Source organism: Aquisalibacillus elongatus, from assembly GCF_003843875.1.
Lineage (GTDB): Bacteria > Bacillota > Bacilli > Bacillales > Alkalibacillaceae > Aquisalibacillus > Aquisalibacillus elongatus.
Genome location: NZ_RKRF01000007.1, coordinates 519,045 through 576,715, shown reverse-complemented (window position 1 = coordinate 576,715; position 57,671 = coordinate 519,045). Strand labels below are relative to the sequence as shown.

Here is a 57,671-nt window from a genome sequence, read left to right as displayed (position 1 = left end):
CTTTTATTTCGCACAAGCTACTCCTTGTGATTTAATATCGTCGATTCGTGAAGGTCCAATACCGTTAATAGCTGTTAATGAATCTACGCTATCAAAAGGTCTTAAACTTATTAAGTCCTCTGCTCTACTATCTCCTATATGAATGATTTTTTGTAGATTTTCTTTAGAGGCTGAATTTATATCTACACAAGTTTGATTGGTGTTTGTAGAATCCTTTTCTTCAGTATTTTGTTCTTCAGTACTAGTATCTTCTTGATTGTTTGTTTCTTGATTTTCATCATGAGTTGTTGTTTGATTAGATTCTTGACTTGCAGTAATATTGCCATTTTGATTAGTTGCAACAGAATAATCTGAACCATTTGTTGTAACAATAACAGTTCCATGTACATCAGTTCCATAGAGGTCAATCTCTGCGTTCTTTACTCTATTTATGACTTCATTATGTGGGTGACCGTAACTGTTATCAGATCCTGCTGAATATATAGCCACCTCTGGATCTATGGCTGATAAAAAACTAGATGAATTCGATGTACTAGAGCCATGGTGGCCTAATTGTAAAATATCGGCACTTAAACCTCCTCTACTTACCATTTTAGATTCGCCTGATGCCTCCACATCGCCTGAGAAAAAGAAAGATGTCTCGCCATAAGTCATTTTAGCCGAAATGGAATCATCATTTTTATCTCCTGTTAGGCTAGCTGGGTGATAGACATCAACCTCTAATGATCCGATTTCATATTCTTCACCAGCTCTTGGTTCATGATAATCCGTATCGCTCGTTTCAATAGCTGTTAATACACGCTCAAACGTCTGACTTGATGCTGAATTCCCCGTAAGCCATACTTCATCTACTTCAAATTGATTAACGACTTGATCCATCTGACCGATATGATCCGCATGATTATGAGTTCCAATTACTAAATCAATTTCTTGAACGTCTTGATTATTTAAATAATGAACGACATTCTGTCCATTCCAGTCCCCAGAATCAATTAATACATTGTAATCTTCGCCTTCATGTGAGTAATCAAATAACGTTGCATCAGCTTGTCCTGAATTGATGTAGTGAACTTCTAAATTCGAATTTGGTTCACTACTAGAATTCTGTTTTTCCTGCTTTTCGTTTTTGTCATTCTCACTTGACGCTTGATTTTGGTCGGTATTATCTTGTTCAACTGATGTTTCCTCTTCTTTATCAGAATCCTCTTTTTCTGTTTCATTCTCTACTTTTTTATGATCGTCTCTTTCATCCTTGGAAGGTATAGATTCCTCATTTTTGGTTTTCTGTTCCTCTTTGTGTTCTTCTTTAGATTCCACCTGTGAAGGTTCATTTGATGATGCTTCATCTTCTGCAGGTTCTACTAAAGCCCCACCAATCAACATAGCTATAATCATGGTAGGTAATATGTATTTTATAACGTGTTTTCTAGATTTCATTTTAATCATAGTAGGTTTAATTAAACCAATTATTGAAGCTATAAAAGATAATATAAACATAAAAATAAATAAATCGGCCATCTTTAATCATTCCCCTCTTCCACTTAATTCGAAAGTATATTTTATAAGAGTTAGTGACTTATTGTAAATATGAACACATAAAAAAGTGAGTTTCTATATTAACTTGAAACTCACTGTGAATCATAATATTCATGCATTCGAATAGCAACTCCTCTTAACCCAATCCCGACTATAAATCCAATTATAGCAAATAATAAAGGCAAAAATACAGGACCTAACAAAAATCCTAAAACAGTAAGTTTTGATGAAAAAATCAACCCCACTGTAATAAAATAGGCTGATACTACAAATGGAAAGTAATACAAGAACCCTACCTCTCCCCTTGCATCTTTAAACCCATCCCATAATGAATACATATATATACAAGGAAAAAACATCAACCATTGGTAATCAGCGATTAAAATTGCTTGCTCAATTTTCCAATTAAAGGAATGAAAAATAACCTGATTTAGTTTCGATTTCATATTAACAATAATTACTAAAATAACTAAAGCTATCCCTTTGATGATTTGACCATTTAGTAACTGCCCAAAACCTGGGAACACGATATTCCATAATAATGCTTCACTTCTATTAGAGCGTTTTCCCATACCATGCCTATTTAAACCCTGGAGAATACTTAGCTAATTTTTCACGGTCTGCACAAGTTGGCGGTTCTTCTAACCAACCATTTTCAATCATCATATTCAGACCTTTATTGGAGTATTTCGCTATACCAGCAGAAAGTGTCGCAAATTGAGAATGGATATCGTGTCTTAATACTTTCGAAATCGCTAAGCCATAGTTTTGAATTCCAATTCCATTAGCTATGAAAGTATGGTATAAAATTAATTTATCCGAAAATGGTGAAACGGTTGAATCTGTAATGTGAGTGTCTAACAACATAGGTGTTGGTAGGTTTTCTTTCATTAACATTTCACCCAATTGATTGATTTGTTTTTCAGCTAACTGAACTCCATCCTGACAATAATCTCTAATCTTTTCAGATGAAGCCACTTGGCTAAAACCTAACATCAATGCTTTTCCTAATGTATTCGTATTGATATTAACTTGTAAGTGTTTAATTTCAATTGCTGTAAGTGGTCTTTTTTTTCCAGCGATAAAAGATGTAAATGAATCTTTTTCTACAAAATCTACCTTACTTGGATATGGAACTTCAGGGAACGTTACATCCATTCCTTTTTCCAATAATAAATGTAAAGTCTGTTTATATTGTTCAGTGGATTCATGGATACAGTTTTCGAAATATTCTAGTATATCTTCTCTGCTTGAAGACGAAAGCCCACCAGAATAAGTAGTTAATACAGCTCGTGACATTTCCATAATATAAAAAAGCATAAACATATCTGAATATAACTTTGGGGCATCTAATCTAACATCTTGATCTCCAAATCCTACCGGAATCGGGATATTTTCTTTTTCAAATAATTCCCTCAAAAATTGAATGTGTCCCTCTGAAATCTGAAGGGCTCTCTCAATATTTTCTTTTATTTGTGCATCCTCGACGACCTCTAATTGGTGTTTAAAAACACAAATATATAGGGTATCACCTAAGTAGTTAGCAAATAACTCACCTAATTCAGCTGAAGTGAGTGATTTGTTTTGTTGATGTTCTTTTAAGTTGTTTTCCATTTTAGACCACCTTCTTAAGTTTCTTTTAATGATTAGTATTTATTATTAAGGATAAAATTATGAATATAAACTTGTGAGTTAGAAAAAGTGGCAAGGAGTGAGATGATGACACCAAATCAAATAGGTTTTGCATTAATATACTTAGGTTTATTTTTATTACTTGGTAAATGGTTAAGAGTTAAAATAAAATGGATCCAAAATTTATTTTTACCTTCCTCTGTTATAGCAGGGTTTATTGGGTTATTACTTGGTCCACAAATATTAGGCGCTATTTTTAATGGTGAAGGTTTTTGGAGTACAGGCCTTATGACACCAGAAGTTATTGAAGTTTGGCGGACTCTCCCTGGATTACTTATTAATGTGGTGTTCGCGACGTTATTTTTAGGTACAATCTTACCTAACTTAAGAAAAGTATGGCATATAGGTGGGCCTCAATTAGCCTTTGGTTGGACGTTAGGTTGGGGACAATATGTTGTCGGTATATTATTAACGTTATTAATTCTAACACCTATATTTGATTTGCCTCCAATGGTCGGAGCTTTAATTGAGGTAGGATTTGAAGGTGGACACGGTACCGCAGCAGGTCTACAAGGAACCTTTGAAGAAATGGAGTTTTCGGAAGCTTATGATTTAGCTGTTGGTTTAGCTACAATTGGTATTTTATCTGGAGTCCTCATAGGGATATTTATGATCAATTGGGCTATAAGAAAACAGAAAACAGAAGTTTTAAACGACACAGATGATACTTCAGCTAACAAGAAATCAGGCATCATTGAATTTGAAAACCGTGAGCCAGCGGCGAGTATGACCGTTCGACCTGAATCGATTGAGCCATTATCATTACACTTAGCAGTAATTGCTGTTGCCATCATGGTAGGATATTTAGTATTGCAATTACTTGTCTATCTTGAATCAATTATTATTGGTACAGAGCTCATGACGTATGTCCCGTTATTCCCCCTTGCTATGATTGGTGGTATTATTGTACAACTTTTCTTTACCAAAATCGGTTATTCAGATATTTTAGATAGACGTATGGTGATGAGGATTCAGGGGTTATCATTAGATATATTAATTTTATCTGCAATTGCAACAGTATCGCTAAATGTTATTGGTGAGTATTTAGTGCCGTTTTTAATCCTTGCTGCAGCAGGTATATTGTGGAATGTCATTGGGTTCTTTGTGCTGGCACCAAAAATGATTACATCCTATTGGGTTGAACGTGCTATCGGTGATTTTGGTCAGTCAATGGGTATTACAGCGACGGGATTATTATTAATGCGTGTGGCAGATCCAAAAGCTGAATCTCCTTCATTTGAAGGTTTTGGTTATAAACAATTAGTCTTTGAACCATTTTTAGGTGGTGGATTAGTAACAGCCTTATCTATACCGTTAATTTTCCAATTTGGTCCGATTCCGTTTTTGATTTTATCAGTCCTTATGTTGTTGTTAGGTCTTGGTTTTGGAATTTTATATTTCGGAAAAAAGAAATCATGAAATTAAATGCCGGTGGAGTGCACTACCATCGGCATTTTTTTATTGATTACTAATAATCAATCAAACGTTTGATTGATTATTTACACTCATATTTCATCGTTAAAAACAAAGACTATTGATAATTGGAATTTATGGGAGGAATAATAATGGATGAACATAAAGACAGAATCACAGTCCAAAATGACACAGGAGAAGAACGAGACTTAATCGTCGAAGCATTATTTGATATAGAAAAAGATTCTTATGCTTTATTGAAAGATGAAAATGAAACGTTTTTAATGCGTGTAGAACAAAATGGTGACGAACAAGCATTGGTTCCAATTGAAGACCCAGTTGTAAGAGATTCTATTTTAGATGCATATGAAATTGCTTTAGAAGCAACACCAGGAGATAATGAAGATTTTTAATTGAGGTGTTACATGTCAATACTAATTTTCCTATTTAGTTTAATGCTAAACCCTATAAATATGGATGGTGAGCAGGAGTTAAAAGTTGAAGTTTTTGATATTCAAAACGAAGAAGTTGTTAAAACAGTCCCGCACTCTAGCGATATTCAACAAGAAGCTGAAATTATTTTAAATAACATCGACGATCTTTATAAAGGGATTAGCCCAATTCCTGAGAATGGATTTATGGTCAAAATACCATTAAGACCAAACATTGAACTAAATAACGATTGGCTAAATACCACTGTCGATACCATAATTGTTATATTTCCAGAGAATGAAAAACCGTACGTCTTAACTTTCGATGAACAAGACAAACCCTATGTTTTCTGGTTTCAGGCTGATACGGAACCTTTATTACAATATATCGAATATGAACAGCAACAGAACTGAAGGTATAACCTTAAGCCTTTCACCTCATAATAAGGTTGAAAGGAGGAATTTATTTGAATCACTTCAAACTCATGATGATTAAACTGATTTCTTGTTTTGTCCTTCTATATTTGATTCTTGGTCTTGGATATGACGTGGCTTTTGGTAATGTTTTATTAATCAGCTTAGTCTTAACGTTAATTTCCTATATAGGAGATGCCTTTATATTACCAAGAACCAATAATACCATTGCAACAGCATCGGATTTTGTCTTAGCATATGTCGTTATTTATTTCATGCTCGATATGTTAACTTACGGTGGCGATTTATTTATGGCAAGTCTGATCTCTGCTGCTGGTGTTACTATATTTGAGTATTTTTACCACAAATATGTGCAGTCAGAGTATGATGAACATGTTGAGCATGAACATCATGGCACTGATCAATACCAACTTCAAACTGAGTTTTCTGAAGAACTCGAGCCAGATGAAATTGAATATGACCCAAAAATTGAAGACGATGATATTTAAAAATGAACCAGAACGTTGAATCAACAGCGTTCTGGTTATTAATTTGATGAACTCTTTAAGAAGTCCACTAACTTTACTCCAACACCGACAAAAGTCTCCAATATAGCTTGTGCACCAGCTATTGAGAATATAAATATGATTGGTAGTGCAATTTGAGGTATGTATAAGTACCCTAACGCCATAAAAATCGCGCTCCAAACGCCTGCACACCAGTAACAATTAAGCAAATATCCAAATTTAGACGTCGGGATTTCCTTATGCTTTAAATGACCATCATCATCTTGATAAGTTTTATCTTTTAGAAAAGGTTTGCGAATGAATTCAGTAATCTTATCGAACACAATCAAATGCGTAAATCTGTAACTGGCTAATATAATCATAATGTACGTTAGCCAATGGATCTCTTCAATCATACCTGCACCCTTTCAACATCATGATAATCATAATTTGTCAAAGTTGATTCATTTCATACATTTACTAAAATAAAAAGGTGCCCATTATGATGAGCACCTTACCTAAAGAAGTGTCTTCTTCGACGTCTTTTACGAATCCATTTGTAAATAAAGAATTTAAATACCAGTATAGCTAGTGCCAATAATCCCCATGCCACAACGCTATTAGATTTCGTTTCATGGTCAACGTATTCATCACGTTCCTTGTCTTCATCTACTTCAATATTGGTTAAAGAATGTTTGACAATCGTTTGATCATTTTCATTTTTAATGAGTAAATTACCTTGATTGTCAAAGTCTTTTTCCCAATTCAGGGCTTTTTCAGCTGTAAATTGAAAATCGGATTCTAATATATACTCCGAATTCGCTTCATCGTATATGACATCTGAAGCTGCTACAGTATAGGTCTGATAATTTTCAAATCCATAATCCAATAAATTTTCAGTTTCCTCATAAGCCAATTCAGCTGATGGCGATTTCATCGTAACAGCTATTAAATCAATATGTTCGCGCGAAGCTGTTGTGACTAAGGTGAAACCCGCTTGACTAACAAAACCATTCTTAACACCCGTAACATCATCCCGTTGTCTCACTAATTGATGATGATTATAAAGGGTTGTCTCCCACTTTTCGCCATCCCAAGGCATAGATTTAATACCAGCAATCTCTCTAAAAGTCTCGTTATTCATCGCATATTGTGTAATAAGCGCCATATCTGTTGCCGTTGTTGTATGATTTGAGTCATATAAACCATGAGGATTCTCAAAATGACTGTTTTTCACACCAATTTCCTCTTTAACAAAACGATTCATTCGATTTGTGAATGCATCAACGCTACCATCCATGTGTTCAGCAATAGCAACTCCGGCATCGTTCCCGGAATTAATTAGTAAGCCTTTAACTAGTTTGTCCAGCTTCACTTTTTCTCCTTCTTCTAAGAAAACCCGAGTCCCAGGTGTGTTGCGTGCATCCTCGCTAACGGTGACAGTATCCTCTAAGTTCCCCTCTTCAATCGCAACGATAGCGGTGATGATTTTAGTAATACTAGCAGGATACATGGTTTGCTCACTATTTTTGTCATATAAAACTTCGCCTGTTTGTGCATCTATTAAAATCGCAGAATCACTATTAACGATATTAATGTTTTCTGCTGATATATGGTTAGGTATTAGTAATATTAACGTAAAGATGATTGTGAATAGCAGTTTCATGGTCATGTTCCCTTCTACGTTATTAAGCTGAACCTAAGTATAAAATATATATTTTAAAAATCGCAATAGAATACGTTAATATGTAATTAAATCTTAAAAAAAGAGCCAATAATAAACATTGGCTCTTTTTGAGGATTTATTCAGTTGCTCGAGTGACAGATTCAAATTCCTCTCTTTTATGAGATCCATCACAGAATGGTTTGTTTTGAGAATGCCCACAACGACACAAAGAGAAAGCAGGTTTTGTTTCGTACTGATTCCCTTCCGCATCTAATAGTTCAATATCACCTTTTACTAAAATAGATCCATTGTCTCGTACTTGAATAATCGGTTTTTCACTCACCAAAAACTCTCCCCTCTTTTATTTTTTATGTTCATATTACCATGACATCATATATTATGCTATAAACATCAAAAAATCCAATGCACAAAACATTGGATTAATTAAATAGCGTCGTCATAATTTGGATTAATACAGGACCCATTAAGACGATGAATAATAACGGAAATATACAAAATACCATTGGAATTAACATCTTAACCGGCGCTTTCATTGATTTTTCTCTAGCGCTTTGAAGCTGCGTTTCACGTATTCTTTCCGTCTGAACACGAATCACTTTAGACATCCCAACGCCCAGGCGATCTGCTTGAATTAATGCTCGAATAACAGATTGAAAATGATCTGACGGTATCCGATCTCTTAGGTCGGCAAATGATTCTAAACGTGATTTCCCTAAATTCATATCTTCAATCGTTGCCAAAAATTCTTCAGATAATGGACCTGAAAGCTTATGACTTACCTCCATGACTGATGAGTCTAGCCCCATTCCCGCTTCTACTGATAAATTTAACATATCGAAATAATCTGGCATCATCTTTTCAATCTCTTTAATTCGTTTTTTAATTCGAGTATTAAGGTTGGCCATTGGGTACACTGCACCTATTAATCCTGCAGCAAGACAAAATAAAAACACTTGAGCTTTGTTTTCTGTTATCGGGAAAAACAAAACGAATAAGAGCACAAATAATCCTACACCCAATGCCAATTGTAATAACCTAAAGTCAACAGCATTTAATTGATAAGGACGTCCCGCTTCTTGCAACTTTTTATCTAATGACTTAATGCTATGTAAAGACATCCGATCTGTAATCATAGACCTTAGACGGTCGATAGCTTTAGTTAACCACTGACTTCTTTTTTTATTCTGTTCTTTCCCTCGATTATCTTTAGGTGAAAACGAATTATCGAAATGCTCATAGATTCTTCTTTCAATATTAAGATCTTTTTTTAATGTGACATGAAATATTCCCGCTATAACTAATGTTACAAATAAAAATGTAGACAACATAAATATTATAGTACCCATTATTACACCTCAATTTGCACGATTCTGCGAATAATGATCCAACCTAGTACAAAGAAAATGGCACCAAAAAAGAGCATAATCCAACCGACGAAATGTGTGAATAATGGATCAAAGAATGTCGGGTGAATAATATTAATGATTAAGGCTAATCCGATGGGTAAGAGTGATATAATCCAAGTGGAAATTCTTCCTTGAGCCGTTAATGTTTTGACCTCTTCTTTAACTCTCAATCTTCCATTGATAGTATCCCTTAACGTTTCTAACAATACAGCTAGGTTACCGCCAGAAGTACGTTGGATGAGTATAGAAGAAATCACCATTTCTAAATCTTTATTTGGTAGCCTTTCTAATAATCGGTCAAAAGCTACTTCGTATGACACGCCTAAATTAATTTCTTTAATCGTTGCTTCAAATTCTGGCCCAATTGGATCAGGCATTTCTCGCGCCACCATTTGCATTGCCTGCATAAAACTAAATCCAGCTCGCATCGCATTGGCCATCGTACCTAAAGAAGCAGCAAGTTGCGTGACACTTCGATCCAAACGACGTTTTGTTTTAATTTTTATATACACATGAGTTAACCAAAACCAAACGATTAGGATAGAAGCTATCGCGATCCAAATGTTATAACTCAACATCAATAGCGTAAATATGATAATCGTAACCAACCCACGTATCGCCATAAATTCATTAACTTTAAGCTTAATTCCAGCTAAGATCAGTTTTTTCTCCCATTTACGGTTGAACAGTTGCCAAGGAAGGTATTCTCCAAGTTTTTTTACGAATTCATTTAACATAGCTTTTTGTTCCTGCTCAGGTTTTTGCTTTAAATTTGGAAAATAATCTTCTAAGCGATTGTGGATTCTTTTCTTTTTCCCAAACATCATAAATCCAATAACAATAAACAAAGTGAAGAATAACAGAAATAAGATACCTATAATTAATAGATTTACCATATCCACATTACCACGCTCCACGGAACAGACTTGGTGGCAATTTGTAACCGTACACTTCTAATTGGTCGGCACAACGTGGACGTATACCAGTGGATTCAAAGACACCTTGTATTTTTCCAGATTGACTAACACCTGTTTGTTTGAAAACGAAAATATCTTGCAACACAATCGTTCCTTCTTCCATCCCTAATACTTCCGTAATATGAGTTACCCGACGAGTACCGTCTTTCATCCTTGATTGATGGATAATAAGGTCTAATGCTCCTGCGATTTGTTCTCGAACAGCTTTAATAGGCAAATCCATTCCTGCCATAAGAACCATTGTCTCCAAACGGGATAACATATCACGAGGCGTGTTCGCGTGAATGGTCGTTAAGGAACCATCGTGACCAGTATTTAGAGCCTGCAACATATCTAAAGCTTCAGCACTACGAACTTCACCAATTACTAAACGATCTGGTCTCATACGTAATGAGTTTCGAACAAGGTCTCGGATTTTAATCTCACCTTTACCTTCCACATTAGGTGGTCTTGATTCAAGAGAAATGATATGGTCCTGGTGTAGTTTTAATTCTGCTGCGTCTTCAATGGTAATAATACGGTCATTATTTTGAATGAAGGATGATAAGACATTCAACGTAGTCGTTTTACCTGAACCTGTTCCTCCACTAACTAAAATATTCATATATGACCTCACGCAGGCTTTAATAAACTCAGACATATCCTCATTTAATGTTCCGAATTGAATTAAATCTTCAATTTTAAATGGGTCCTTCGAGAATTTACGAATGGTAAGCGTCGGGCCATTTAATGCAAGTGGCGGAATAATTGCATTCACACGAGAACCATCAGATAATCTCGCATCTACCATTGGATTACTTTCATCAATTCGACGTCCTATAGGTGTTACAATGCGCTCAATAACATTAATGATGTGTTGATTATCCTTAAAATGAGCATTCGTTCTAAAAATCTTGCCGTTCTTCTCGATATATACCTGATTCGGACCGTTTACCATGACCTCATTGATGTCTGGATTATTAATGAAAGGTGTAATTGGACCGAGCCCCACTAAGTCATTCGTAACGGAGCGAATTAACTCTTTTTTAGATTCAAATGTTAATCTTGTACCCTCTTTTTCAATAAATGGTTCTGATAGTTCTTTAATTTTGGCTTCCATTTCTTCTTGATTGAGGTTAGGGTAATTCTTAAGTTCCTCGATTACATAATCACGAAGTGCTCGTTCTACTTTTAATTCGTTTTGTGAGCGTGTTTCTTCTTTTAATAACGTATGGGTTCGCTCTTTAACTTCAGTCTGGTATGGCTGTGTCGCTTCATTTTGCATACGTTTCATTAGAGACATAAGCATTCCCTCTCCCTAAACTTTACTTAACTTTCGTTTTTTCTTTTCCTTTGGTAACTGAACTAGTTTGCTAGCTAAGGAATAAATAGATTTTGAAACTTGAGCTCTAGGGGTTGATATAACGACTGGATTTCCTTCATTAACAGCCGTTATGACGTTCTTTTCATCGTTTGGAATTTGCTCAAATGACTCCTGTTCTAAAATTTGCTGCACGATATCTGGATTAATTCCTTTTATTTTAGACTTCTTATTGATGACCACTTTGACGGGTTTCTTAAGATGGATGGATTCTAATGTTTCTAAATATAGCTTGCTATTTTTTAAGGTAGGTAGATCCATAGAGGTGACTAATATAATTTCATCAGAATGTTCTAAGGCAACGATATCCGTCTCTACTAAAGAAGGTGGTGTATCAATGACGACCCAATCATATTCTTTTTTTAACCGTTCAATGACCGATTCAATATGACCGCCATGGATGGCTTCGCTAAATTCAGGTCTAATGGGTGAGCACATGATATCGACACCAGATGAATGGGATGTCATATAACTTTTTATTGGTGATGAAGGGCTCGCTTCTTTCGTCCATTCGTACAATGTTTTACGAGGTTTGAGGTCGAAAAATAAACCGACGTCGCCAAACTGTAAATCTAAATCTAGAATCGCAACTTTAAGGTCTTTTTTAGCCATTGCAACAGCTAAGTTACTCGTAATGGTTGTTTTACCAACCCCGCCCTTGGTGCTACAAATGGTTACGACCTTACCATCTTTTTCGACCTGTTCTGCTTGGCCTCGCTTAGACTGTTGAGCTTCAATCATCTCACTAACAGTGTTGATGACATCTGGGTATGCAGTAGGTAGCTCTATGACATCAACAGCACCACTACGCATAACTTTTTTTAGATTGATTTTCTCACGCGGTAAGCACAGTATGGGAAGTATTAACGGATGATTGACCAATAACTCCTTGCACATATGGTACACATCATGATTTTCACTGTGTGTTAAAAATACGATGGCTTGGTCTTCTTCTTTTAATCGATCAGACAAATCTGTTAAATGATCAAACCATTCCAGTTCCTGTCCTTTTTCAATTGCAACTTTTTCAAAGATTAATAGATCATAATCTTGCGAACCCATTCCAAACATATGCATTATCTAAACACTCCTTCGTGAAGCTCATCTTCATGAACATGAGTACGATCTTCGTAAACCTCATTATCATCTTCGCCTCTAAGCATTAAGTACAGATTCCACTTAGTTGCAAAACCTAAGTGCAACCCTTCATTTGGATCAACTTCTAATGTAACCATTCGGTAGTTTCTAGCCTCTTCTTTTGAATGAATAGCATGTCCGATCGCCAGCACCCGAACATTTTGAAGAAGTAATGTCGCCGCATTATGCTGATTAGGATCAATATCTTCTTCTGCAGCCTCTTCATCACTCGGGGCATTCATAATTGTTACCAAATCAACAAAATCCCCCGGCTCAATAAAACCCGACACACCCTCAACTTCACTCACTTCAATAGAAATCGCTCGTTTCCCATCTTCAATTTCTAGCATTTCATTCTTTTCAGTTGTCTCAGATTTTACCTCTTCATCACTTTCTTCTTCTGAATCATTCGTTTGTTCATCATCATCATCTGCTTCCTCTTCTTGATTGATCTGATTTGTATCCTGCGTCTGGGGTTGCTCAGCCTCATCCTGAGTAAAAAGTAAAAAATATAATGATAGCGAAGCCATGAGGCCGAAAACCACAGCCCAGATCCATATTTTTTTAGATTTCATTTAAACATCTCCCAAACTTACTTTATCTATTCATTTATTTTTTATCTGGATCGACAAGTCTAACCACTCTTACCCCAGTATCTTCAGCGCAAGTTTCTAAATCACCGTAACAAGTACCGTCCTCTGTAATGATCGTCCCTGATTCACCAACTGTTAACGTATCTAAAAACTTACCTACAACTTCTTTCTCATTACCATCTTTTTCAATTCGATCCAACCAAAAAGCTGCTATACCTGTGATTGTTACTAAATCTTTACCATTTGCGTCTTCAAAAGTTTCTACTATTGGCACAAATATGACACGATTACAATCGTAATGTGCTGTTTCATAGTCATTGCATTCATCATCGCCCTCATCCATTTCAATTAAATCTTGAACAGCATCACGTAGTGGTCCCCAACTCAAGCCTGTATTTGTATATTCTTTATCTTCACCAACTGATACTTCTCCGCCCTCGATTATGGCATCATATCTTGGGTTAACACCTACATCAATATAACCAAAATTCCCGCTCTCATTACCTGGGCTAATTATCAATGAGTATTCCTCTTCCCTTTCAAAATCATCATCGACTATAGATATTGGTGATATTTGCTTGCTTCCAGTAATAAATGCAAATTCAACCATTGCAGAAGCATAAACATCTGCTTCATCAAAATTTATTACTTTCGCAAAAGTTAAATCTTTGTTTCTAGTAACCTCACCTAATAGATGTTGTTCAGTCAATGTCAAAGTAATTACATAATCAGTTCCATCTACATTGGATTCGAAAATCCTTTCTCCCTCTTCGCCTGTTCTACTAGTAAATGAAAGCTCTCCGCCATCTTCAGGAACTCCATTTTCTTTCAACATTCGTTTGAACTCTGATAAAACAGCATCATCATCTTCGTCATAGTGATATGCACTGGATAGTACAGAAGCATCTACGGCTTTTTGTAAATTACTCTTTTCTGCATATAAGCGACCACCATCAATGACTAGTGCAGTAAAACCTAATAATACAACTAAAGAAATGACAACAAATATTAAGGTTCCGCCTCTTTCATCACTCGATAAAATGCGTTTCAAATTACTAATAATCATTTTATTCCACCCTCATTTGTGTAGAAGAATTTAAAGATAGTGTATCTTCATCCAAAGCACTACCGATTAAGGCCAATAATGGAGTAAAATATTTATAATCATAATCAATGATGACTTCTACATATTTAACAGTGTCTTCGGTTTCATCATAAACGTCGCCATCACTGTTCACATATTGAATCGTTACATATTCATCTATATTTGAACCTTCGGGAAGCAACCCAACTAATGAGTCTTCAACGACACTTTTGATGTCCGCATCATCACTCCCAAGGCTTCCTGCTCTGGCTCCCTCTCTGCTGGAGTGCTCCATTGTTAATTTCGAATAAAAAGCATACCCAAAATCAACTATTCCAAAAACTAATATAACTAATACTGTAAATGTAATAGCCAGTTCTACAGTACCTTGACCTTTTTCAGATTTAAGCATCATTAGAATCCTCCCCAGATCATCATAGAAAATGTCCCTATGACAATCGGAACACCATATGGTATTGTGAACCTCTCTTTCGGTTCAGAACTTGTAATATCAGTTTTTTCGCGGTAAAGCACAGTAAATAGAATACTTTTAAAAAAGAAGCCTAAACGACCATTTTTCATAATAATAATAAACGAAATAAGTCCACCTATAACTGCTGAGATGAGAAATGCATATATAGTGAATTTTGCACCCATTACAGCGCCAATTGCTCCTAGTAACTTGACATCACCAGCACCAACTCCACCGAGAAAAAATGGTATAAACAAAAGTAAGATTCCAATAATAATTCCAGTTGTACTGAACAATAAACCTTCTAGCCCATTAGCAACCGAGTGATAAGTAATTCCTGAAACAATTACTACAAATGTTATGTAATTTGGAATCTTTCTAAATTTTATGTCCAAATAAAAGCTAGCTAGTAATCCTGAAATTAATATTATATTTATAATCATTTGAATAAGCTCCTTATTTCAGAAAATGATCCCGCAGTTTAACGGAATCATTTTCTGAAAAACATTATGAGTTAATATTTACAAGTTCATCCTTTACAGTTGTAAACATTGTCTTTAATTCGCCCCCCATTGTTGCTAAGACCGTAATTACTACTACTGAAATCAAACCAATAATCAACCCATACTCCACCATACCTTGACCTTCTTCCTCAACAACTAAGGCTTTAAAACGTTCTAACATTTCTCAATCTCCTCCTAATTTTTATTGGATCGACGGGTTTTCTGAAGTTAGTTTATAACTTATGTAGTGTCGATCGCATTATTAAATAGTATTAACTAGTATTAAAATTAAGTAGTAGATTTTATGATTATAATAAAACAGTTATTTAATACTAGTCTTTAATTCCTAACACGTGCACGTGTCGTTCGATATATCGAATTACAATTATAGTATATTTGTTTTTGTTCTATATATAAAACATTTAATTAGTTTAAATATTCTTAATAAAGAACAAAAAGTGCTGGTTTTCCACCCTAAGCTTTTTTTCTCTTACTTTTTTAAAGTTTTCCATTAATTCTCTCTAATTTTCTAAATATTTAGTCACTTTTTCTATTTAATTCGTCAGGGATTCAACCTTTTATACTATAATCTTTAATAGTTTTACCATTTGTTCTTTATTTAGAATTATAGTTTTATGAAGTTACATTGAGATTGTCGAATAGTACCAATTTTCATAAGAAAACCTCGTATGTTTTACGTCATACGAGGTTTTTTCGACTTGGTCGAGATTATAATTCCTATTAATATGAGTGTTGATCCTATAAATATACTCCAGGTGATCGTTTCCTCTATTAAAATCCATCCTAGTAGTAAGCCAAACACTGGGACTAATAGAGTTGAGATAGTCGCTGTGACCATATCGATTAAGTTGAGTATGTAAAACCATACAGTAAAGCAAAATGCTGATGCTAATACGCCTGTAAATATTACTAGATAAATGCTATAAGGTGTGAATTCAATCGGTTGGCCACCTTCCATTATAAAGGTAACTAACATAATCCCTAATGTTCCAAAGCCCATTTGATAAGCGCTAGTTTGCATCTGATTTAATTGTGATAGGTGTTTACGATAATAGACGTTCGATGCTCCCCAGCCGATTGCTGAAATTATAATTAATGCTTCACCTAAGATCACGCCTGGGTTTTGATTGAACCATATATCCCAACCTAAAATCGTTAGTAACCCCATTAGACCTAAGGCTAGTCCGATCACTTTTGGTTTTGTTACCTTTTCATTTAGAAATAATACAGCTAAGATCGTGCTCCAAATCGGCATCGAGTATAACAAGACTGATGATTTTCCTGCTTCTACAAACTTCAGACCATACATAACTAATAGGAACATAAGTGCCGTTTGTAGTGAACCGACAACAAGCAAATGCTTATATGCCCATTTAGGTGGACGCGAGATTTTCAAAAACCATAAGATAATAAACATCGTGATGGTTCCAATTGAGAAGCGGAAGGCTGAAAATGTAAAGGGTCCCATATATTGAAGCCCTTCTTTCATTAAAACCCACGCATAACCCCATATTAAAGTTACTAATAAGATGATGACTGGAATGCTCCATTTATGTTGCTTAAAAAAGTTCATTGAGATCTCCCTTTAGTTGACTATGCATTTCTTTACTATAATTGTATAATAAATTCATGAAATTTTATAAGAGGATGATGCTATGTTTTTCCAATTGTTACGTCGAAAAATACATAAAGTAGATAACAAAATTCTTTATACCGTATTATTAATCATCTTTATATTCCTTTCGTCATGGATCATTCACGCAATTGAACCCGAAACGTTTGATTCTTACTTCACAGCTTTATGGTGGATGATGACTACTGTTACAACGGTTGGATATGGTGATATTTCACCAACGTCATTAGCTGGCCAACTTTATGCGATGACGGCGGTTTACATCGTTGGAATTGGCCTAATGGGTGTTGTTATTGGTTATATCTTCGATGCGATTCAAGAATACCGTAAAAATAAGGAGGAAGGTAAATTGGCATATAAAGATTCTAAGCACTACATTATCATTAATTATACAAAGCGTTCAAAAGAAACTATTTGGGAGTTATTAAATTTACAGGAAGATCAAGATATTGTCTTAATCGATGAGTCACTCGATCAAACACCAATTCGTCATGATCGTGTCCATTTCGTATCAGGGAATCCAGCAAATGCAAATACCTTACATCAAGCGAATATTAAAGAATCTCAAGCAGTTTTAATTTTTGCATCAGATGATGTGAAAAACTATTCATTAGCAGATGGCCAAACACTCTTAATTACAACAACCATTGAAGGACTTGGGAATGATGAAGGCTTTGAAGTCTATACGATCGCAGAAATTTTATATGATCAACATATTTCAGCCTTTAAGCATTCTGATGTTGATGAATTTATCACCCCGAATCAAACAAGTGCTCATTTGATTGCTAAAAGCGCGACTTATAAAGGTACTAGTGAAATGTTTAGACAGCTGACCTCCACTAATTATGGTCATGATATTTATTCCATTAAAAAACACCCTTCATGGGAGACGTATCGAGACGCACATATTGGATTATTAGAATACGGAGCAACATTGTTAGCTGAAGGTGAACAGTTAGGGCTAGCTAAAAAAGCAGATAAAACCATTCCTGAGGGTGCCAACCTTTTGGTGATTTGTGATGAAGACACTTACGAAAAAATCTCTAATTTATAATTTTTTTCAAAAATTTCCTTGTATAGTCATGCCGTTTTTAAAGACCCTAATGATGTAGGAAAACTTAGGAAATGGAGTGACAATCATGGAAGAAAATATGGAACATCACGATAATTTCTTTGATCAATCGATTTTAGATTACAAAGAAGGATTAAACCATTTAAAAGAAAAATTACCGAAAGTAACTGAAGGATATTTTGATTTTACAGAGTCTTGTTTTGAAGAAGGGGCATTGGATCAAAAAACAAAACAACTTCTAGCCCTAGCCATCAGCATTTATGCTCAAGATGAATATTGTATCATCTATCATTCAAAAGGAGCTGCTGAGCATCAGGCAACTGAAGATGAAATTATGGAAACTGTTGCAGTTACAGCGGCTCTTGGTGGCGGAGCTGCAATGGCTCAAGGCGTTTCGTTGACCATGGATTCCTATCATCACTATGCAAATCAACAGCATTAGTTATCCCAATTTCCTGTGGCATTCATACAATACTATGACGAATGCTACAGGAGGTTTTTTTATGTCCAAAGTTTCCTTAGAACAATTTCTATTCGAAATGGAAAAATGGGTCTCTCATTTAAAAGATGAATGGAAAAAGACGCAACCTAATCAAATTAAGTCTGAATTGAGTCAAAGTTTTGGCCAAGGTTTAGACAAATTAATGAAAGATGTTCAGTATTTTAAAGATCATCAAGAAAAATTTACAGCCGATCAAGCTGAATTGTTAAAAAGTAATGCTCATCTTTTAGTCCAAGAATGGCAGCAACTATTCAAAAAACGTGAACAATCTAATAACGGCATTGGTATTGGTCAACACACACTCCCTCCTCTTCCCTACGATTATGATGCGTTAGAACCTTATATTAGTGAACGGATCATGACGTTACACCATGACAAACACCACCAAAGTTATGTTGATGGTTTAAATAAAGCTGAAAAGGAAATGGAAAAATCCCGCAAAAATAATGATTATAAATTAATTAAACATTGGGAGCGTGAAGCGGCATTTAATGGAGCTGGTCATTACTTACACACAATTTTTTGGAATATTATGAGCCCTAACGGTGGTGGTAAACCTAGTGGTGATTTAATAAGAGCAATAGAACAACGCTTTGGTAACTTTAATGCGTTTAAAAAGCATTTCTCAGAAGCGGCAAAAAATGTAGAAGGATCAGGTTGGGCGATCTTAGTCTATTCCCCAAGATCACATCATCTAGAAATATTACAAGCTGAAAAACACCAAAACTTAACTCAATGGGATGTGATTCCTTTACTTGTATTAGATGTATGGGAACACGCTTATTATCTACAGTACGAAAATAATCGGGCAAAATACGTTGAGGAATGGTGGAATGTGGTTAACTGGGATGAGGTATCAAATCGTTATCAAAAAGCTAAACAACTAAAATGGGAAGCGTATTAATATATTTCTACTAGCTATAAAGCTAGTAGTTTACATAATGTAAATATCGTTAATCTACTAATCTTTTAACCTTTATTTCCCCATCATTTGATATAATGAATGGGATGTAACTTATTTGGGGGAATCATGTTGAGTCAAAAAAATAAATCTAATCGAGAAAAATTAATTCATCGTTCATCTATCACTTTAGGTATACTGGGCGCGATTTATGTTGTATTAAATTTAATACCAATTCATTCAGTTGATGTAAAACCATTTTACCAAAACTTAGACCGTCCTTTGGTCATTGCTCACCAAGGCGGTGAACATCTTGCACCATCTAGCACCATGCCCGCTTTTCAAAATGCCGTTAATCTTGGTGTGGATGTTCTAGAAACAGATATACATATTTCAAAAGATGGCCATCTTGTTGCCATCCATGACGATACGGTTAATCGTACGACAGATGGAACCGGGGCTGTCAATGACTTAACGTTAGATGAACTTAAAGAACTTGATGCGGGCTACTATTTTGAAAAGGATGGTGAGCATCCTTATCGTGGTCAAGGTATAGAGCTAGTCACCGTAGAGGAATTATTTGAGAAGTTTCCGGATCAACGCTTTTTAATTGAAATTAAAGATACCAACCCTTATGAACGAATGGACGAGATTTCAAAACGGTTGAATGAGTTAATTGAAACCCATCAGCTAGTTGATCAAGTTACCATTGCATCATTTGACCACAACATTATAGAAACCTTTAAAAAGCATGCTAATCCTGATATTGCTGTTTCTGGCGGCGAACAGGAAGTCCGAAAATTTGTAATCACTCATAAATTTCATTTAAAAAATTTATATAAACCGTCTGTCGATTCCATGCAACTGCCTCTAGAGGCCAGCGGTTATGACCTTACAACTTATGATTTACTCGATAGCGCAGAGCGGATGGGATTACAAATCCACTATTGGACGATTAATGACCAGGACGACATGGAAACACTCATTAATCGTGGTGCTCATGGTATTGTGACTGATCGACCTGATTTGATGTTAGAGCTTCTTGATGAAGAGGAATAAGCATGCTTATTCCTCTTGTTTAATTAACTGATTTAATAAATAAGTTTTCATATCGACTAAGCGGTTATGTTCTGGTTGTAGATCTGTCCCTGTAATAATGCACGGTATTAGCGATTCTTGTTCATGCAAAGAGCCATGACAAGCACCTCCAATATGAATAGGCGTCTTCTGTGCCAAAAACTCACAACCCGGTTTGGCATTTACAATTAGAAACCTTCCTTTATGTGAATGCAAAGCACCATGTAACCTTGCAAGTGCATCTGGGAAACTGTTATAAGAAATGGCTTGATTTTCAACTTTTAAATTTAAAAGATCCAACTCACCTTCTATATCCCAGCTTTGATTATATTGATCTTGATACTGTTTACCTGGAGAAAATGATAACTTTCCGTTATTCAACCCAGATATAATGTGATTTCTTCCTTTCTCTTTCCACGCAATGACATCGATACGCGAATCTGATTGCAGTTTTTTAGCCACATCAATTAGTGGAATGTTGTCATCTAATACGTATACATAAGCCATTCGTTGATTGACTGATAATAATAGTTCATCACTCGCCTTAATGTTCTTTTTAATATTATATATTTGATATCCCTTGAGAACTTTTCTTAAATTAATTTCAACATCGTTAAAGTTCCAACCAGTTGCCGATTGTCCATTGTCTCCAATCACGATCCATGTACATTGATTTATTGCTTCTTCATAGCTGCCAAACATCTTCAATGTTTTATCAAGTTCTTGATCAATTCGTTGAATTCCCTTCAAATCAAATGGACCTAAATTGTGAACCCTTATATCCATATCTTGAAATATACAAAAAGTAAAAGCAGGAATCTGATGGTGCTTTATTAATGCACGCAATTCACGTCCAGCAAGCTTTCTATTTCCACCAATCATAAAAGGAGCGATACTTTGTTTTCGTATGCTTGAAAATGCCCCTAATGAAAAATATGTTGGTGTTTTAAATAGAAAGGTTTGGTCTAATTTCGTCATCATCTTTAAAACTCTAGGTAGTTCCAAACGTTGTTCTTTATTGCCACGATAGACAAAAGAGTTAATAACACCACTATCTAAACCATGAAGAGCTAAGTCTTCAAAAATAGTTGACACATTAGGGCTTAAATCATCAATATTTAACCTCTCAAACATTTGACGTACAGATTTAGAAAAGCCTACTGTCATTGTTTCTCGTAGTCCTGTTCCATAGTTGACCATCATCTGGTTTTCAACATCAAACCAATTGAGGGCTGGAACTCGGTGTTGATCGGTATAAGTGCCGGTAAGTAGTGTACTATCAATTGTGACAGACATCGTAGGAAATGAACTGACCATGTTTTCTATAAAGTGACCTTGTTCCATTAAAAATTTTAAAGCTGGTGCTCTGCCAGTTTGAACAGCCATTTTTAATGGTTCTGTCATTAAACTATCTATATTAATTAACATGATGGGCTTCGTCATAAAATCCCTCTCTCACACTACAGTCATTTTTAATGTTTCCCATGGAATACTAACTATGCTAAGCCATAAAAAAAGCGCTATTCTTGTTGAATAGCGCTTAGTTAACATAATATTATTATGGATTACCTGTTTTCGTATATTTCTTTGGCTAAATCCACTACATGTGAGCTTCCACCCTGTTCTTCGACCCCTTCAATCAATATACCGAGAACTCGGTTAGGATTTTGTTGATCATATGAGACAAATAATCCATTCTCAACTGCGTTTTCATCATCTTGACTTGACTTCAGCTCTGCTGTTCCCGTTTTGCCTGATATTTCTTTTCCCTGTAGATCTATACTTTGAGCTGTACCATTTGATACAACACTTCTTAGCATATCTTGAATTAAGCTAGCATTATCTTCTGAAACCATGTCATTGATCCAAGCTTCAGATTCTTCTTCAGTCAATAGTAATGGTTTCATAACCGTCCCATCGTTAGTAATACCACCGTAAATGGACGTGAGATGTAATAAACTCATTAATACTTGGCCTTGACCATAAGAACTATCGGCCAATAAAACTTCTCGATCAATTTTTCCTGTATTTGAAACTTGAGAGTTTGGAATCGGGTATTCAAATGGTAAATCTTCTCCAAATCCTAAATTTTTAAATCCTTCTGAGAAGTTTTCTGCTCCAATATCTAAACCGAGCATTGCGAAATAGATATTATCAGAATTCTTAAAGGCGCTTTCTAAATCTACTTCAGTATCGTTCTCATAGACCCGTGTGACATGGTAATTACCCCAAGACTCGTTATTTTGCCATTCCTTGCCTTCTATTGTTCTGGTTTCATTGGGATCTAATATACCTTCATTAAGGCCAACAATTGTTGTTAACGGTTTAATCGTTGAGCCAGGTGAATATCTCGTGGCAAAACGGTTAAGTGTTGGATTTTCTTCGTTTTCATTTAAATTTTCTAAACTAGATTTTGTAAAGCCTAAAATGTAATCATTTGGATCAAACGCTGGGAAACTGACAAGACTCGTAACTTCTCCTGTCGTTGGATTCACGGTAACAGCTGTACCTGCTTCTTCTTTTAGAACCTCATACAGCTGAACTTGTTCATTTATATCAATAGAAAGTTCAATTGTATCACCATCTTGAGGGTCTTTTTGAACAACAGTACGTTGGGACTGGTCTTGTTTCTCGATGTAAATTTCCCTGCCGTCTTCTCCGCGAAGACGATCTTCATATAATTGTTCTAACCCTCTTTTTCCAATTCGGTCTTGAGCGGTGTAGCATTGCTCCTCATAATCTTCTAGTTCTTCTGCAGTAATATTTCCGATATATCCTGTTAAATGAGCAGCAGCTTCACCGTATGGATAGACTCTATCGATTTCAATATTAGATTGAACACCTGCAATTGAAGTAGCTCTTGCCATGATATCATCATCATTTAAACTTACCTTTTTAATTGGAACGAAATGGTGCGGCTGAACCCAGTTTTGTTCAAGTGCACTATTAATGGTTTCTTCTGAAATATCCAATATTCCAGCTAATTTATTTATTTCCTCTTCGCTAAAACTTTCAGGTATGATGCCTATTTGATAAACCTCGCCATTAGTAGCAAGTAACTCTCCGTTACGATCTACAATTTCTCCCCTAGATGCAGGTACACTCGATAATTTAACTTCATCTCCGTCTTCAAGGCCAGGCATAATAAATGAAGGATCCCACCCAACGTACCACGGACTTTCTGGATTTACATCACGATCACTTTCACCAACATACTCTTCATCCATAGCTTTTTCTAATGGTAATGTTTTCTCATATTCTACGGTTCCAGCGATCGTTTCAAATGATATAGTTATTGGAATTTCGTATTCTACTAATTCTTCAAATTCTTCTTCTGTGAACTCTACTTTTTCTTCTGACAGTTCGATGGATAAATTATTAACACCTAATACATCATAAAGATTCTCATATCGTTCGATGTAATCATCTTCACCATACTTCGCTGTCGTTCGTTCTAATAAAAGCTCTTGATAAATTTCATTGAAATTATGTTCTTGCCATAACTCAACATATTCATTAGCGGTATCATATGGGTTTGTATATTCCGGTTTTTCTTCTTCGCTACAAGCAACCAATAATAACAGAACAATAATTAGGAACCAAAGTTTTTTCAAAAAATCACCTTCCTAACCCTGGTAATTCGATAGTACCTTTTGTAGTTTCATTGCTTTTGTTAAATCACCTTCTGCTTTAATTTTTCCCATCATAAAAGCAGTTGTGGCATTTAATTGTCCGTCTAATAACTTCTCAAAATGTGATGCATCCATCTTTAACGTACAAGTTGCACCATCTAACAGTCCATCTTGAAGCTCAACTTCATTTGAATTGAATTTAACACTCCATTGTTGATCAGTATCTTTAATATCAAATGAAAAATTTGCATCCATCTCTTCAATATGCTCTGGATTTTCTTTCATCTTTTTATGTAACTGTTGCAGTTTACTTTCTAAATTATCCATCAGACCCCTCCTCCTAATTTGTACATCTATATTATACCAAATAATTCAAAATTCGTTTACGAAAAGTTATTACGGGAATAACGATAATAAAAGATAAAGGAGTGAATAATATGCTTTGGACGATTATTGTGATTATACTTACCATTTGGTTAATTGGGTTATTATTAGACATAGCAGGAGGCTTAATTCATTTATTATTAGTAATTGCCGGTATTGTATTTATTTATCAACTCATAACTGGTAAACGTAAACTGTAAACGTCCCCCTGGCTTTTACCATGGGTGTTTTTAATATGGTTTTTTATTTCATTTATAAACATAGATTGATATAATATCGTGTACGAGGTGATGACGTTGACACAACAATTAGAAAAAGCAACTTTTGCAGGTGGATGTTTTTGGTGTATGGTAAAACCGTTTGACCAATGGGACGGTGTTCATGCCGTTGTTTCTGGATATACAGGCGGTTCTGTAGTAAACCCAACCTATGAAGATGTAAAAACTGGCCAGACCGGACATTATGAAGCCGTTCAAATTACATATGATCCGAATATTATATCTTATCAGACAATATTAGATTTATATTGGATACAAATTGACCCAACAGACCCTTATGGACAATTCCATGATCGTGGACCTCAATATCGTACAGCTATTTTTTACCATAATGATGAACAAAGAACGGTAGCTGAACAGTCGAAGCAGAATATCGAGGAAAATGGTAATTTCTATAAACCTATTGTAACTGAAGTTTTAGAGGCTACAGCTTTTTATCCTGCAGAAGAATATCATCAAGAATTTTATAAAAAGAATCCCAATGAGTACCAAGAAGATCGTGAAAAATCTGGGCGAGATAAATTTATAGAAGAAAATTGGGTATAATGAAAGGCCATGTTCAACTTTGAGCATGGCCTTTTCATTTCCTATTTTAGATAATCTTCAAACCATCCAAGGATGTGGTTCAGTCTTTCAATTCTTAGGTTTGGTTTTCCAGTTCTAGATAGATTGTGATCAGCTTCAGGGAATCTAACAAACTCAGTTTCAGTTCCGTTATATTTTAAAGCAATAAATAATTGTTCGGCCTGTTCCATTGGGCAACGGAAGTCACGCTCATTGTGAATGATCTTAAGTGGTGTTTCAATTTGACTCGCATATGCAATCGGCGAATGCTTCCAAAGCATTTCTGGTTCGTCTAATTCGGCTTGGATTTGCCAATCATTGAAATAATACCCGATATCACTTACACCTCTAAAGCTAATCCAGTTCGAAATGCTTCGTTGCGTGACAGCTGCTTTAAATCGATTCGTATGTCCTACAATCCAGTTCGTCATGAAGCCACCATAGCTTCCGCCAGTCACCCCTAAACGCGTTTCATCAATCCAATCGTTCTGATCAAGAATATATTCTAATCCATTGATAATATCTTGATAATCGCCATTACCATAATCCCCACGTACAGCATCGACAAATTCTTGGCCATAACTGTGGCTTCCACGTGGGTTAACATAAAGAACGGCATAACCATTAGCTGCGAAATACTGCATCTCATGGAAGAAAGTATTCGCATAAAAAGCGTGTGGACCGCCATGAATATTAACAATTAAAGGATATGATTGACCTTCTTGATAATTAGCCGGTTTCATAAACCAACCGTGAACTGTCCAGTCATCTTTACTCTTATAAGAAATCGATGCGGGTTCAACGATCGTAACTTCATCTAAGAATGATTGATTAAAATGAGTGAGCTGCTCCGTCTCTCCAGATGTTACATCAAGATTATATAATTCTCCAGGGCTAGTAGGTGTACTAATAGCAACTAAAGCTTGGTTCTCTGAAATTAAATCCAAACCATAAATATGGGCCTTTTGATTGTATGCCGGATATAGTTCACCCTTAAGGTTGCCGTAATATAATTGCACACTACCTTGATCTGATACTGGGAAGTAAAAATCTTCATTATTAGCCCAAATCACAGTTTGTAAATCGGCCTGTTGCTGGGTATCTGCTACCACAAAATCTCCGACAGGCGCATCCAACTCAGTCGTTAATGGCATTGCGACATTAGTTGTTAAATCAAAATGGATGACCTCTGTATGCGTAGCGTTTTTGTAAGTTTGCCCCATATGTACAAATAAAACGTGTTTACCATTAGGTGATACCACGAAATTAGATGCATATCCTTGGTCAGTTGGGATTTCTGTTGTAGTTTTATTTTCAATATTATAGATATAGACATTATGATTGAAGTTAAAGTCTTGGTTTGCATGTTCATCAGTTGAATAAATTAAAGTCTTTTCATCAATCCATGACTGGAATATAAAGTTTTGATTCCCTTCTTTGAGTACTTCAACTTCTTCATTCTCTAAATCTAGTAATTTAATTTGTTGATATTTTTCTTTTAGTACACCTGCGCCATCTGCTTTATATTTCATTCTGTTAATAACAGTTGGTTTAGGCTTCTCATCCTTTTCATCTTCATCATTATCTTTGTCTTCATCTTGTTCTAATGGTTTGGCTACTTGGTAGATCACTTTTTGGCCGTCAGATGAAAATGAAGCACTTGAGACACTCTCATCTTCGTCAGTTACTTTTTTAGCTTCTCCACCTTTTGTGGAGATAACAAACACTTGGTTTTTCTCATTACGATTAGATAAAAATAACAACTGATCGCCATTAGGTGACCATCTTGGCTGTGATAAACGCTCGGACTGATGTGTCCACTGGTTTACCTCTTTTGTTTCTAAGTCTAAGTGAAATAAATTAGAAACATATTTATTTTCTTTTTCATCTAAGTGTGTTTTTACAAAAACCGCTTCCTTTTGATTTGGTGCTACTCTTGGGTCTGTCACAGAATCTATTTGAAATATATCCTCTGCTTTCAGTAATCTTTTCGCTGACATATTATCCTCCTTCATTTAATGCAATTATCTACTTATTATACCTGTTTTGACAGTGTTTGTCGAATATTCTAACAATTGAATTTTAATGAAAAAGGGCAATGGTAAAATTGCCCTAGTTTCATTCGCTTATTTCTGATTGAATCGATTGAAGTTGATTAAATACTTCATCGTTCTGATAGATTAATTCTTTATGGTGGATTAATTGCTCGTTCTCGTCAATATAACCTTTAATGTCCTCTCGCTTCATATTCTCAAATACATTTAAATAATGTGATTGAAGAGATGCTTCCATTAAATCAATTTGTTGCGATATGCTTGAATTTGAAAGCTCCTTAAATCTTTCGAACAGATCTTGAACCTTTTGTTCTTCATAAAAGTCTTTTTGGTTTTTATAAAAACTAGCTAATTCTTCTAGTTCTACTTTACTTAATTGTATATTTAAGTCAAACTCTGGCAATGTCTGCTGATTATCGTTTTCGTGATACATTTTCGTTAAGCCTGAGTCTTTTATAACAGAATGATTAATTTCTTTAATCCAATCGTTCAATGTTTTCTCAACCGAACGATCAAGAACAATACTTATTGTTCGAACTTCGTTTAAAACTTTTTGATTAATATTAAAGATTAATTGTTTTAAAGCAGTCGATAATTGTTCCTTCCCTTTTTTCCCGTTCAAATTCACACTAGCTGGATTGATTGAGTCTTTCATTTGTTCTGATAATTGAATCGTCACACGGTTTGTCATATGATGCATGAGTTCTTCTATTTCTTGTGAGATTCGATTTTTGTATGTTTCATCATTATGTTGATGAAGCTCTTCTTTAACGCGTCCAATTGAATCACTTAAACTTGCAATAAGGTTAAGTTGTTCATTTTTAGACTGATTAGCTTCTTGGATTGTTTCATTGATGAATGCTTCTAAACGTTTTTGTTCATCCATCACTTTATTAGCCATAATAGCTTTTGAATCATTTTTGATAAACGCTTTGAAGCGGTCAAAAAATACATTTGATTCGCTTGATGGTTCTCCACTTAATAGTTGTTTACTTGAAAGTGGATAAACTGTTGGATGTGTAATGCCATACTGATTCAGCTGGTCAATTAAATAATCCTCTACTAATGATAATTCTTGTTCTGACTGAGCTAGATCAGATGCATTTAGTATAAAAAACATTTTATCTAACGAAAAGGCATCCTTCACTCTACCTAATTGTAGTAAAAACTCTCGGTCTGCTCTTGAAAATGCATGGTTGTAATACGTGACATAAATAATAGCGTCAGATGAATTAACATAATGTAACGATGTATTTGTGTGACGAGCATGTATGGAATCTGCTCCTGGTGTATCCACTAACGTAATTCCCATTTTCGTTAATTCGCAGTCATAAAACACGTTCATTTCTTCAATAAAACAAGAAATAGACTCAACTGTTACATATTTTGAGAAATCTTCCCATTCAATCTGTTCTTCTTTCCCTAGCGAAGGTTTAACATCTTGAATGCCTTTTAAATACGCTTCAATAAAGGATGACTCTGTCTTTGATAAATGTGGCAAAATCCGCTTTTGATGTTGTTTTAAATAACGCGTCAAATCATCTAGTTCGTCAAATGTTTCAGACAAATAAAGTGCCGTCATCGACATAAGTTGTTTAAATAATTGTTCAGTTGTCTTATATTGAACTAATACTTCTTTGTGTTCATGTTGATCGTCGACGGGACGTATTTTATTAATAGCCGCCGTTGTTGGATTAGGAGACGATGGTAATATGTGATCACCAATCCAAGCGTTTGCAAATGATGATTTTCCAGCACTAAACGCACCAAAAAGGGCCACTGTCATACTTGAATCATTCAACCTATTAAATTGCTTTAAGATAGATTGATAGAAGGGCTTTAATGGCTCTATATGTTTAATCTGGCTCAACACATTTTCTGTTTTTTGAATAATGTGGTCAACATTCAACGTCGTCGCAGATTGCTTTGTGTAGTGTTCTGTATTGTCTTGTTCAACAACTGGTTTTAACAAATCTTTTAATTCAACATACTCAACCTTCTCCTCTTTAACAGCCTGACCAATGAGATTATTCCCGCTCTCTTCATTAAATGTTTCGTGAATGAGATCCTCTTTTGCTAAATTTCTCTGAACTTCTAAATCTTCAAAATCAGAATGTTGATTAGCTTGTGCTTCATAATTAGCTAAATTCTGCTCAATTTGTTCTGTTCGTTCATATAATTGTTTACTTACGTGAGTATTTAAGTCACTTAAGAGTGGTGTTAATTCTTTTTTACATAATAAATTCAGATCTTTTTGTAAACGATCTGTATAAATCAATAACGAATCAGCATTCACTTCTGCTGAAGGATTAACAGCTTGATCAATATGCTCTTTTGTTACTTCTATATTGAAGCTTTGAACGTTGCTTACGATATTATTTTGGTCAATCTGATGATGTTGCATCTGCTCTAAAAGATAATTTCGTATATGCCAGGTCATTTCAGTTTTAACTCGATCATTTATAGTTTTTAAAAATTGATCTAGGCGTTGCTGTTTTTCTTCCTCTGTCTTTCTTTTAGAAAATAATTTGCCCACCTTGAAGTTCGGCTGAAGAGATTCCAAATAAGCACGAGCTTGCTCCCTTGTTTCAAAGGTCATAATATAAGCGTTATTTAATATATCTTGAATATCTTGATTGAGTTTTTGTAAATAGTTATTTTGCTCAGTATGAAGATGGTTAAGGTCTTCATTTAATCGATTAATGGTTTGTCTTATTTGGTTTAATTTTTGATACGATTGCCCGGTTAGTTCAAATTCTTCTTCAGACCATTCAGTAATGATTTTGTTTAATTCCACGGTTAACTTCTTGGCAATATATTCGTCTTTATCATCAATCAATTCATTTAAGGATTGCTTTAGGTTTGTTAACTGGTTTAAAGGATGCTGATCGTCCATTAAGGACGTATAAAAAATGCTTACGGGTTCTAGATTCCATTCTATACAACTATTCCTTAATGATTGTTTGAACGAATCAAACACAAGTTCCTGTTCATTATGTTTATCAATTTGGTTAACAACAATTATAAATGGGATGTCATGGTCTTGTAACTCTCTTAAAAATTTGAAGTTGACCTCTGATTGAACATGATTATAATCCATGACATAAACAAAGAAATCTATTAAATGTACGTTTGCTAATGTACGATCAAATTCAGCGTCATTAGAAGAATCGATTCCAGGTGTATCCATTAACGTAACACCGTTTTCTAAAAATGATTGTTTTCTTTGAATCGTTATGGATTTGACATCCTCACCATTTCTAGCTAACTCATTTACATGATCTAAATGAATTTGATTCTCCATTGTTTGTCTTCCATCATTTAGATCATAAATCGTTTTGTCTTCACCATATTGCAATTCAACAATATTAGCACTAGTTGGAATTGGACTAGATGGAAGAATGTGTTCTTCAATAATCGCATTAATTAGTGAAGATTTACCCGCAGAAAAATGTCCCGTAAAGCCGATTGTAAACGTTTGGTTTTCCCATTTATCGTACAGTTCTTTAAGTTTTTGTTCTGATTGATGAAAAGTTCCTTTTGATACTTTGCGCCATAAAGCATCAAAATTAATTGTGTTAACTTGTGGTGCCTTTGTAATCATGTCAATTCCCCTATATGTTCAGATGATTCTTGAAACATTATTCTATCTTTCCCATTAGATTTAGCAAGATATAGATAATCATCAGCACGTCTAATTAAATCTTCTTTTTCATCACCGCTATAAGAGTATGCGACGCCATAACTAATCGTCACTTCCTGATTTTTTAATTCTGGTATAAGGTTAACGCCATGTTGAAACAGTTTATTACATTGTTTGATTCGCTGTTCAATTGACCGTTTTTGTCGATCAAATAGAATAATCGCAAATTCCTCTCCTCCATACCTGAATGCAAAGCTATTCGGCTTGTCCAGTTCGTGTGTAAGAGTGTTACCGAATGCTGAGATGACTTGGTCACCAATGGTGTGGCCACATTCGTCATTAATCTGTTTGAAATTATCGATATCCGCCATAATCAATGTGAATTCTTGTTCTGCTTGTACGAGTTTCGAGAGTGTGTTTTGAAAAGAACGATGATTATATAATCCAGATACATGATCTTTAATTGAAAGGTCATGAAATGTAACTTTTTCTTTCAAGTGTTTACGCTCTCTTAGGGCTAATATGCCAGCAAATAAACCAATGACGATAAAGAATAATAAATTAAACCCAAACTCCCAAATCAAATCTGTTGGTATTGTTCCTGTTGGGTAAAGAGCAATTGCACTATAAGATAATACTGAAATTGAGGTTGCTAATAGCAAACCTCTTGTTCGCCAATAAATCGTAGCATGCATAATAAATAAATACACGATTGGGACAAATAAACTTTCAATACCACCTGATAATGCAATTAACCAGAAAATAACGACAAAATCAAAAATAATTCCTGAATGAATGATGACTTTTTGTAGCTTTTCTCTATTAGAAGATATAAAAAGAGCAATCTGTGTAATGAACATGTAAGCTAGTGCAGTTATAAATAAGTAATCAAATGTTTCTAAATTCAGATTTAATTGATTACGAAAGGGTTCATAATAAAACAGACCTCCACATACGATTAGAAAAAACCATCTTATCGTCGAAAAGAGTTGTTCTGTTTGTAAATCCGTTAAATATAACCTTTTCATGACTGATTGCTCCTTACTGTCGTTAATTTCATAAAAAAAAGGCTGAATGAATGTATCCAGCCTTTACATTGTAAACCATTTATTCTTGGAAGAACCTACGATTAAGCTCGATATATTCACGTTCTTCTTCTGGAAGCTCATCTTCATGATAAATCGCTTCTACAGGGCATACGGCTTCACATGCTCCACAATCAATACAAATATCTGGATCTATATAGAACATGTCTTTACCTTCTTCAATACAGTCAACCGGACATACTTCTACGCATTCCGCTGCTTTTTCATCTTTACATGGTGATGTAATAATAAATGCCAAAAAGATCACTCCTTTATTTTTCTCTAAAACTATCTTATCACATTTTATATAAGATACCATGTGTGTGCAATATTCTAATTACGATTATAAGCACTTTTTTTTGATAGTGCAAATATACTTTTACTAGCGGTTACAAAATCCATAAAGGGGGACTTCATATGGACTTAGTCATTCAGCCAGGAATGACTTATTATCAAATAGCGAGATTATTTAACATCCCACTTCAACAACTTATTGAAGCGAATCCATACACTGACCCTAACGCTTTGAGGGTTGGTCAAGTAATTAAAGTGCCCAATTACATTAAAGAAGAATATTGGATTCAACCGGGTGATACACTGTGGAAAATTAGTCAAGAATACTCACTTCCTTTAGAAAGAATTCTGGCCACAAATCCAGTAAATTCTTATCAATTAAGAATTGGTGATTTATTGAATATCCCTAAGCGTATTTATGACAATATTTTAACATTTAATGAACCATATACTTCAGATCGATTAGAAGAAGATTTATTTAAACTCGTCAATTTATTTCCTTTTTTAACCTTAAGAGAAATCGGGCAATCAGTTATGAATAAACCCATATATGAAGTTACGATTGGTGAAGGCGATCGTCATATTCATATAAATGGTTCTTTTCATGCAAATGAATCCATTACGACATCTGTTATCATGCGTTTTCTCCATGATTACTTATTATCCCTTTCTTCGAATGAACCTATTCGTGGAATAGATATGCAAAACTTCTACAACTCCATCACACTGTCTCTTGTTCCAATGGTAAACCCAGATGGTGTCGACTTATTAAATAAAGGTCTACCTGAAGATGCAGAGTTTCAAGATTTAGTATTAGAAATTAATCAAGGTAGCACTAACTTCAATAATTGGAAAGCTAATATTAGAGGTGTTGATTTAAATAATCAATATCCTGCCAATTGGGAAATTGAGTCCAACCGGAAACGTCAACAACCAGCCCCAAGAGATTACCCAGGTCCATCACCTTTATCAGAACCGGAAGCTATAACTATGGCTGAATTAGTTAAAAACAATGATTTTGAACGTGTATTAGCTTTACACACTCAAGGTAAAGTGATCTATTGGGGATATGAAGGCTTAGAGCCACCAGAATCACAAACAATTGTTAGTGAGTACAGTCGTATGAGTGGATATACACCAATACGTTATGTTGACAGTCACAATGGATATAAAGATTGGTTTATTCAAGAATATCGAAGACCAGGATTCACAGTAGAATTAGGCCGAGGCACGAACCCCTTACCATTTGAACAATTCGATGAAATATATGAGGAAACTTTAGGGGTATTTCTAGTCAATTTAAATGTATAATTTAAAAGTGCCTAATGAGACTACGCTCAATAGGCACTTTTCGTTTTATAATTTCTGATACCACGCTTTTGCTGCTTCCACTTCTTCTCTCGTCAATTGATGCCCCATATTTGTCCAGAATAATTCAACGTCAACATTCGCACTTTCTAAAAGACTCTTCAGGTCCTGAGCTTCCTGGGCTGGACAAATCGGATCGTTTTCACCCGCACCTATAAATACATTTACACCTTGTTGGTCTGGCAATTGAATTCCTCTTCTAGGAACCATTGGATGAAATAACATGGCAGCCTTTAGTGAATCGTTATAATGAAAAAGCATGCTGCCTGCAATATTTGCGCCATTAGAATAACCGACAGCATATATTTCATTACGATCAAATCCATATTCATTACTTTTGTCATCTAAAAATTGATTTAATTCTTTGGTTCGCTCAATTAAATCTTCTTCATCAAACACACCTTCAGCATGTCGTTTAAAAAAACGATTCATACCATTTTCGTTTACACTTCCTCTTACACTTAAAATATTAGCGTCTTGATCGATCATATCCGCTAATGGTAACAAGTCCTCTTCATTACCACCTGTACCATGTAATAGAAGTAATGTCCGATTACTTTGACCTTCTTTAAAAACATGCTTCATATTCGGCCTCCTATTTTATCTTGAATTTAAAATAATTATACGTTACGTTTAGCTTCACCGTCAAAAAAAGCAGCTTTCACCCAATATGAAAGCTGCTCCTACGATTATTCAAAATAATCCTTTAAAAATCCGCCCATTTTGCCTGTGTCATCAACTACAAAATAAAACTCTTCTGATTCATTTTTGACATCGTACGTTTTTCCTGGTGTTAAGACGTTTTCAACTGTAAACTTTTTTGCATTTGTATTCGTACATTTAATTTGTTTAATTGTTTCATGATTATACCACGTTTTATGAATCATAATTTATACACCTCTAAATTCAATCAAACGTTTGATTGATTATTTTTCTTCAAATAATACTTTATATTTGCCATACCCTTTTTCTTCAAGCTCATCAACAGGTATAAATTTTAATGCTGCAGAATTAATACAGTATCGTAATCCGCCTTCTTCCATAGGCCCATCCTCAAAAACATGTCCAAGATGTGAGTTTGCGTATTCACTTCTGACCTCAATTCTACGCATACCATGTGACGTATCCATACGTTCTTCTATTTTAGAAATAGGTTTTGTAAAGCTCGGCCAACCGCACCCAGCGTCATATTTATCTTTAGATGAAAATAATGGTTCGCCGCTTACAATATCGACATAAATACCTTCTTCTTCGTGATCCCAATATTCATTTTGATAAGGCGTTTCTGTTGCATCTTCTTGGGTTACTTTATATTGGATATCAGTTAGCTGCGCTTTAAGCTTTTCTTTATCTTGATCATGCCAATGCTCTTTAATAAAAGCCTCTCGGCCGGACCCTTTTTTATAAAGCTTATAATGAAATGCATTTTTCCTATAATAATCTTGATGATAGTCTTCTGCTTGGTAAAAGGTATCAGCTTTTTTAATCTCGACTACAACTGGCTTATTAAATTTCCCACTTTCCTCTAATGCCTGTTTAGATGATTCAGCTAGCTGTTTTTGTTTATCGTTATGATAAAAAATCACAGGGTGGTAAGAGCCACCTCTGTCATTAAATTGACCTTCAGAATCCGTGGGATCAATTTGTTGCCAATAAATTTCAAGAAGGTCTTCGTATGGGAAAATGTTTGGATTAAATGTTATTTGCACGGCTTCTACGTGACCCGTTGTTTCAGAACATACCTCTTCATAGGTTGGGTTTTCAGTATGTCCACCTGTATAGCCTGATACGATTTTTTCGATACCAGGCCTACGATCAAATGGTTCTACCATACACCAAAAACAGCCACCTGCAAATGTTGCTTTTTCTAATTGTGACATCTTATCACCTCTATTATTAAATATACAATTTAGGTCTAGGGAATTCATCTGTTGACTTCTTTTTTGATGGAGTTGGTTTTCGCTCCTTAACATGTTGAGTATCTCGAGAAATTGAATGCCGTCGCTCACGCTCTAACCGTTTCTCTTCTTTTGTTGGGCTTGAACGGCGTGGTTGTTTCTCTTCATTTGTCTCATACCTCTCCATTTGTTCATCATCGCTGTGATGTTCATCTTCGTGTGTGTCACTGTCCACTTCATCATCATTTTCCATCATAATTTTCACCATGTCTACGACCATAGGTAAATTTTTAACAAACGGTCCATATTGTTTAATATAAGGTGAGACTTGTTGAATAATCCCTAATCCCTTTTGTACATGATTTAATGTCTCGTGTAAAGTCGCATACTTTGACGCCATTCCTCCAGTTGCCGGTCCATACCCAAAAAATTGTTGTGGGTATGGATTATACGGTTGTTTACCCAAAAACTTAGATATTATATTAAGTCCTCCACGCTGTGGCGCGTGAAATTGAAAAGGTTGTTGATAATAATGATTTTGGTTCCAAAAATCATTTGGTGGTCGATATCCAAACGGGTCCATCGCCTATTCCTCCTTTATTTCATAATATATAGTACGAAATAGACGTGTAACTCGTTTAGGCAAATGTCATGTTTATGATCAACACCATTGAATTTCATTTATATGATGTCTTTTTAAAAACTGATTAGCCTTGGTAAAAGGCTTGCTTCCAAAAAAACCACGATAAGCAGATAATGGACTAGGATGAGGTGATTCAATGATTAAATGTTTTTGTTGATTTAAATATTTAAAATTCTTCTGAGCATGTTTTCCCCAGAGTACAAAAACCAAATGTTCTTTACGTTCATTTAAAACTTCGATTACTCGATTCGTAAATGTTTGCCAGCCTAAATGAGCATGTGAGTGTGCCTCACCTTGATTCACAGTTAAAACTGTATTTAACATTAAAACACCTTGATTAGCCCAATGAGTTAAATCGCCATGAGTTGGGAAGTGACATCCTAGATCATTTACTAACTCTTTATAAATGTTCTTTAGTGAAGGTGGTAAAGATTGTTCTTTATTAACTGAAAAACTAAGGCCATTAGCTTGGTCAGCCCCATGATAAGGATCTTGCCCTAAAATGACTACTTTTGTTTCTGAAAATGGTGTTTCATTCAATGCTCTAAATATTTGATTTTTTGGTGGATAACAAGTCTGTGATTGATACATTAATTCAACATTATGTAATAAATTAATAAAATATGGTTTATTTAGTTCATCTTCAAGGATATACTTCCAATCTGAATGGATGTCCAAAACTTCGAACCTCCTCTACTCTTCATTTCCCGGGCAAGCGCAATAAATATAGTAATTCGACATTAACCACTTATTAATTGACGGATTTTAGCGAAATTAATTGGTAACGGCATTTAGTTTGTTGATTTTCGAACGTTAATTTGACAACTTTCGCGATTCCTATATGATTGGTTTGTGGGTGCCTTAAGACCTCAACTGTTTCATCAATGGGAAATAATTTATAACCATCAAGAGTGACTTCAAAAACATCACTTGCTTCATCGAGTCTTAGTTCCTCTCCGTAAGTTATAATTTTCCACTCCATTGATAATGGTGTTGGCACGGCTTTTCACCTCACATTCATTTATCTATATTATAACATGTATATTGCGTTTGACGTGTGCTTTAGTATTAGAAAAGTACTGAGGTTTGCCCATACACTACACCTTACATTCGCATATCTTATCAGTGAAATGTAAAGGAGGAATGAGAAATGGGCCAAAACTATGGAGGCGGCTTCACTTTAATCGTTGTATTGTTTATTCTATTAATAATTGTTGGTAGCGCATATTGCTAAACAAAAATTAACCAGGTGAATTTGATCACCTGGTTAACTGTTTTGTATATATTCAGTCCAAGCTTCATCAAACGTTGATAAAGCGTTATTAAATGGTGAGTGAAACTCCAGATAATCACTGATTTCTTCATAGTTAGTAGAGTGCTTTGGGAAATCATGATCTTTAAACATCCAATCTGCTAATTGCTTCTTGGGATCTAATACATCTTGAACACCTCTATAGGCCATCATGTAGTGGTAAAAAGATCTCAAACGAACACCTTCCCCCTTAAGAGTCATTTAATTTCTCTAATTGTCTCATTTTTCGTTTATGAACAATCGACGACATCGTAATTGCGATTTCGTATAAAATGATCAATGGTGCTGCTACTAGTAACTGTAAAATAAAATCGGGCGGAGACAGCATAGTTCCTAGTATTACTAAGATTAAATAAGCATACTTTCTTGTTTTTTTCATAAACATTGGATCTATAATGCCTAAGCTAGTTAAGAACATAGCAATCAATGGTACTTCGAAGAATATCGCAAATGGAATCGTTACTTGTAAAATGAACTTAAAATAGTTACGTGCAGTAAACATCTCATTAACAAGTCCATCCCCAAGATTCAATAGAAATCCTAAAATTAAATCTTTAATGAAAACATAACCAAAGACGAGCCCTAGTAAAAATAAAATAAATAGTGCTGGAATGTACATTAAGCTAACTTTACGTTCATGCTTGGTTAAACCTGGTCGAATAAACAACCAAAGTTGAAAAGCAAGAAATGGTATTGTAACAATGATACCAGTAATCGAGGCTATAATAATATACACCCAAATGATCTCAAACGGCCCTAAAACATTTAGTGTGAACTCAACATCTCTTTCAAGAAAACGATAAATATCTTCAACAAAATAAAAGCCTACACCAAATGACACAACAAAAATGAGTAATGTCCAAAGTAGACGATTACGTAGTTCACCTAAATGCTCTGTCCAATCCATTGTTTCTTGTTCTTGTCCAATTGCTTTTTGTTCTTCCATGTTATTCATCCTTCATAAAATAAGATGTAAGGATTCCCCTTACACCTTAGTCATTCTTATTAGAATCATTTGTATCTGAGATTTTTTGGTTAGAACTGTTATTCGAATCATCTGACATTAAGTCGTTTGTAGCTTTCTTAAACTCTTTTAATGATGATCCAAAAGCCTTTCCAATCTCAGGCAATTTTGACGGTCCAAAGATAATTAATAGAACAATTAATATTAAAATTAGACCTGGTATACCGATACCGCCTAATGACATACAATCACCTCATTGATTTTAGACTTACTGATGATCGACGGACTTTTTAGATTCATCATCGTCATTTAAGTCTTTTGTAGAATTTTTAAATTCTTTAAGCGACTGACCTAAAGCACTCCCTAGTGCAGGAAGTTTAGTTGGCCCAAATATGATTAATAGGATTAACACAATTAAAATTAACCCTGGTAAACCTATACTCATTAAAACACCTTCCGTCATATTATTAACAATTCTATTGTCGCTGATTTAGGTTCCATTTGCAAACAATTTATAATACTGTTAAAAAACGTTCAATAATTACTTACGTTCATATATTAAATAAGTATGTTCATGCACATTTTTCTCATCAATTTCCCCTGATTGTTCGTCTATTAATTTCCACTGGTTCAAGTCAATTTTAGGAAAGAAAGTATCACCGTCAAATTCATCGTGTATTCGTGTTATATACAACCGGTCTGCACGATCTAACGCCAAATTAAAAAGCTCAGAACCACCAATTAAAAATACTTCATCATCTTTTAAATATGGTCCAAGTTCGTCAACTGAATGAACAACAGTACAACCTTCTGCCTCAAAACTTTTATTTCGGGTTAATACAATATTTTTTCGATTGGGTAGCGGACGACCAATAGATTCAAACGTTTTTCTTCCCATAATGATGGTATGACCAGTCGTAATTTTTTTAAAGAACTTTAAATCATTTGGAAGATGCCAAGGCAAGTCATTATTTTTTCCAATTACATTATTTTCATCCATTGCCACAATAAACGATAACAAGACCAATCACTCCTACACTGCAATAGGTGCTTTGATTGCTGGATGAGGGTCATAATTTTTTAAACTTATATCACTTACATCCACATCAAAAATAGTATTAACATCATCACTAATCATAAGCTCAGCTTGTTTTCTAGGATCACGTGATAACTGCTCTTTCACCTGATTAAAATGATTGTGATAAATATGAGCATCACCAATCGTATGAACAAACTCTCCTACTTCTAAATTACACTCTCTTGCTATTAAATGCGTTAATAACGAGTAGCTTGCAATATTGAACGGAATCCCCAGGAAAACGTCTCCACTTCTTTGATAAAGTTGACAAGAAAGTTTTCCATCTTGTACATAAAATTGAAATAATGTGTGACACGGTGGTAAAGCCATAGTCGGAACATCTTCAGGGTTCCAAGCAGAGACAATCAAACGTCTAGATTCAGGTTTTGTTCTTATATCGTGAATAACTTGTTTAATTTGATCGATCGTTTCATTTGTCGTTGTTTTCCAGTGTCTCCATTGTTTACCGTAAACATCACCTAGATGTCCAAATTTCTCTGCAAATTCATCATCATTTAAAATTAGTTGTTTAAAGCGTGACATCTGTTCTTGGTATTGTTGGTTAAAGCTCTCATCTTCTTGCGCGCGAAGGCCGAAATCGGACATGTCAGGCCCATCATAATCAGGGCTTTCTATCCAATTTTTGAATGCCCATTCGTTCCAAATATTATTGTTATGTAATAGTAAGTAACGGATATTGGTATCTCCTTTTAAAAACCACAACAGCTCACTCTTAATTAATTTAAAAGGAACATTTTTAGTTGTCAATAAAGGAAAACCTTCTTGTAAATTAAATCGCATTTGATAACCAAATATCGAGCGTGTGCCTGTCCCTGTTCGATCACCACGATCTGATCCATGATTTAATATATCTTGACAAAGATTTAAGTACTCTTTTTCGTTCAAATTACCCATGGTCATCCTCCCTATATAATTTTACTTTATTGTAACAAATAAATGTCGGTTGTCATAGATTCCTATGCCCTACATATAATTTCAACATCATCACATAGAAAAGGTGTTGGTTAGATGGTATGTAAGAAGAAAAAGCGTCAGTTTATGTTAACGACTATGGCAGGCAGTATAGCTATTAGCTCCCCTCTTGCCTTCACTTTACCTGTAGAAGCGATCTCTCAAGAAGAATTTGAAGAATTAAATCGCTTAACTTACGGTAAGCATCATGAAGCAGTGGTTCAACTTCAGAAAAAACTAAGAACCCTTAAGTACTACCAAGGCGAGTACAAAGAAGAGTATGATGTATTGACCGAACACGCTATAAAATCCTTTCAGGAAGAGCATGATTTAGATGCGACGGGTGAAACAGATGAGGCCACCTATCTAAAAATCGAAGAAGAGTTACATCAATATTATAAAGCCATTATTGAGAATAAAGCTGATCAACTACAATATGGTGAAAAATCTAGTCGAGTGATGGAAATTCAAAAGGGCCTCCAATTTTTTGGTTTTTACCATAGTTCAATGGATGCCACAGCTGGACCCAAAACCAAAAAGGCCTTAGAACAATACAATAAAGCTTATAATTTAGACATCGATTTATCCAGTTACCAACAAATTAGACACGTAAGCAATCAGTCCTCTTCTTCTAGTCAAACAGTTGAACATACAGTTAAAAAACAATCGAAAGCACCAGTTGAGCAAGCGGCTGCATCACCTTCCATTATAAAAACCGCACGCTCATACATAGGTTCGCCATATGTATGGGGTGGAGAAAAACCGTCTGGATTTGATTGTAGCGGTTATTTGCAATTTGTATTCAAACAACACGGCATCTCAATCCCAAGAACTGTGAGTGAAATTTATTATTCTGGTTCTGCCGTAAACCAACCTAGCGTCGGTGATCTTGTGTTCTTTGAAACGTATAAGCCTGGTCCATCACATGCTGGGATTTATTTAGGCGACGGCAATTTCATTCATGCTGGCGCAAGCAATGGGGTTACTATTAGTAATATTAATGAAAATTATTGGCAAGCGAGATACTTAGGTGCCAAACGAATTTCAAATTAAAAGAGATTAATTTGACTCGGGTTCAAATCTTCATACTCAATTCCTAGTAACGATTGTAACTGTTTAGCGTTATCGTAAGCATCACCACCAGAATTATTATTAAAGAGGACGGTAATCTGTTTACTGTCCTTTTTTAATTTAACAATGCGATCTTTCCATTCTGTTAATTCTTCTGAGTTGTACCTATAAAGAAAACGAACTTTTCGCCAATTCTCATTTCCATTCTGATTCCATCCCATGACATTACGCCCATGAAACCGTATTAAAGTATTGTCAGGGTGTGTTGCTTCATCAACAATCGGAACTGAACCAACTCCAGCTTGTGGTTCATCACAAATTGAATGAATCCACTTCTCTTCTTCCATAAACTTTAGTGTCGACTCTTTAACTGACTCCTCAAACCAAGTACGATTTCTGAACTCTAAAGCTAATGAGTATTCATCAAACTGTTGGCGTATAAATCTTAATTTTCTTATATTATCTTTATTTAAATCAAACCATGGAGGAAATTGAAATAAAATACAATTTAGCTTCTGAGCATCCAATATAGGCTGTATACCTTCTTTATAACTTTGAAACATATCTTTAATTTCTTTTCTTGTATAAGATTGCCGATCGTGTCCAGTGAATGCAGAAAAAGCTTTAATAATAAATGAAAAATTTTTTGGTGTTTGTTTCTCCCACTTTCGATACTGTTCATGACTCATTAGACTATAAAATGCAGCATCGAGCTCAACGACTGGAAAATGAGATGCATATGCCGCTAATTTGTGTTGATACATATGATCTTGCTCGTGTATAGCAGGATGGTCTCCCCACCCTGTTAAACCAATGTTAATCATTACCATTCCCTCACGTATATGAATTTAATATATAGTATATCCAACAAAACTTGACGTTGTCCATACCATTAGGTTATACTTATAAGTGCAATAAAGATGTGAGGTATCATGAATTGGGTAACTTCTATAGAAGTGAAAGATTGATTTGTGATCCTTCATTTCTATAGGGGTTGCCCAATTTTTATCTCTTACAGATTTGTTGTGAAATTAAGCACCATATAGGTGAAAGTTTTAGGAGGATTTTGAATCATGCAAAACGGTGTAGTAAAATGGTTTAACGCGGAGAAAGGTTATGGTTTCATCCAAGTTGAAGGTGGCGACGACGTATTCGTTCACTATTCAGCAATTCAAGAAGAAGGTTTCAAAACATTAGACGAAGGTCAAAATGTTGAATTTGAAATCGTTGAAGGCGATCGTGGACCACAAGCTTCTAACGTAGTTAAAAAATAAACGATAAATCTAAGCCGGCACTGCTAACGCAGTTGCCGGCTTTTTTTTATGTATATGGATAAAGGTTAGAAGCGTTACTATGATAAAAATTATATTGATTATCTATTCTTTTTATCATATCATTGAACTATTCGTGCAAAACGCAGTTCGAAAAATCCTGCGATACCAAAACTAAGGAGATGATATGATGTTTAATGAATTACTTTGGATTGTTTTTGCACTTGTAAACTTTCTTTTATTAATTTTAGTTTACCGTATTTTCGGTAAAAATGGTCTGCTCGTTTGGATTGGAATGTCTACTGTTGTTGCCAACCTTCAAGTATTGAAGATGGTTGAATTATTTGGGGTATACGCAACGTTAGGCAATATCATGTATGGATCTATATTCCTTGCTACTGACATTCTAAACGAGAAGTATGGTAAGGACGAAGCTAAAAAAGCTGTCTGGTTAGGTTTCTTTACGTTAATTACAATGACAGTTGTCATGCAGTTTGCGTTACTATTTGAACCAGCACCAATCGATGAAGTCAACGGTGCGTTAGAGACATTATTCGGATTAGTTCCGCAAGTTGCTGCTGGAAGCCTTTTAGCTTATATTATCAGTCAAAATGCAGATGTTTATATTTTCTCTAAAATTAAGAGTAAATTTAAATCAGACCGATTCCTTTGGCTGCGTAACAATATCAGTTCGATGACCAGTCAGTTATTAGATACATTTATATTTACCATTATTGCTTTTTGGCAATTATTTGTATCTGACTTTGGAAATTGGATTCAGCTATTCTTAACAACTTATTTCATTAAATTTTTAGTAGCTGCCATTGACACACCATTTATGTATATGGCTAAAAAGTTTCATAAATAAGCAAAACACCAGAACGATTTTTATTTTCGTTCTGGTGTTTTATTTTAACTTGTCTCAATTTCATTCTCTGGATTGCTAATCCAATCACTAAAGCTACCTACATAAAGGCGGACATTAGAAAATCCAGCTTCCCACAACGCTACGACATTCGGTGCAGCTGTAACACCAGAGCCACAATAGACAATTATTTCTTTTTTATTTAGATATGGACTAAAGTAAGCTTGTAATTCTTCTTTAGTCTTGAAGCGTTTATTTTCATCAAGAATATTTGTCCACTCTGAATTTTTTGCGCCAGGTATATGTCCTGCTTTATGGTCAATTGGTTCATGTGCCCCAATATATCTTTCATAACTCCTTGAATCAATTAACGTTACATCAGATTGGTCTTTATGCTTTTTAACATAGGCTTGATCTGCTAATAATGACTCGTGAACGTTATATGAACCATAATCATTCTTTTGAGTTACTGTATTATTTTGAGTGGTAGGGTATCCATGGTCCAGCCATTCCTCTAAGCCACCATTCATTAGATACACTTTCGGATGACCAATTAGATTGAGTAGCCAATACATACGTGAAGCGAAAGCGCGATTCTGATCGTATATAATAACCGGAGTTTGTTGGTTTATTCCTCTATTAGTTAGCCGTTTAATGAAAGCATCAAGTGGTGGCAAAGGATGACGTCCTCCTATTTCTTCTACTTTACCGCTTAGGTCTTCTTCTAAATCAAAATAGACAGCTTTAGATATATGTTGCTTATCGTAAGCTGACTTCCCCCACGACGGATCTTGCAGACTAAATCGACAATCAGCAAATACGATTGAAGGATCTTGTTCGTATAATTCGAATGCCTCTTTAACCGATACAATCATCTTATATCTCTCCCTTTATTTGGTGATAATTTTTGTAAGGCCTGATTCTCAAGCGGAATACGTTTTGTCATCAGCCAAAGATGTAGGCTTAAAAATACCGTTGCTGTAACATATGAATAAAATAAAATCGGAATTAGAATAAACTCTAAACCAACAATGACATAATTTGGATGTTTCATCCATTTATATGGTCCTTTGACGACTAAATTCGCGCTCGGTAATACAATCACCTTCGTATTCCAAAATCGTCCTAATGACGCCAACGTCCAAAACCTTAATACTTGAACCATTACTAGTAAAGTAAATACGACGATTGAGATGTCTCTTTGCCACTCATGAACAATATAACTTTCTGTTAGTAAAACAATAAAAAATAAACTGTGTGTCATTACAATAGCTTTGTAATAAGGGTCGTTAACCTCAATCGCCCCACGCTGCTTTTGAAATTTTTCATTCGATTTAGCAACCATAACCTCCACAAGGCGTAGAAGTATAAAATATAAAGACAACACGATATAGATCATGACTTCCACTCCGCGATAATAATTTCAGATGTGAATCCAGGTCCCAATGCCGTAATTAAATGATATGGAGAATGAAGTTTAGCGTTCTCTAACGCATCCTTAATAACAAATAAAACCGTCGGTGAAGACATATTACCGTACTGCCTTAAGATATTCTTTGAGGTTTGAATAGAATGTTGATTGGATAAAATTTTTTCAATTTCCTCAATAACTTTTCGACCACCTGGATGAGCTAGAATGTGTTCAAAATCTGATAAGTTGAGCTCATTCTGTTCTAGACACTCATCTAAATGATTTTTCCAAAAAGTAGGGATAAGCTTAGGTATAACCGTATCAAAAATGACATAAAACCCATCATCTCTGATATTCCACCCCATCACATCCATACTATCTCCTAAGACTTTTGAGCTCGTGTTTTTAATATGTAGATAAAAATCAGATTGATCACTTAGCAAACGATGTTCTTCACCAAGTAAAACAGCACTAGCAGATCCATCAGAAAATAAAGCGGCTCCAACGATATTTTGTTGGTCTAATGCATCATGGTGAAAAGCGACACTTGCTAATTCTACCGAAACGACCATAACGGCATGAGTTGGGTTGGCTTTCAAATATTCATGAGCACGTGATAGGGCCACCCCACCACCAGCACAACCTAGTCCAAAAAAAGGGTATCTTTTGATTGAATCATTAAAGGGAAGCCTATTTAGTAAATGAACTTCAAGAGGTGGAGTTAAAATACCTGTACTCGTTACTGTGATAATAGCATCAATGTCTTCCAATTTTAGATTTGTATTTTTCAATGAATCTAAGACAGCCTCTTCTGCCAGGTCAGTTCCATGATTTAAGAACAGTTGATGACGCTCTTCTAGTCCATGTCTCTTCTGAAACCACTTAGGTTCTGCTGCGAAATAACGCTGGTCGATGTTTGCTGAATCAAAAACAGCCAGATATTTAGATAGTCTACGGTTAGGTAGTAATTCTTGAACTAATTCTTTCGCTTGATCTTGTTTTAACTCGTGTTCAGGTACTGCTGTTCCAATACTATAGATAACGGACATTCTGTAGGTCACCTTCTGATCATTTAGAGTTATAAATTTCCTATTATTACCGTTTCCTTTAGCCATAATTTTATACGATTAGAAACCATAGATCGTCATTCCACCATCCACCATTAATGTTTGACCGGTCATATAATTACTTGCATCCGACGCCAAGAAAACAGCTGGTCCTGCAATTTCTTCAAGTTTTCCGATACGTTTAAGTGGGGTACGGGCAACAATATCTTGTACGTATTGTTTATCTTGAAGCAATTTTTCAGTCAGTGATGTTGGAAAATACCAAGGACCAATAGCATTGACATTAATGCCGTGTTTACCCCACTCCATTGATAATGTTTTCGTCATTTGAATAAGCCCCGCTTTTGTCATGGCGTATACAACGCCCGTTCTTAACGCAGTTTGTCCAGCGACGGATGAGATGTTTATGATTTTACCTTTCTTCTTGTGGTCTAACATATTTTGAGCTGCAAATTTTGATAAGAACAATGCGCTTTTCATATTCGTATCTATGATTTGTTGATATTCATCTTCTTTTACATCTAGTGCTTCACTACGAATATTCATACCAGCATTGTTGACTAAGATATCAATTCCCTGGCCTTCTGTTATCTCGGACAGGTGATTTATTATATAATCTAAATTCATAACAGATGATGCAATTGTATAAGTTTTAACACCGAAGTTTTCTTCGATTGTTTGGGATGTCACAATTAGGTCCTCTTCATTACGGGCTATTAATATGACGTCTGATCCAGATTCCGCGTAAGCAAACGCAATAGCTCGACCTATCCCTTTTGTTGCACCAGTAATAACCGATAATTTTCCCTCTAAATTAAAATTAGGAAGATACGATTCCATTATTAAACACTCTCCTTTGCATGTGAAATAAGGCTATTCATAGAACGAATAGCCTCAAGTTTTTACCATTTATAAATTTTTCCGTATTTCTCGTCTAGATAGTTGACAAGATGATCAGGATTTAAGCCTTCACCAGTAACTTCTTTTAATAAGTCTAGTGGTTCTAACATACTTCCTTTTTGGTGGATATTTTCATTCAACCAATCTTTAATTGGTGCTAAATCATTATTTTTAATGCAGTCATCGATACTGACTGAATGATTTAAGGCTGTCCGGATTTGAGCACCATACATGTACCCTAGCGCATACGACGGGAAGTAACCGAAATCTCCGCCTGACCAGTGAACATCTTGTAAAACACCGTCAGCATCTTGTTCAGGTCTAATGCCTAAATACTCTTCCATTTTATCATTCCATAATTTCGGTAAATCTTTAACCTCAATTTCCTCATTAATTAATCCTTTTTCAAGTTCATATCGAATCATTATGTGAAGCGGATAAGTCATTTCATCTGCTTCAATACGTATAAATGTTGGTTTAACTTCATTTACAGCTCGGTAGAATTCATCTTTTGGAAGTCCTTTAAATGAGTCTGGTGCGTATGCTAAGAAAAGATCATAAAACTCTTCCCAAAATGTTTCATTACGTCCGACAAAGTTCTCCCAGAATAACGATTGAGATTCGTGTATTCCCATTGATACAGAGTTACCAACTGGTGTGTCGTACATGTCTCTATTAAGGCCTTGTTCGTATAATGCATGTCCACCTTCATGAATCGTACCAAAAACAGCCATACGAAAATCTTGTTCGTCATAACGCGTCGTTACTCTTACATCATCATGATTTATGTTAATCGCAAACGGGTGAACCGTCTCATCTAGACGACCAGCCTCGAAATCATAACCCATTTTCTCAAGAACCTTAAGAGCGAATTGTTCTTGTTTTTCTTTTGGAAAGTGCTTAAGGATTTGTTCAGTGTTAGGCTGATTCGTTGATTGATTAACTTTATGAATTAAATCACCAAGGTCTTTTCTTAACTTCGGAAAGACTTGGTCTAGTGTTTGTACTGTAACACCTGGTTCAAACCCATCTAATAATGCATCATAGCGATTGTCTTTATAACCCCAGTACTCAGCGAATTTTATATTAAAATCAACAATCTTCTCTAAATATGGGCGAAACAGCTCAAAATCAGACTTCTCTCTAGCTTCTGACCAAACGGATTCTGCTTGTGACGTTAATTCAACAAATTCTTTAAATTCATCAACAGGAATCTTTTTTGTTTTATTATAATCCTTTTCAACTAATTCAATGGAACGTTTAACTACTGGATCTTCTGTATCTCTAAGCTGGTCTATGTAAGACTTTATTTGATCAGATGTTTTGAGTTCGTGTACTTTTTGAGATAAGAACGATAATGTCTCAGAACGACGTTGCACCCCTTTTTTAGGTGCTTTTGTTCTAAGATCCCATGCCATTAGCTTAATAGCTTCTTCATAAGATTCGATTTGTTTGTAATATTCAAAAAAATCTTCTTGTAAAGATGTTTTAGCTACTGTACTCATTTAATCTCTCCCTTTTATTTTTATTTGCCAAAGTACTGATAGTAATCAGTACGAATGAAGCCGTTAAATAATTTGCGTTTTTTCGTTGCTTTTTGGCCGTAATGCTCTTCAAAATCTTCATAAGACGTCATCACATATACGCTCCATTTAGGATATGAAGCCATAATACGACCTAAGCTTTGATAGATGTCCTCAACAACTTCCTGTTCACCCATTCTCTCGCCATACGGAGGATTACCTATTAAATATCCTTTTTCTTCTTTCGGGTTAAGGTCTTGAACTCTCATCTGTTTCCATTTAACTAAGTCAGCCAATCCGGCTTCCATGGCATTTTGTTTCGCAATGTCTACAAGCTCATGGCTAATATCAGACCCTATTATATCAAGTGGTTGATCGTAATTAGCTAAGTCTTCTGCTTCTTCCAATGCTTGTTCCCATATAGTATTCGGTACTGAACCCCACTCTTCAGCTGAAAATTCACGATTAAATCCAGGCGCTATATTTTGTCCGATTAATGCTGCTTCGATCGGAATTGTACCCGAACCAGCGAAAGGATCAATTAATGGATATTCTGGCGACCAGTTAGTTAATTTGACTAAGGCGGCAGCAAGTGTTTCTTTTAGCGGAGCATCTCCTTGTCCAACTCGGTAACCTCGTTTATGTAATCCAGAACCAGATGTGTCCATTGATAATGTGACACGGTCTTTTAAAATGGCAACTTCTACTTTATATCTAGCACCAGATTCTTCTAGCCGTGAATTAATATGATAGGCTTCTTGTAAACGTGAAACAATTGCTTTTTTCACTATGGATTGGCAATCTGGAACAGAATATAGTTTCGATTTATGTGATTTGCCAACAACGTGTATAAAGCCATCCTTAGAGATCCATTCCTCCCAAGGTAAAGCTTTAGTTTGTTCAAATAATTGATCAAATGTATAAGCATCAAATTCACCCATTAATAACTTTACACGATCTGCTGTACGAAGCCATAAATTACTTCTCGCAATGCCTGATAAATCACTTTCGAATAGAACGCGTCCGTTTTCTGTTTTGACTTGATCATATCCTAGTTCTTGTACTTCATTTTTGACGATTCCTTCTAAACCCATTGCTGCTGTTGCAATTAGTGTAATTGGTTGTGACAACGTTTCCATCCCTTTCAAAAAAACATCCCATAATATGTAAGGCATAAACAAGATGAGACCCGCAAGAGCTTTGTAAGCCATGTTCTGTACCTTTGTACTACAAACGGTGGTCAACCTCGTACTCCAGCCATAACCATCTATCTGCAAGTCAAATGACTTACCTTTTTGCTAGGTTGAATTCCCTGCAAAAAGTGCCCCTACCATCGTTTGGGTTGCTCACTCGTGGGGTTTACCGCGTTCCACTTTGATTGTTTCCAATCAAAATACGTCACTGTGGCACTTTAAAGGTAATTCAATCTTATCCAAAAGGACTTAGATTGTTTCCCTGCCGTAAATTAGCAGATGCTAACTCCCTTGACTTATGGTTTCGTCAAGCACGAACACTACAAGCATCTCAGCCTGTGTGAGCATGGACTTTCCTCTCTGTATAACAGAGCGGTTATGCAAGCTCTTACTTTCATCTTATTTATGCCTGAATTATAGATTTTAACATAAGTTCATCATGCTCGCATTAGCAAAGATTGGCATTAGGATTCATTATACTTACTTCCAAACACCGCTTTCTCTAAGTTAGACAAACGTTGAAGAACGTCATAGTTGACTTGTCCTGTCGTTTGAGTACGCTGAGAGGTTGAAGCATTGTTAGTTTGTGAGTTTGATTTAAGTCGTTTATTCTCTTCCTTTAAAGCATTAATTTCCTTTTGAAATGTCTCATAATCCTGAATAACTAAATCTAAAAATTCATCAACCTCATCTTGATTATAACCTCTAATAGTAGTTTTAAACTCTTTGTCCAAAATTTCTTGACTCGTAAAATTGATTTTCATGAGAACCCTCCTATTACCCTTAAAAATCACTTTGATTTAATTCCTGAATTTCCCGAGCTAGATCATCTAAATCAAATGAATTAATAACGGTTAACTCGTATGGAAACTTTTCTTGATACTTTAATGCTAAATCATAGAAGTATTGTGGTGAACCACCAAACTCTTCTTCATAAAGTAAAATACATCCATCTGTTTTTTCAATAATCCATTTGTTCTTTACAAAAAATTGCTTAGGGCCTTCATAAGTTTTATTAGATAATGGTTGATAAAAATCTGCTTGTTGTATCATTTGTTGGTAAGCCTGTTGCTTGTCTTCTTTCCAAACCTTTTCTTGGTCAACAAATGGCGGAATAATTGCAACTTTTACATTATATTCTTCTTTTAAGGATTGTAATACCTCAAATGACCAAGTTTCTACGCCTTGTTGACCTGATAGGACTACCCACTCTAATCCTTCTTCAAGAAAAGGTATTAGTTTCCTTCTAATAGCCTCTTTAATGATCAGAGTCTTTTCATCTTTTTCACTAAAAATGTTTAATTCATATGGCTTATAACCTGTAATGGTAATTGATTTAATTTCCATATGTATAGTATATCAAAAAAAGAGCTAGTTTGTACTAGCTCTTTCATGTTTTTGCATTAATTTTCCTGTCCATCAGTTAAATCATCTTGATTAAATGAAAAAGGAAGTAATTCTTTAACCGTCACTTCTTTCATTTCACCATCACGATTTCCAATCAAAACAGTCATATCTTGATTAAAAAATTCACTCATGACTTGTCTACATGAACCACATGGTGGTACTGGTCTATCTGTGTTAGCGATTACTGCCATTGAATTAAAATTACGTTCCCCTTCAGAGATTGCTTTAAAGATCGCAACTCTTTCTGCACAACAACTAACAGGGAAAGCTGCATTCTCAATATTACACCCTTTATAAACTTTACCATCATCAGTTAGTAAAGCTGCACCTACAGGAAATCTGGAATAAGGTACATATGCCTGTTGTAGCATGGATTTTGCTTGTTCCATTAATTTATCTTCGTTCATTCTGCACTCCCCTATTCTGTCTTAAATTCGTCCATTATAATATCTAAATTATATTTTACTGATTGGTATAGCTCAACAAAGCGCTTTTTTCTTACATCATTAAAATAACTGTGTAAAACCATAATCTCTAAGTTATCTTTAGTGTTTTTAATTTGGTTAGGAAACAATGGAAGTTTATGGACTAACTCATTTGCGTCCGTTTCCCATCTTTCAATTTTATCAAACACAGGATTAGCTTCTTCCTTCATCTGATTAAAATCATCATAAATTTTACGGTCGAATTTTCTCTCATAAAAATACCGATGGTGGATTCGTTCCAAATCATGATTGAGAATTTCATCAGTTAATTGTAAAAACGCATCCATATAAATCACCTACTTTTCACGACCTACTTTATCATGAATTTCGGTGATATGCTATGATTTCTTTTTTAAGTCAGGATTAACAAGCTGCATCCGTTTTCGAAGGTGTTCTAATTCAACTTCTAATCGCTCTAATGCCTCTAATAAATAAACCTTATTATTTGAATTATTCATAGCCCACCCCTCCTTTGCTCATACAATTAGGGATTTAATATCTAAATCCTTCACATATGACAAACAAAGAAGGGATACAACAAAGGTTCTAACGAATTAACTTTTTTCGACAGATTCTCGTTTGATTGTTGATTTCATATGGCCTAACTGATTTAACCACTCCCGTTTTTTATAAAATTGATCGTTAATTGGTCGTATGTCACCTAATTTTTCATCCTTATACCATTTCTTTTTAATTTTAGTATAGGAAGACCAATCCATGCGGTAATCCGTTATCCGGTGATTGGTATCACGATACAGTTCAGTTAATGGCTGTGAATGGATTTTCTCTTGGTTTAAAAACTGTTCATATTCTTCTCGACTACCTGTGACATCAACATTTTTGGCAAATGAGTGGAACAATGGGTATAAATAAGGATAAAATAATATGTTTGAGATTTTCTTTCCAATGGAAATTCGTTTACTAATACTCATAAAATGGGAAACAAATTGTCCGTACAACTTCCCCTCCTCTGTTGGAAGAAGTACAGCATTATAATGAATCATGTTTTGACCTTTAAAGGGTAATGATTTAAATACTTTGCTTTGGTAAGGTTGATGTTCCATAATAGGAAGTTCGATTATGTTTTGTTCATTTATAATTTGTGCATAAAGAAGTCTTTTTTGATCATCTTCTCGATAAAAACGGTACCATTCACTTTCGATAAATGGTGATACATAAAAGTGTTTTAATAAGAAAAACAAAGGAGTATTTCTCTCTTTTGATAATTGGTAGATCAACAGTTGAGGGTATGCATCCTGAAATATATACCAATTAATACTTTCATAAGTAAGATAAAGTGATTTCCTTTTATCTTCACTTAACATTTGGACATAAGGGTCTGTTTGCAAATCTGTCATATTCCAGCCAGCATTTCGGGATACATAGCTCGCTAAAAATGACCATTTAATCTCAGGAAAACGCTCATAAAAATCAAGATAAGCTTTTGTTCGGGTAACATTATTCTGGTTATGTATTTTTGTTTGCTCTTTTATATAATTAACGATTAATGGGATCATGTTGTCAGCCTTTCTTAATCATTTTGTAATAGTATATCCAAATCTATAATTGTTAAAATTTGATATAATATATAGATAAGGGGAGGAATAATATTGAATTATCCTAAAGGGAGCAGGAAAACATCTAACAAACAACAACCTACTAATAAACAACCAACTCAATTCGGAAATCGAGGAATGACCCTCGAAAAGGAATTAAATGAAACGAATAAGTTTTATTTAGAAACAAACCGTGCAGTCATTCATAAAAAGCCTATTCCAATACAAGTCGTCCAAGTTGACTACCCTAAAAGAAGTGCAGCGGTCATAAAAGAAGCTTATTATCAACAACCTTCTACGACTGATTATAACGGGCTTTATCGCGGATATTATATAGATTTTGAAGCAAAGCAAACGAATAATAAAACGTCCCTACCTTTTGCTAATATTCACGAACACCAAGTCAAACATATGAAGCAAATTGACGAACACGGTGGGATTAGTTTCTTTATCATTCGTTTTAAACAACATAATGAAACTTTTTTACTTCCCATTCGTCCATTTATTCAGGTTTGGGAAAAGCAGTTTGAGGGTAAAAGAAAATCGATACCTTATGAATACATCACCAAACATGGTTATAAAATTCCTTTTACACTTCAAGCTAAGGTCAATTATCTAGATATTATTGACCTTGTCTACTTCAATGGAGGAGATAATAATGAGTCAAAACGTAAATAGTCGTAAGGCTAAAAAGCAAGCAAAAAAGAAAAATAAAAAAATAAACTGGAAAAAGATTTTTATAGTTTTAGGTATTATTGGTTTAATAGGTATGTTTATGATCGGTGGAGTTGTTTTCTCAATGGTTAAAGACGCCCCGCCGTTAGATGCAGAAGAACTTCAAGTACCACTTTCTACAACGATTCTAGATCGTGACGGAGAAGTTGTTACAGAACTTGGGGCTCAAAAGCGTGAATTAATTGAGTATGATGAAGTGCCACAAGTTTTAGAAGATGCCATTTTAGCTACTGAAGATGCTAGGTTCTATGAACATAGCGGCATTGATTTAAGACGTATCGGTGGTGCTGTACTTGCTAACATCAAAGATGGATTCGGTGCACAAGGCGCAAGTACTATAACACAACAAGTTGTTAAAAATGCTTTCTTAACAAGTGAAAAAAGTATTGAGCGAAAAGTTCAGGAACAGTATTTAGCTTTTCAGCTCGAGCAAGAATATGAAAAAGAAGAAATATTAGCTATGTATTTAAATATTATTGCATTCGGTAAAGACATATACGGTGTTCAAAAGGCATCAGAGGCGTTCTATGGTAAAGAAAATTTAGATGACTTAACGCTACCTGAAGCCGCTTTATTAGCTGGCATTCCACAAAGACCGAATGCTTATAATCCTTATATCGACCCGGAATTAGCTGAACAAAGACGGAATATTGTATTAAACGCTATGGTTAACCAAGGGAAAATTACGGATGAAGAAGCAAATCAAGCTAAAGAAGTTAAAGTTACGGAAATGATTCAGGACAGTTATGAGTCCACTCTTCCTTACGAAGCCTTTATTGAACAGGTGCTTAAGGAAACTGAAGAACATTTAGATGATGAAGTTGATGTCCTATCAGCTGGTTTAACTATTCATACAACATTAGATCGAGATGCTCAGGAACACTTAGAATATTTATTAAGTGATGAAAGTCCTATTAGTTTTACTGATGAAGAGCTCCAAACTGGCGTTAGTGTTCTTGACACCCAAACTGGGGCAGTTTTAGCTCTAGGTGATTCAAGAAATAGAGAAGGTTTATGGAGTGGATATAACTATGCAATTCTTAAAAATGGACGTCAGCCTGGCTCAACGATTAAACCAATATTTGACTATGGTCCTGCGATCGAATACGAACAATGGTCCACGTATCATCAATTAGAAGATGAAGAAATCACTTATGGTAATGATAACACTAAATTAACTAACTTTGATGATCAGTATCGTGGTTGGATGTCTATGCGTGAGGCGTTATACCAATCGATTAACGTACCTGCATTCAAAACAATGGATGAGGTTAGAAGTAATAACTCTGAAGATGCAATTAAAGATTTTGTTAAAGGTTTAGGGTTAGATATAGAAACATTATATGATTCCGATGCAATTGGCGGTCACAATCAATATAATACGTTAGAGATGGCTGGTGCTTATGCCGCCTTTGGTAACGGTGGTATTTATAACGAACCACATGCCGTCACAAAGATTGAATACCCAGAAAAACAAGAAGTCATTGAAATTGAACCAGAATCAAACATTGCAATGGAAGATTATACAGCTTATATGATTACCGATGTCTTAAAAGATGTGATAAGACAACCGGATGGATCAGCATCAAACATGAATGTTGGTAACCTTCCTGTTGCAGGTAAAACAGGTACGACTGATGATGTAAAAGATTCTTGGTTTGTAGGTTACACAACCAATTATACAATTTCTACCTGGACTGGTTATCCAAGCCCTGCTGAACTAAGTTGGGAAAATAGACAAATTCCAAAGCAAGTTTTTAGTAACATGATCCTTAAAATGTCCGAAGGCGTAGAAACATCAGACTTCGAAATGCCTAGTTCAGTCGTTGAAGAAGAAATAGAAGAAGGAACTTGGCCAGCTAAGCTACCAAGCGATTACACACCAGAGAATGAAATTATCACTGAATTGTTTGTAGATGGCACTCAACCTTCTGAAGTATCAGAAGAATATGATCAGTTGGATCCTGTTACAAACTTATCAGCTGAATACGATGAAGATAATAATGTCATTGATGTATCTTGGAGTCACCCAAATCAAGATGAGGGTATCGCTTATCAAATTCGTGTCTCAGTTGATGGTAGTGATATGCAGCCAGTTGGAACGGTTGAAGAAACTCAAATAACCTTTGACCAAATCACACCAGGTTCAGAATATACTTTTGAAGTCACAGCTGTTGACCCAGATGATTCAGATAATCAATCTGAACCAGCAGAAACATCCGTTGAAACCCCTGATGAAGATTCTGATTTCTGGGATGAGTTCTTCGGTGATGACGAAGAGGAACAAAATGAAGAAGATGAAAATGAAGATGGTTCTGGCGGTGATGACGAAGGAAATCCTGATGAAGGTGGAAATGATGAAGGTTCAAATGGTGACAACGAAGATGAGGACGAAGAAGAATCTGGCGATGAAGAAGAAGATGACAATACCGGTGACGAAGAAGTTGTAGATCCAGATCCAATCGAAGAAGATGAATAACTAATAAAAAACGAGGCTGATGGTTCAGCCTCGTTTTTTCATGCGTTTTTGTCCTTCTCTACAAATTTCTAATAATGGGCATTCAGGACAGTTTGGTGTTTTCGCTTTACAATGATATCTTCCAAAGAAAATCATTCGGTGATGAGTATCACTCCACTCTTCTTCCGGAATTTTTCTCATTAATGTTTTTTCGACTTCTAAAACTGAATCCTTCCATCGACAAATTCCTAATCGTTTAGAAACACGTTCAACGTGCGTATCCACGGCAATGGCTGGTTCATCAAATGCTACAGACATCACAACATTAGCCGTTTTACGACCGACTCCCGCTAAGTTAATCAGCTCGTCATAACTTGATGGTACTTTGCCATCGTATTTTTCGACTAGGTCAGCTGACATTTTTCTAATATTTTTAGCTTTATTACGATAAAGTCCAATTCTACGAATATCTTGTTGTAACTCCTCAAGTGATACTGCTAAATAATCTTCAGGTGTGTGATATTTTTCGAATAGGTCGGGTGTTACTTTATTAACTAAAGCGTCTGTTGCTTGAGCAGATAAAATAACAGCAACTAATAGTTCAAATTCATTAGAATGAGTTAATTCACATTTGGCGTCTGGAAACATTTCTTCTAACGTATCCAATACTTGTCTAACACCTTTTTTATTTAACATATGCTATTCCCCCACTTCATTCCTCCAACCAATTGTAATAAACAGAAGTATCTCTATTTTCTTTAGGTGCTGATTTCTGTTGTGATTGAGTTTGATGTTGACTTTGAGCCTTAGCTTCTTTAACACTTTTAATACCACGTTTTTTCCATTCATTTAATATTCGATCAATATATCTAAAATTTAATTTACCCATTAAAACGGCTTCTCGTAAAGCAGCTTTAATAAGCGCTGGTTTGAATTGGTCTTCATCTAACCAATAGCTGATGGTTTCAATTTCAATTGGAGAAAGCGCTCTAGCGAATTCTTGCTCAAACAAACGAAATAGTTTCCCCTCTTCATCTTTTAATTGCTCCTCTTGTTCATCTACATCATATAATTTTTCGATTAATGGCGTGATCGAGTACCATTCCTGTACAACAGACTGTGAATCCTCGAATTGATCAATTT

66 protein-coding genes and 1 other RNA gene (1 of these 67 only partly in view) are annotated in these 57,671 nt (G+C 35.1%); 17 read left to right on the top strand and 50 right to left on the bottom strand.

Going from position 1 to position 57,671, the window contains the following annotated elements:
• Positions 1-3: 3 nt before the first annotated feature.
• The 3 genes from EDC24_RS03665 to EDC24_RS03655 all read right to left on the bottom strand — a co-directional run bounded on the left by EDC24_RS03665 (position 4) and on the right by EDC24_RS03655 (position 3,150).
• The gene (locus tag EDC24_RS03665; protein WP_245997956.1) at positions 4-1,518 is read right to left on the bottom strand and encodes an MBL fold metallo-hydrolase; all 1,515 of its coding nucleotides are present in this window, start codon (positions 1,516-1,518) and stop codon (positions 4-6) included.
• Positions 1,519-1,628: 110 nt separating this feature from the next.
• Positions 1,629-2,063 (bottom strand): hypothetical protein, encoded by a 435-nt coding sequence (locus EDC24_RS03660; protein ID WP_245997955.1) that lies wholly within the window; start codon positions 2,061-2,063, stop codon positions 1,629-1,631.
• A 52-nt stretch (positions 2,064-2,115) separates the two neighbouring features.
• Positions 2,116-3,150 carry a DUF3231 family protein gene (locus EDC24_RS03655; RefSeq protein WP_124219824.1) on the bottom strand — a complete coding sequence of 345 codons (1,035 nt, stop codon included), beginning with the start codon at positions 3,148-3,150 and terminating at the stop codon, positions 2,116-2,118.
• Between the two features lie 105 nt (positions 3,151-3,255).
• On the opposite strand from EDC24_RS03655, the gene EDC24_RS03650 reads away from it, so the two are divergent.
• The 4 genes from EDC24_RS03650 to EDC24_RS03635 all read left to right on the top strand — a co-directional run bounded on the left by EDC24_RS03650 (position 3,256) and on the right by EDC24_RS03635 (position 5,995).
• Positions 3,256-4,647 (top strand): sodium/glutamate symporter, encoded by a 1,392-nt coding sequence (locus EDC24_RS03650; RefSeq protein WP_124219822.1) that lies wholly within the window; start codon positions 3,256-3,258, stop codon positions 4,645-4,647.
• A gap of 146 nt (positions 4,648-4,793) precedes the next feature.
• Positions 4,794-5,054, top strand: coding sequence for a DUF1292 domain-containing protein (locus tag EDC24_RS03645; protein WP_124219820.1), 261 nt, complete (start codon positions 4,794-4,796; stop codon positions 5,052-5,054).
• Between the two features lie 12 nt (positions 5,055-5,066).
• On the top strand, positions 5,067-5,486 hold the full coding sequence (locus EDC24_RS03640; protein WP_124219819.1) for a hypothetical protein: 420 nt from the start codon (positions 5,067-5,069) through the stop codon (positions 5,484-5,486).
• Positions 5,487-5,539: 53 nt separating this feature from the next.
• The gene (locus EDC24_RS03635; RefSeq protein WP_124219817.1) at positions 5,540-5,995 is read left to right on the top strand and encodes a YndM family protein; all 456 of its coding nucleotides are present in this window, start codon (positions 5,540-5,542) and stop codon (positions 5,993-5,995) included.
• 38 nt (positions 5,996-6,033) lie between these two features.
• Here EDC24_RS03635 and EDC24_RS03630 read toward each other — a convergent pair whose 3' ends face one another.
• The 13 genes from EDC24_RS03630 to EDC24_RS03570 form a co-directional block, all read right to left on the bottom strand.
• On the bottom strand, positions 6,034-6,405 hold the full coding sequence (locus tag EDC24_RS03630; protein ID WP_245997974.1) for a DUF1360 domain-containing protein: 372 nt from the start codon (positions 6,403-6,405) through the stop codon (positions 6,034-6,036).
• A gap of 101 nt (positions 6,406-6,506) precedes the next feature.
• Positions 6,507-7,658 (bottom strand): D-alanyl-D-alanine carboxypeptidase family protein, encoded by a 1,152-nt coding sequence (locus EDC24_RS03625; protein WP_245997954.1) that lies wholly within the window; start codon positions 7,656-7,658, stop codon positions 6,507-6,509.
• 136 nt (positions 7,659-7,794) lie between these two features.
• Positions 7,795-8,004 carry a CDGSH iron-sulfur domain-containing protein gene (locus EDC24_RS03620; protein WP_124219813.1) on the bottom strand — a complete coding sequence of 70 codons (210 nt, stop codon included), beginning with the start codon at positions 8,002-8,004 and terminating at the stop codon, positions 7,795-7,797.
• Between the two features lie 94 nt (positions 8,005-8,098).
• A complete protein-coding gene (locus tag EDC24_RS03615) occupies positions 8,099-9,025 on the bottom strand; it encodes a type II secretion system F family protein (protein WP_124219812.1) in 927 nt (308 codons plus the stop codon).
• Between the two features lie 2 nt (positions 9,026-9,027).
• Positions 9,028-10,002, bottom strand: a complete 975-nt coding sequence (locus EDC24_RS03610) for a type II secretion system F family protein (protein ID WP_211342332.1) — start codon at positions 10,000-10,002, stop codon at positions 9,028-9,030.
• Positions 9,989-11,344 carry a TadA family conjugal transfer-associated ATPase gene (locus EDC24_RS03605; RefSeq protein WP_124219809.1) on the bottom strand — a complete coding sequence of 452 codons (1,356 nt, stop codon included), beginning with the start codon at positions 11,342-11,344 and terminating at the stop codon, positions 9,989-9,991. Before EDC24_RS03605 ends, EDC24_RS03610 begins: the two co-directional genes overlap by 14 nt.
• Positions 11,345-11,359: 15 nt before the next feature.
• Positions 11,360-12,499 carry a CpaE/TadZ family protein gene (locus tag EDC24_RS03600; RefSeq protein ID WP_124219807.1) on the bottom strand — a complete coding sequence of 380 codons (1,140 nt, stop codon included), beginning with the start codon at positions 12,497-12,499 and terminating at the stop codon, positions 11,360-11,362.
• Positions 12,499-13,134 carry a Flp pilus assembly protein CpaB gene (gene cpaB / locus EDC24_RS03595; RefSeq protein ID WP_124219805.1) on the bottom strand — a complete coding sequence of 212 codons (636 nt, stop codon included), beginning with the start codon at positions 13,132-13,134 and terminating at the stop codon, positions 12,499-12,501. The genes EDC24_RS03600 and cpaB overlap by 1 nt, the downstream gene beginning before the upstream one ends.
• A gap of 34 nt (positions 13,135-13,168) precedes the next feature.
• Positions 13,169-14,218, bottom strand: coding sequence for a pilus assembly protein TadG-related protein (locus EDC24_RS03590; protein WP_124219803.1), 1,050 nt, complete (start codon positions 14,216-14,218; stop codon positions 13,169-13,171).
• Position 14,219: 1 nt separating this feature from the next.
• Positions 14,220-14,651 (bottom strand): TadE/TadG family type IV pilus assembly protein, encoded by a 432-nt coding sequence (locus EDC24_RS03585; RefSeq protein WP_124219801.1) that lies wholly within the window; start codon positions 14,649-14,651, stop codon positions 14,220-14,222.
• On the bottom strand, positions 14,651-15,151 hold the full coding sequence (locus EDC24_RS03580) for an A24 family peptidase (protein WP_124219799.1): 501 nt from the start codon (positions 15,149-15,151) through the stop codon (positions 14,651-14,653). Before EDC24_RS03580 ends, EDC24_RS03585 begins: the two co-directional genes overlap by 1 nt.
• A 64-nt stretch (positions 15,152-15,215) precedes the next feature.
• Positions 15,216-15,392: a Flp family type IVb pilin gene (locus EDC24_RS03575; RefSeq protein ID WP_124219798.1), complete on the bottom strand. Its 177-nt coding sequence runs from the start codon at positions 15,390-15,392 to the stop codon at positions 15,216-15,218.
• A 513-nt stretch (positions 15,393-15,905) separates the two neighbouring features.
• Positions 15,906-16,805 (bottom strand): DMT family transporter, encoded by a 900-nt coding sequence (locus EDC24_RS03570; protein ID WP_124219796.1) that lies wholly within the window; start codon positions 16,803-16,805, stop codon positions 15,906-15,908.
• Positions 16,806-16,887: 82 nt separating this feature from the next.
• Between EDC24_RS03570 and EDC24_RS03565 the strand changes: the two genes are divergently transcribed.
• From EDC24_RS03565 to EDC24_RS03550, 4 genes are all read left to right on the top strand, one after another.
• Positions 16,888-17,919: a potassium channel family protein gene (locus EDC24_RS03565; RefSeq protein WP_124219794.1), complete on the top strand. Its 1,032-nt coding sequence runs from the start codon at positions 16,888-16,890 to the stop codon at positions 17,917-17,919.
• Between the two features lie 85 nt (positions 17,920-18,004).
• Complete coding sequence (locus EDC24_RS03560; protein WP_245997953.1) at positions 18,005-18,379, top strand: carboxymuconolactone decarboxylase family protein; 375 nt, start codon at positions 18,005-18,007, stop codon at positions 18,377-18,379.
• 61 nt (positions 18,380-18,440) lie between these two features.
• Positions 18,441-19,343, top strand: coding sequence for a superoxide dismutase (locus EDC24_RS03555; RefSeq protein WP_124219792.1), 903 nt, complete (start codon positions 18,441-18,443; stop codon positions 19,341-19,343).
• A gap of 129 nt (positions 19,344-19,472) precedes the next feature.
• Positions 19,473-20,399: a glycerophosphodiester phosphodiesterase family protein gene (locus tag EDC24_RS03550; RefSeq protein WP_124219791.1), complete on the top strand. Its 927-nt coding sequence runs from the start codon at positions 19,473-19,475 to the stop codon at positions 20,397-20,399.
• A gap of 6 nt (positions 20,400-20,405) precedes the next feature.
• Here the strand turns inward: EDC24_RS03550 and EDC24_RS03545 are convergent, their stop codons facing one another.
• The 3 genes from EDC24_RS03545 to EDC24_RS03535 all read right to left on the bottom strand — a co-directional run bounded on the left by EDC24_RS03545 (position 20,406) and on the right by EDC24_RS03535 (position 24,376).
• On the bottom strand, positions 20,406-21,860 hold the full coding sequence (locus EDC24_RS03545) for an alkaline phosphatase family protein (RefSeq protein ID WP_124219789.1): 1,455 nt from the start codon (positions 21,858-21,860) through the stop codon (positions 20,406-20,408).
• A gap of 122 nt (positions 21,861-21,982) precedes the next feature.
• Positions 21,983-24,031: a penicillin-binding transpeptidase domain-containing protein gene (locus EDC24_RS03540; RefSeq protein WP_124219788.1), complete on the bottom strand. Its 2,049-nt coding sequence runs from the start codon at positions 24,029-24,031 to the stop codon at positions 21,983-21,985.
• A 12-nt stretch (positions 24,032-24,043) separates the two neighbouring features.
• A complete protein-coding gene (locus EDC24_RS03535; protein ID WP_124219786.1) occupies positions 24,044-24,376 on the bottom strand; it encodes an SCP2 sterol-binding domain-containing protein in 333 nt (110 codons plus the stop codon).
• A 110-nt stretch (positions 24,377-24,486) separates the two neighbouring features.
• Here EDC24_RS03535 and EDC24_RS03530 point away from each other — a divergent pair, with 110 nt between their 5' ends.
• Both EDC24_RS03530 and msrA (EDC24_RS03525) read left to right on the top strand, forming a co-directional pair.
• On the top strand, positions 24,487-24,633 hold the full coding sequence (locus tag EDC24_RS03530; RefSeq protein WP_124219785.1) for a lmo0937 family membrane protein: 147 nt from the start codon (positions 24,487-24,489) through the stop codon (positions 24,631-24,633).
• Between the two features lie 96 nt (positions 24,634-24,729).
• Positions 24,730-25,257 (top strand): peptide-methionine (S)-S-oxide reductase MsrA, encoded by a 528-nt coding sequence (msrA, locus tag EDC24_RS03525; RefSeq protein ID WP_245997952.1) that lies wholly within the window; start codon positions 24,730-24,732, stop codon positions 25,255-25,257.
• Positions 25,258-25,298: 41 nt separating this feature from the next.
• Here msrA (EDC24_RS03525) and EDC24_RS03520 read toward each other — a convergent pair whose 3' ends face one another.
• From EDC24_RS03520 to EDC24_RS03505, 4 genes are all read right to left on the bottom strand, one after another.
• Entirely contained in the window at positions 25,299-27,275 is a 1,977-nt protein-coding gene (locus EDC24_RS03520; RefSeq protein ID WP_124219782.1) for a S9 family peptidase, read from the bottom strand.
• A 118-nt stretch (positions 27,276-27,393) separates the two neighbouring features.
• On the bottom strand, positions 27,394-30,933 hold the full coding sequence (locus EDC24_RS03515; RefSeq protein WP_124219780.1) for a dynamin family protein: 3,540 nt from the start codon (positions 30,931-30,933) through the stop codon (positions 27,394-27,396).
• A complete protein-coding gene (locus tag EDC24_RS03510; protein ID WP_124219778.1) occupies positions 30,930-32,000 on the bottom strand; it encodes a GGDEF domain-containing protein in 1,071 nt (356 codons plus the stop codon). Before EDC24_RS03510 ends, EDC24_RS03515 begins: the two co-directional genes overlap by 4 nt.
• Positions 32,001-32,079: 79 nt before the next feature.
• Positions 32,080-32,316 carry a ferredoxin family protein gene (locus tag EDC24_RS03505; RefSeq protein ID WP_124219776.1) on the bottom strand — a complete coding sequence of 79 codons (237 nt, stop codon included), beginning with the start codon at positions 32,314-32,316 and terminating at the stop codon, positions 32,080-32,082.
• 158 nt (positions 32,317-32,474) lie between these two features.
• Between EDC24_RS03505 and EDC24_RS03500 the strand changes: the two genes are divergently transcribed.
• Positions 32,475-33,662, top strand: coding sequence for a M14 family zinc carboxypeptidase (locus EDC24_RS03500; protein ID WP_124219774.1), 1,188 nt, complete (start codon positions 32,475-32,477; stop codon positions 33,660-33,662).
• A 45-nt stretch (positions 33,663-33,707) separates the two neighbouring features.
• Here the strand turns inward: EDC24_RS03500 and EDC24_RS03495 are convergent, their stop codons facing one another.
• The 6 genes from EDC24_RS03495 to EDC24_RS03470 form a co-directional block, all read right to left on the bottom strand.
• Positions 33,708-34,304: an alpha/beta hydrolase gene (locus EDC24_RS03495; RefSeq protein ID WP_124219772.1), complete on the bottom strand. Its 597-nt coding sequence runs from the start codon at positions 34,302-34,304 to the stop codon at positions 33,708-33,710.
• A 104-nt stretch (positions 34,305-34,408) separates the two neighbouring features.
• On the bottom strand, positions 34,409-34,606 hold the full coding sequence (locus EDC24_RS03490; protein WP_124219770.1) for a DUF6501 family protein: 198 nt from the start codon (positions 34,604-34,606) through the stop codon (positions 34,409-34,411).
• A gap of 39 nt (positions 34,607-34,645) precedes the next feature.
• Positions 34,646-35,599 carry a peptide-methionine (S)-S-oxide reductase MsrA gene (msrA, locus tag EDC24_RS03485; RefSeq protein ID WP_124219768.1) on the bottom strand — a complete coding sequence of 318 codons (954 nt, stop codon included), beginning with the start codon at positions 35,597-35,599 and terminating at the stop codon, positions 34,646-34,648.
• A 16-nt stretch (positions 35,600-35,615) separates the two neighbouring features.
• On the bottom strand, positions 35,616-36,200 hold the full coding sequence (gene vrrA, locus EDC24_RS03480) for a VrrA/YqfQ family protein (RefSeq protein WP_124219766.1): 585 nt from the start codon (positions 36,198-36,200) through the stop codon (positions 35,616-35,618).
• Between the two features lie 78 nt (positions 36,201-36,278).
• A complete protein-coding gene (ung, locus tag EDC24_RS03475) occupies positions 36,279-36,938 on the bottom strand; it encodes a uracil-DNA glycosylase (RefSeq protein ID WP_124219764.1) in 660 nt (219 codons plus the stop codon).
• Positions 36,939-37,011: 73 nt separating this feature from the next.
• Complete coding sequence (locus EDC24_RS03470; protein WP_124219763.1) at positions 37,012-37,260, bottom strand: DUF2584 family protein; 249 nt, start codon at positions 37,258-37,260, stop codon at positions 37,012-37,014.
• A gap of 150 nt (positions 37,261-37,410) precedes the next feature.
• Between EDC24_RS03470 and EDC24_RS03465 the strand changes: the two genes are divergently transcribed.
• Positions 37,411-37,494 (top strand): YjcZ family sporulation protein, encoded by an 84-nt coding sequence (locus EDC24_RS03465; protein ID WP_054753077.1) that lies wholly within the window; start codon positions 37,411-37,413, stop codon positions 37,492-37,494.
• Positions 37,495-37,527: 33 nt separating this feature from the next.
• Here EDC24_RS03465 and EDC24_RS03460 read toward each other — a convergent pair whose 3' ends face one another.
• The 6 genes from EDC24_RS03460 to EDC24_RS03435 all read right to left on the bottom strand — a co-directional run bounded on the left by EDC24_RS03460 (position 37,528) and on the right by EDC24_RS03435 (position 40,529).
• Complete coding sequence (locus EDC24_RS03460) at positions 37,528-37,746, bottom strand: YozE family protein (protein WP_124219761.1); 219 nt, start codon at positions 37,744-37,746, stop codon at positions 37,528-37,530.
• Positions 37,747-37,762: 16 nt separating this feature from the next.
• Positions 37,763-38,518 carry a twin-arginine translocase subunit TatC gene (gene tatC / locus EDC24_RS03455; protein ID WP_124219759.1) on the bottom strand — a complete coding sequence of 252 codons (756 nt, stop codon included), beginning with the start codon at positions 38,516-38,518 and terminating at the stop codon, positions 37,763-37,765.
• Positions 38,519-38,564: 46 nt separating this feature from the next.
• Positions 38,565-38,780, bottom strand: a complete 216-nt coding sequence (tatA, locus tag EDC24_RS03450) for a twin-arginine translocase TatA/TatE family subunit (RefSeq protein WP_124219758.1) — start codon at positions 38,778-38,780, stop codon at positions 38,565-38,567.
• 24 nt (positions 38,781-38,804) lie between these two features.
• A complete protein-coding gene (tatA, locus tag EDC24_RS03445) occupies positions 38,805-38,999 on the bottom strand; it encodes a twin-arginine translocase TatA/TatE family subunit (RefSeq protein ID WP_281274490.1) in 195 nt (64 codons plus the stop codon).
• A gap of 78 nt (positions 39,000-39,077) precedes the next feature.
• Complete coding sequence (locus EDC24_RS03440; protein WP_124219754.1) at positions 39,078-39,557, bottom strand: dihydrofolate reductase; 480 nt, start codon at positions 39,555-39,557, stop codon at positions 39,078-39,080.
• 12 nt (positions 39,558-39,569) lie between these two features.
• On the bottom strand, positions 39,570-40,529 hold the full coding sequence (locus tag EDC24_RS03435; RefSeq protein ID WP_124219752.1) for a thymidylate synthase: 960 nt from the start codon (positions 40,527-40,529) through the stop codon (positions 39,570-39,572).
• Positions 40,530-40,643: 114 nt separating this feature from the next.
• Between EDC24_RS03435 and EDC24_RS03430 the strand changes: the two genes are divergently transcribed.
• The gene (locus EDC24_RS03430; RefSeq protein ID WP_124219750.1) at positions 40,644-41,639 is read left to right on the top strand and encodes a C40 family peptidase; all 996 of its coding nucleotides are present in this window, start codon (positions 40,644-40,646) and stop codon (positions 41,637-41,639) included.
• On the opposite strand, the gene EDC24_RS03425 is transcribed toward EDC24_RS03430, so the two are convergent.
• Positions 41,636-42,481 (bottom strand): DUF72 domain-containing protein, encoded by an 846-nt coding sequence (locus tag EDC24_RS03425; RefSeq protein ID WP_124219749.1) that lies wholly within the window; start codon positions 42,479-42,481, stop codon positions 41,636-41,638. The genes EDC24_RS03430 and EDC24_RS03425 overlap by 4 nt on opposite strands.
• Positions 42,482-42,730: 249 nt before the next feature.
• Here EDC24_RS03425 and EDC24_RS03420 point away from each other — a divergent pair, with 249 nt between their 5' ends.
• A complete protein-coding gene (locus EDC24_RS03420) occupies positions 42,731-42,931 on the top strand; it encodes a cold-shock protein (protein WP_124219747.1) in 201 nt (66 codons plus the stop codon).
• Positions 42,932-43,118: 187 nt separating this feature from the next.
• The gene (locus EDC24_RS03415; protein WP_124219745.1) at positions 43,119-43,796 is read left to right on the top strand and encodes a queuosine precursor transporter; all 678 of its coding nucleotides are present in this window, start codon (positions 43,119-43,121) and stop codon (positions 43,794-43,796) included.
• 44 nt (positions 43,797-43,840) lie between these two features.
• On the opposite strand, the gene EDC24_RS03410 is transcribed toward EDC24_RS03415, so the two are convergent.
• The 12 genes from EDC24_RS03410 to EDC24_RS03355 form a co-directional block, all read right to left on the bottom strand.
• A complete protein-coding gene (locus tag EDC24_RS03410) occupies positions 43,841-44,668 on the bottom strand; it encodes a sulfurtransferase (RefSeq protein WP_124219744.1) in 828 nt (275 codons plus the stop codon).
• The gene (locus EDC24_RS03405; RefSeq protein WP_124219742.1) at positions 44,665-45,192 is read right to left on the bottom strand and encodes an isoprenylcysteine carboxyl methyltransferase family protein; all 528 of its coding nucleotides are present in this window, start codon (positions 45,190-45,192) and stop codon (positions 44,665-44,667) included. The genes EDC24_RS03410 and EDC24_RS03405 overlap by 4 nt, the downstream gene beginning before the upstream one ends.
• Positions 45,189-46,253 carry a type III polyketide synthase gene (locus EDC24_RS03400; RefSeq protein ID WP_170158455.1) on the bottom strand — a complete coding sequence of 355 codons (1,065 nt, stop codon included), beginning with the start codon at positions 46,251-46,253 and terminating at the stop codon, positions 45,189-45,191. The genes EDC24_RS03405 and EDC24_RS03400 overlap by 4 nt, the downstream gene beginning before the upstream one ends.
• Positions 46,254-46,331: 78 nt before the next feature.
• Positions 46,332-47,111 (bottom strand): SDR family NAD(P)-dependent oxidoreductase, encoded by a 780-nt coding sequence (locus EDC24_RS03395; RefSeq protein ID WP_124219739.1) that lies wholly within the window; start codon positions 47,109-47,111, stop codon positions 46,332-46,334.
• 62 nt (positions 47,112-47,173) lie between these two features.
• A complete protein-coding gene (locus EDC24_RS03390; RefSeq protein ID WP_124219738.1) occupies positions 47,174-48,676 on the bottom strand; it encodes a carboxypeptidase M32 in 1,503 nt (500 codons plus the stop codon).
• Between the two features lie 20 nt (positions 48,677-48,696).
• Positions 48,697-49,833, bottom strand: a complete 1,137-nt coding sequence (locus tag EDC24_RS03385; protein WP_124220372.1) for a THUMP domain-containing class I SAM-dependent RNA methyltransferase — start codon at positions 49,831-49,833, stop codon at positions 48,697-48,699.
• Between the two features lie 59 nt (positions 49,834-49,892).
• Positions 49,893-50,275: RNase P RNA component class B (gene rnpB, locus EDC24_RS03380), an RNA gene on the bottom strand.
• A gap of 76 nt (positions 50,276-50,351) precedes the next feature.
• Positions 50,352-50,651, bottom strand: coding sequence for a cell division regulator GpsB (gpsB, locus tag EDC24_RS03375; RefSeq protein WP_124219736.1), 300 nt, complete (start codon positions 50,649-50,651; stop codon positions 50,352-50,354).
• Positions 50,652-50,670: 19 nt separating this feature from the next.
• Entirely contained in the window at positions 50,671-51,234 is a 564-nt protein-coding gene (locus tag EDC24_RS03370; RefSeq protein WP_124219734.1) for an SLOG family protein, read from the bottom strand.
• A gap of 56 nt (positions 51,235-51,290) precedes the next feature.
• Positions 51,291-51,701 (bottom strand): cytidine deaminase, encoded by a 411-nt coding sequence (gene cdd, locus EDC24_RS03365; protein WP_124219733.1) that lies wholly within the window; start codon positions 51,699-51,701, stop codon positions 51,291-51,293.
• Positions 51,702-51,712: 11 nt separating this feature from the next.
• Positions 51,713-52,066, bottom strand: coding sequence for a DUF1798 family protein (locus tag EDC24_RS03360; protein WP_124219731.1), 354 nt, complete (start codon positions 52,064-52,066; stop codon positions 51,713-51,715).
• A 267-nt stretch (positions 52,067-52,333) separates the two neighbouring features.
• Positions 52,334-53,296, bottom strand: coding sequence for a DUF2515 family protein (locus EDC24_RS03355; protein WP_124219730.1), 963 nt, complete (start codon positions 53,294-53,296; stop codon positions 52,334-52,336).
• Between the two features lie 93 nt (positions 53,297-53,389).
• On the opposite strand from EDC24_RS03355, the gene recU reads away from it, so the two are divergent.
• The gene (gene recU, locus EDC24_RS03350) at positions 53,390-54,013 is read left to right on the top strand and encodes a Holliday junction resolvase RecU (protein ID WP_124219728.1); all 624 of its coding nucleotides are present in this window, start codon (positions 53,390-53,392) and stop codon (positions 54,011-54,013) included.
• A complete protein-coding gene (locus EDC24_RS03345; RefSeq protein ID WP_170158454.1) occupies positions 53,994-56,549 on the top strand; it encodes a PBP1A family penicillin-binding protein in 2,556 nt (851 codons plus the stop codon). The genes recU and EDC24_RS03345 overlap by 20 nt, the downstream gene beginning before the upstream one ends.
• 24 nt (positions 56,550-56,573) lie before the next feature.
• Here the strand turns inward: EDC24_RS03345 and nth are convergent, their stop codons facing one another.
• Together nth and EDC24_RS03335 are read right to left on the bottom strand one after the other, a co-directional pair.
• A complete protein-coding gene (nth, locus tag EDC24_RS03340; RefSeq protein WP_124219725.1) occupies positions 56,574-57,224 on the bottom strand; it encodes an endonuclease III in 651 nt (216 codons plus the stop codon).
• Between the two features lie 16 nt (positions 57,225-57,240).
• Positions 57,241-57,671 carry the 3' portion of a DnaD domain-containing protein gene (locus tag EDC24_RS03335; RefSeq protein ID WP_245997951.1) on the bottom strand. Its footprint extends 244 nt past the window's final position, so only the last 431 of its 675 coding nucleotides appear in the window; its start codon lies off the right edge, out of view; it ends in the stop codon at positions 57,241-57,243.

Coding starts and splice junctions, on each gene's coding strand:
- EDC24_RS03500 (WP_124219774.1), top strand. CDS start 32,475: ATGGACTTAGTCATTCAGCCAGGAATGACTTATTATCAAATAGCGAGA.
- EDC24_RS03645 (WP_124219820.1), top strand. CDS start 4,794: ATGGATGAACATAAAGACAGAATCACAGTCCAAAATGACACAGGAGAA.
- EDC24_RS03430 (WP_124219750.1), top strand. CDS start 40,644: ATGGTATGTAAGAAGAAAAAGCGTCAGTTTATGTTAACGACTATGGCA.
- EDC24_RS03605 (WP_124219809.1), bottom strand. CDS start 11,344: ATGTCTCTAATGAAACGTATGCAAAATGAAGCGACACAGCCATACCAG.
- EDC24_RS03490 (WP_124219770.1), bottom strand. CDS start 34,606: ATGATTCATAAAACGTGGTATAATCATGAAACAATTAAACAAATTAAA.
- EDC24_RS03415 (WP_124219745.1), top strand. CDS start 43,119: ATGTTTAATGAATTACTTTGGATTGTTTTTGCACTTGTAAACTTTCTT.
- EDC24_RS03515 (WP_124219780.1), bottom strand. CDS start 30,933: ATGATTACAAAGGCACCACAAGTTAACACAATTAATTTTGATGCTTTA.
- EDC24_RS03510 (WP_124219778.1), bottom strand. CDS start 32,000: ATGAAAAGGTTATATTTAACGGATTTACAAACAGAACAACTCTTTTCG.
- msrA (WP_124219768.1), bottom strand. CDS start 35,599: ATGTCACAATTAGAAAAAGCAACATTTGCAGGTGGCTGTTTTTGGTGT.
- EDC24_RS03590 (WP_124219803.1), bottom strand. CDS start 14,218: ATGATTATTAGTAATTTGAAACGCATTTTATCGAGTGATGAAAGAGGC.
- EDC24_RS03495 (WP_124219772.1), bottom strand. CDS start 34,304: ATGAAGCATGTTTTTAAAGAAGGTCAAAGTAATCGGACATTACTTCTA.
- EDC24_RS03655 (WP_124219824.1), bottom strand. CDS start 3,150: ATGGAAAACAACTTAAAAGAACATCAACAAAACAAATCACTCACTTCA.
- EDC24_RS03395 (WP_124219739.1), bottom strand. CDS start 47,111: ATGGAATCGTATCTTCCTAATTTTAATTTAGAGGGAAAATTATCGGTT.
- EDC24_RS03565 (WP_124219794.1), top strand. CDS start 16,888: ATGTTTTTCCAATTGTTACGTCGAAAAATACATAAAGTAGATAACAAA.
- EDC24_RS03580 (WP_124219799.1), bottom strand. CDS start 15,151: ATGATTATAAATATAATATTAATTTCAGGATTACTAGCTAGCTTTTAT.
- EDC24_RS03360 (WP_124219731.1), bottom strand. CDS start 52,066: ATGGATGCGTTTTTACAATTAACTGATGAAATTCTCAATCATGATTTG.
- EDC24_RS03385 (WP_124220372.1), bottom strand. CDS start 49,833: ATGGAAACGTTGTCACAACCAATTACACTAATTGCAACAGCAGCAATG.
- EDC24_RS03640 (WP_124219819.1), top strand. CDS start 5,067: ATGTCAATACTAATTTTCCTATTTAGTTTAATGCTAAACCCTATAAAT.
- gpsB (WP_124219736.1), bottom strand. CDS start 50,651: ATGAAAATCAATTTTACGAGTCAAGAAATTTTGGACAAAGAGTTTAAA.
- EDC24_RS03665 (WP_245997956.1), bottom strand. CDS start 1,518: ATGGCCGATTTATTTATTTTTATGTTTATATTATCTTTTATAGCTTCA.
- EDC24_RS03420 (WP_124219747.1), top strand. CDS start 42,731: ATGCAAAACGGTGTAGTAAAATGGTTTAACGCGGAGAAAGGTTATGGT.
- EDC24_RS03520 (WP_124219782.1), bottom strand. CDS start 27,275: ATGTCAGCGAAAAGATTACTGAAAGCAGAGGATATATTTCAAATAGAT.
- tatA (WP_124219758.1), bottom strand. CDS start 38,780: ATGTCATTAGGCGGTATCGGTATACCAGGTCTAATTTTAATATTAATT.
- EDC24_RS03600 (WP_124219807.1), bottom strand. CDS start 12,499: ATGCATATGTTTGGAATGGGTTCGCAAGATTATGATCTATTAATCTTT.
- EDC24_RS03555 (WP_124219792.1), top strand. CDS start 18,441: ATGTCCAAAGTTTCCTTAGAACAATTTCTATTCGAAATGGAAAAATGG.
- EDC24_RS03390 (WP_124219738.1), bottom strand. CDS start 48,676: ATGAGTACAGTAGCTAAAACATCTTTACAAGAAGATTTTTTTGAATAT.
- EDC24_RS03530 (WP_124219785.1), top strand. CDS start 24,487: ATGCTTTGGACGATTATTGTGATTATACTTACCATTTGGTTAATTGGG.
- EDC24_RS03435 (WP_124219752.1), bottom strand. CDS start 40,529: ATGGGTAATTTGAACGAAAAAGAGTACTTAAATCTTTGTCAAGATATA.
- vrrA (WP_124219766.1), bottom strand. CDS start 36,200: ATGGACCCGTTTGGATATCGACCACCAAATGATTTTTGGAACCAAAAT.
- EDC24_RS03410 (WP_124219744.1), bottom strand. CDS start 44,668: ATGATTGTATCGGTTAAAGAGGCATTCGAATTATACGAACAAGATCCT.
- EDC24_RS03405 (WP_124219742.1), bottom strand. CDS start 45,192: ATGATCTATATCGTGTTGTCTTTATATTTTATACTTCTACGCCTTGTG.
- tatC (WP_124219759.1), bottom strand. CDS start 38,518: ATGGAAGAACAAAAAGCAATTGGACAAGAACAAGAAACAATGGATTGG.
- EDC24_RS03345 (WP_170158454.1), top strand. CDS start 53,994: ATGAGTCAAAACGTAAATAGTCGTAAGGCTAAAAAGCAAGCAAAAAAG.
- EDC24_RS03625 (WP_245997954.1), bottom strand. CDS start 7,658: ATGAAACTGCTATTCACAATCATCTTTACGTTAATATTACTAATACCT.
- tatA (WP_281274490.1), bottom strand. CDS start 38,999: ATGACGGAAGGTGTTTTAATGAGTATAGGTTTACCAGGGTTAATTTTA.
- EDC24_RS03650 (WP_124219822.1), top strand. CDS start 3,256: ATGACACCAAATCAAATAGGTTTTGCATTAATATACTTAGGTTTATTT.
- EDC24_RS03560 (WP_245997953.1), top strand. CDS start 18,005: ATGGAAGAAAATATGGAACATCACGATAATTTCTTTGATCAATCGATT.
- EDC24_RS03545 (WP_124219789.1), bottom strand. CDS start 21,860: ATGACGAAGCCCATCATGTTAATTAATATAGATAGTTTAATGACAGAA.
- cpaB (WP_124219805.1), bottom strand. CDS start 13,134: ATGAAATCTAAAAAAATATGGATCTGGGCTGTGGTTTTCGGCCTCATG.
- EDC24_RS03400 (WP_170158455.1), bottom strand. CDS start 46,253: ATGTCCGTTATCTATAGTATTGGAACAGCAGTACCTGAACACGAGTTA.
- cdd (WP_124219733.1), bottom strand. CDS start 51,701: ATGAACGAAGATAAATTAATGGAACAAGCAAAATCCATGCTACAACAG.
- EDC24_RS03585 (WP_124219801.1), bottom strand. CDS start 14,651: ATGATGCTTAAATCTGAAAAAGGTCAAGGTACTGTAGAACTGGCTATT.
- EDC24_RS03425 (WP_124219749.1), bottom strand. CDS start 42,481: ATGATTAACATTGGTTTAACAGGGTGGGGAGACCATCCTGCTATACAC.
- EDC24_RS03355 (WP_124219730.1), bottom strand. CDS start 53,296: ATGATCCCATTAATCGTTAATTATATAAAAGAGCAAACAAAAATACAT.
- EDC24_RS03570 (WP_124219796.1), bottom strand. CDS start 16,805: ATGAACTTTTTTAAGCAACATAAATGGAGCATTCCAGTCATCATCTTA.
- EDC24_RS03575 (WP_124219798.1), bottom strand. CDS start 15,392: ATGTTAGAACGTTTTAAAGCCTTAGTTGTTGAGGAAGAAGGTCAAGGT.
- EDC24_RS03615 (WP_124219812.1), bottom strand. CDS start 9,025: ATGGGTACTATAATATTTATGTTGTCTACATTTTTATTTGTAACATTA.
- EDC24_RS03370 (WP_124219734.1), bottom strand. CDS start 51,234: ATGGAAATTAAATCAATTACCATTACAGGTTATAAGCCATATGAATTA.
- EDC24_RS03465 (WP_054753077.1), top strand. CDS start 37,411: ATGGGCCAAAACTATGGAGGCGGCTTCACTTTAATCGTTGTATTGTTT.
- nth (WP_124219725.1), bottom strand. CDS start 57,224: ATGTTAAATAAAAAAGGTGTTAGACAAGTATTGGATACGTTAGAAGAA.
- EDC24_RS03535 (WP_124219786.1), bottom strand. CDS start 24,376: ATGGATAATTTAGAAAGTAAACTGCAACAGTTACATAAAAAGATGAAA.